The sequence below is a fragment of the Pseudomonas sp. Pseusp3 genome (genome assembly GCF_047304225.1).
GTDB classification, from domain to species: Bacteria; Pseudomonadota; Gammaproteobacteria; order Pseudomonadales; family Pseudomonadaceae; genus Aquipseudomonas; species Aquipseudomonas fluorescens_CD.
This window is the reverse complement of sequence record NZ_JBGLYV010000001.1, coordinates 1-57,089: the sequence shown is the minus strand read 5'-3', so window position 1 is coordinate 57,089 and position 57,089 is coordinate 1. Positions and strand designations below refer to the sequence as shown.

Below are 57,089 nucleotides of genomic sequence, written 5' to 3'. Positions count from 1 at the left end.
CTCCGCCACCTGCGTGATGAACTTCGATGGCGCCACCGGCTGGATCGTCGACGCACCGAACAAAGGCCTGGCGGCGATGTTCACCATGATGAACTACGAGCGACTGGGCGTGGGCATCCAGGGTCTGGCGCAGGGTGAGCGTTCGTACCAGAACGCCGTCGCCTACGCCCGCGACCGTCTGCAAAGCCGTGCGCCGACCGGTGCGCAATTCAAGGACAAGGCCGCCGACCCGATCATCGTGCATCCGGACGTGCGCCGCATGTTGTTGACCATGAAAGCCTTGAACGAAGGTGGCCGTGCGTTCTCCAGCTACGTCGCGTTGCAACTGGACACGGCCAAGTACAGCGAAGACGAAGTCACTCGCAATCGCGCGCAAGAATTGGTGGCACTGCTGACCCCGGTGGCCAAGGCATTCCTTACCGACATGGGTCTGGAAACCACCTTGCACGGTCAGATGATCTTCGGCGGCCACGGCTACATCCGCGAGTGGGGCCAGGAGCAACTGGTGCGCGACGTGCGCATCACCCAGATCTACGAAGGCACCAACGGCATCCAGTCCCTGGACCTGGCCGGGCGCAAGATCGTCGGTAGCGGCGGGGCGCTCTACCGCCTGTTCGCTTCGGAGATCCGCAACTTTACTGCCAATGCCTGCGCTGACCTTGGCGAGTTCACCAAACCATTGAACGCCGCCGTGGACACCCTCGACGAACTCACCGCGTGGCTGCTGGACCGCGCCCAGAACAACCCGAATGAAATCGGCGCGGCCTCGGTCGAGTACCTGCACGTGTTTGGCTACACCGCGTATGCCTACATGTGGGCGCGCATGGCCAAGGCCGTCCTGAGTTCGGACGTCGAGGATGATTTCCATACCAGCAAACTGGCCACCGCGCGTTTCTACTTTGCCCGGTTGCTGCCACGTATCCACTCGTTGAGCGCATCGGCCAAGGCTGGCAGCGAGTGCCTCTATGAGTTGCAGGCTGATCAGTTCTGATCGAAAGGACAAGGAACCTTAATCATGATGGCGACAAAAATAATCCCGCCCGCCGACGGCGCTTATGCCTATCCCTTGCTGATCAAGCAATTGCTGCTGTCCGGCGTGCGCTACCAGCCGGGCCGGGAAATCGTTTACGCCGACAAGCTGCGCTACAGCTACCAGACACTCAACCAGCGCATCCGCCGCCTGGCCAATGCGCTGACCGCAGCCGGGGTCAAGGCCGGTGACACGGTGGCCCTGCTCGACTGGGACAGCCACCGTTACCTGGAATGCTTCTTCGCCGTGCCGATGATCGGCGCGGTGCTGCACACGGTGAACATTCGGCTGTCGCCGGAGCAGGTGCTGTTCACCATGAACCACGCCGAGGATGACCTGGTGCTGGTGCATGATGACTTCCTGCCGCTGGTCGAACAAATCCACGGGCGACTGGAAACCGTTAAAGGCTACCTGCAACTCACCGACGACGAGGCGACCACGACCTCGCTGCCGGTGCTGGGCGAATACGAGCATCTGCTGTCCCTGGCTCCGGACCAGTATGACTTCCCCGACTTCGACGAGAACTCGGTTGCCACGCTGTTCTACACCACCGGCACCACTGGCGATCCGAAAGGCGTGTACTTCAGCCATCGCCAACTGGTCCTGCACACCCTGAACGCCGTCGGCACCTTGGGCGCCTATCAGGGCCAGCCGCTGCTGCGTTCCGATGATGTGTACATGCCCATCACGCCGATGTTCCACGTGCATGCGTGGGGCGTGCCGTATGTCGCGACCCTGATGGGCATCAAGCAGGTGTATCCGGGCCGCTACGAACCGAACAGCCTGGTCCGGCTCTACCGCGAAGAGAAGGTGACCTTCTCCCACTGCGTGCCGACCATCCTGCAGATGATCCTCAACTGCGAGGAAGGCAAGGCGACCCGTTTCGACGGCTGGAAAATGCTCCTCGGCGGCAGCGCGCTGACCCTCGGCATCGCCAGCGAAGCCAGTGGCAAAGGCATGGTGGTGCACGCCGGCTACGGCATGTCCGAAACCTGCCCGTTGCTGTGCCTGACTTACCTGCGCGACGAAGACTTGCAGCTATCCGCCGAAGCCCAACTGCCGATCCGCATCAAGACCGGCACGCCGGTGCCGATGGTCGACCTGAAGATCATCGACGCCGACGGCAATGACGTGGCCCACGACGGCGAGTCCCTGGGGGAGATCGTGGTGCGCGCGCCGTGGCTGACCCAGGGCTACCTGAAAGCCCCGGACAAAGGCGCGGAGCTGTGGCACAACGGCTGGCTGCACACCGGTGACATGGCCTCGATCGACAAGCTCGGCGGCGTGGAAATCAAGGACCGCATCAAGGACGTGATCAAGACCGGTGGCGAGTGGATCAGCTCCCTGGAACTGGAAAGCCTGATCAGCGAACACCCGGGCGTCATGTCCGTCGCCGTGGTGGGTATCGTCGATGAGCAATGGGGCGAACGGCCCATGGCGATGGTCGTCAGCGAGCCGGGGCACTTCCTCGACCGCAAGATTCTGGAGACTCACCTGCAAGCCTTCGTCGACGGCGGCCGCATCAACAAATGGGCGATCCCCAAGCAGTTCAAGTTCGTCGCCGAAATCCCCAAGACCAGCGTCGGCAAGATCAACAAGAAACTGATTCGCGAAAGCGAAGCCAACTGACCACTACATCCGGGGGCGCGGCATCGTCGAGGGATTGAGTTGCTGCGAAGGAATCAGCCTGCTACTGCCCTCGGTGGCAGGCGGACGTTGCGCGGCGTTTGCGCCCTCATCTATTGCATAATCGTGGCAAGACGAACCGCTGATTGCCATGACCACGGCGACCGGATGGGGAGTGCGGCGGTGTGGGTTCACTTTCCTGCTGCCGAAAAAAAGGTCTCGCCAAGCGAGACCTTTCTTGATTCGGGGACAGGAGAAAAACGTTAAATAAATGATGGTCACACAAGGCTAGCCGAACACCACCACTGACTGCCGGCTGAGTGCCAACAGTTTTCCATCGGGTGTATGCAGGGTGGTCGAACAGGCACTGTAACCTTCAAGCGCATAATCGGTTGAGGCGTGCATGACGCACCAGGCATTGGCTGGCAGATTGATCAGCGGTTGTGGGAACTCCACGCTCCAGGTCAGCGAGCTGCCCTGAGCCAAGGCACGGTGCTGGGAGAATACCGCTGGCGGCCAGGCATCAAGCATCGCCAGTAGCTGTGTTTCACTCAACGTTGCGTCGAGGGGGGCGTCCTTCAATCGTATCCACCCTCCCGTCGACCGTGATGACGCGCCGGTAAACGGCATTCCGCCGTAGCCCCAGCGGATGTCGAAATGCTGTAAGTAGCGCGGTGCCACATCAGGCAGCAAGGGCAAGGGCTCGCACGACTCCAGGGCTGGCACCCCTGGCATTGGCTCAGCCGACAACGTCAACGCAGAAGACCTGGCGGAACCAAAGCAAGTCTGCACGGAGGTGACGGTCTGTTCCGACTGCACGACCCGGCAATGCAGTTGAGTCACTGCACTGCCTTCGCGAAGCACTTCGGTTTCGAAGAACAGCGGTTTGTCTACCGCTACGGGGCCGATGAATGTCAACGAAAGTGACCGTAGCGAACGATCCCGAGGAACGAACTGGCGCATTGCTTCGTGCGCAAGCGCCACGACGACACCACCGAAAGCAGCGCGACCTTGGCTCCAACTCGCGGGAATCATCAGAGGACGATGGGGTAGACGACTTGCGTCGATTAGCGCTGAGAAGTTCATGATTCGCTCACTGTCAGTCTTTGGGGATCCAATGGTAAGTTGCCCGGCACTTGTTCGCGACTGACATAATAGATAGTTGTGTATGTAAGACGATCAAGAAAAGTTGTCGGAAGCCTGTGAATTAGCTAGTTGTCGTTGCAGTAGCTATTGGTGATTTAACACAATTGATAGTTATCATTAATGCTAAATGGCCAAATAATATTAGCTCTGAATAGGAGGTAATAATGGCTATCGCAATTGGTTCCCGTATCGAACTTGATAACGAGCGACTTGAACAAATGCACAGGCTGCGTGCCGAAGTTTTCAAGGAGCGTAAACGTTGGGATGTTTCGATCATCGCCGGCATGGAAATCGATGGTTATGATGCGCTGAACCCCTATTATCTGATCCTGGAGGATGAGCCTGGCTCTGAACGTTTGTTCGGATGTTGGCGAATCTTGCCGACCACTGGTCCCTATATGCTCAAGGACACTTTTCCGGCGTTGCTGTACGGTGCCGAAGCCCCTCATTCAGAGCGTATATGGGAATTGAGCCGTTTCGCTATCTTGCCGCGGGAAAAGTCCCCTCAATGTCTGTCGCTTGATTCAATTCTGGCAATCAAGGCCTTGATTCATTTTGCCATTGAACGGGGCGTCGATCAGTTTGTAACTGTGACCACACTTGGTGTGGAAAAACTGCTCAGGCGAAAGGGGCTCGATATCAGCCGTTTTGGCCCGGCCATGCGCATTGGTGTCGAGAATGCTATTGCGCTGCGTATAGAACTTAATGACACCACTCGTGCATCTCTGGCCATGTGAACAAAACAACGGTGGGCACTCGAAAAAGGTTAGCGAATTGATAGTTTTACGGTGAAAGTCCGTGTCTGGACCATGATCGACTATCAGTTCTGATAGTCGATTTGCTCACAGGTTGACCTGCCGCAGGTGCCTCTATCAAATGTTCTATTTGGTTTCAGCCTCCACGACCACCGGTTCAATGGACGGAAGATTCACTGCTTGCCAAATATCGAAACAGAGGAATCAACGCGATGACAAAACGAATTGTAATTACTGGAATGGGGGCGGTGTCCCCGTTGGGTGTTGGCGTTGAACACAGCTGGAAGCGTCTGTTAGAGGGCAAGTCTGGCGTGCGCAAGATCGAGCGAATAGGCGATCTGCCGGTTGAAATTGCGGGCACTGTCCCGGACATCGGTGCCGACCCTGAAGCCGGTTTCGATGCCGGCGTCTTCGTGAATCCCAAAGAAGCCCGACGCATGGATCGTTTCATCATTTTTGCCCTGGCCGCCGCCAGCGAGGCGATCCGGCAATCAGGCTGGGCTCCGTCAACGGATGAAGAAAAGGCACGCACAGCAACCGTCATTGCTTCGGGCATTGGGGGGTTGAACTACATTCGTGATGCAGTGAATTCGATCAACGAAAGTGGCGTGCGCCGTGTTTCGCCTTTTACCGTCCCCGGTTTTCTGGTGAACATGGCATCCGGTCAGGTTTCGATCAAATACGGTTTCAGAGGGCCGCTGGGAGCACCTGCAACGGCCTGCGCCGCCGGCGTGCAAGCAATTGGCGATGCAGTGCGAATGATCCAGAACGATGAAGCTGATATTGCCATTTGTGGTGGCAGCGAGGCGTGCATCAATGAGGTCAGCATTGGTGGGTTCGTCGCGGCCAAGGCAATGGCGACCAGCTTCAACGATCGCCCGGAAGAGGCCTCCCGTCCTTTCGATGCGGATCGTGACGGCTTCATTATTGCGGAGGGCGCCGGGTTGATGGTCATCGAAACCCTGGAACATGCTTTGGCTCGCGGTGCCAAACCTATCGCCGAGATTGTCGGTTATGGCACCAGCGCTGACGCCTATCACGTTACGGCGTCTCCTGAGGACGGCGCGGGCGCTCAGCGATGCATGCGGGCCGCCTTGAAGAAAGCAGGTGTTGAACCGGGCGCAGTGAAGTACATCAACGCGCATTCCACTTCGACGATGGTCGGTGACAAAGGCGAACTGGCGGCAGTCAAGGCAGTGTTTGGCCCGAAGAACGTCGCAGTGTCTTCTACCAAGTCATCTACCGGACATCTACTGGGTGCGGCAGGAGGCCTGGCAAGCATTTTTACGGCCATGTCGCTGGTTAACCAAGTGGTGCCATTCAACCTCAACTGCCACCGACCTGATGAAGACGCGCGGGATGTCGACCTGGTGCTTGGTGAACCGCGCGCCATAGAGATGGATTACGCACTGTGCAACGGCTTCGGCTTTGGTGGGGTCAACGCCAGTTTACTGCTTAAGGCGTGGCGCGACTGACACCTGCCACATCGTTCGTGTTTACCTTCGGTCCTGTCGCTTGAGCGACAGGCAGGGTGGCATCGAACTGTTCTGACTGTCATTGCCGGGTTCGCTCGGCAGTGGCCTGCTGAGACAGCGTAGAACTGCGATCCGTCGCCTGGCTTGTTCAAGCCGCTTTCCGTCATGCCTGCCCGGCCTTCCTCCAGAAAGCAGGGGCTCCCGGCCTCGGCATCCAATGGTTTGCTCCACAGATTCAGCGAACACATTGTTCAGCCTGGATCAGCACCCATCCGCGTTATTACATCCCCGATCAACTCATGCACCTGAACACTCACTGAGCTCATTCGTCGAATCAGGTATGACAACGGCGACCCGCTTGTTATGCGTGGGTGCGACAGTGACTACTGCGGGCCATTTCTATTTGTTGTGCTTGATTAAATAATTCAAGCGATGGTGTGGTGTTGTTGTTCTGCGTTATTGGTGTTTTATCGACTAGTAGTTGTGCTAGTCGGTGCTCGTTGTCAGGTGTTTCTGGGTGTTTTTTGTAAGGGCGAACTTGCCGTGCTGTCATTGTATGTGATTGATTAGTGTGCGTGTTTTTTGTGAGCGCTTCGGTTGTCACTGTTCTTTGAGATAGTCAGTTGTTGATGTGCTTGACCAGAAAAAATTCAACTGTAAACATTAGTTGGATACATGAGGAGTGAAGTAAAAAAATGAAATACGATCCGCAAGAAGATAATTGCCCTCTGCCACACTCGCCGTTCAGAAGTTGTGTCGTGCCCCGTCCAATCGCCTGGATATCCAGTGTCGATGAAAGTGGCAATGAAAACCTGGCTCCTTTCAGCCAGTGCGGCATTCTTACATTTGATCCGCCTATGGTCATGTTTGCGGCTAACCATTATCCGACAGGTCAACGAAAGGATTCGGCCGTTAATGCTGAAAAGACCGGTTGGTTTGTCTGGAATATGGCAACCGAGGCGCTCAAGGAAGCGGTAAATATCTCCGCAATGATTGTTCCTTCCAATCAAAGTGAGTTCGAACTGGCAGGCCTCGAGAAAGTAAAGGCCGATCTTTCCGATGTGCCGATGGTGAAAGACAGTCCGTGCCACCTTGAGTGCCGTTATGTTTCAACAACGGTAGTAAAGGGTAAAAGTGAGCTGGGAACAGTGGACCTGATCATCGGTGAGGTGATTCGTGTACATATTAATGATGACTACATAAAGCCGGATGGCTGTGTCGATATCCAGAAGGTTCGGCCCATTGGTCGAATGGGATATCTCGATTATTCAGTGATCGATAATACTTTTTCCATGGAAGTGCCGATGACTGATGAAATTCGCGCGATCATGAGTGAAATCATGGCCGGCAGTGCCAATAAACCTCAATCAGTAGGAGTGGAATAATGAACATAAGTACCGTGGTTAATAATGTGATTGGCGAACTGACTGATTTTGATGTCGCGACCATCACCGACGAAACCCTGATCAGCGATATCCATTTGGTCAGTCTTGATTACGTAAGTATTCAGGTTGCCCTGAAGAAAGAGCTGGGCATCGCCATCGATGTCAACAAGTTGCCTGAGGCGAAGCTCAGCACGATGGGTGATTTTTACTCCTTCTGCCGAAGCGAGCAGGCCCGGTCCAGTACGCCGGCATAACCATGCAATCACAGCTAAGGAGAGGCGTGCAGTGCAAACCAAGAAACGGGTAGTCGTCACGGGGTTCGGTTCCGTCTGTGCTTTGGGGCGGAACACGGAAGAGATCTGGGGGGCGATAAAAGACTATCAAATGGGTTACGCCCTGCATCCGATGCAAGATCAGTCGGTTACAGCCAGGTTTTTCGGAAAAATCGATTTTCCGATAGAGCTCAAAGCGGTGCCCAAGCGCATAGCCAAGAATCTTCCCCGCTTTGCGCGGATTGGTATGTCCGCATCGGAGCAGGCATTGTGCATGGCCTTTGGCGATGACCCGGTCGCCGAGATGGACAAGCATTATTCACCCTTCGACCGTGGCGTCGTGCTGGGGACAGGGTGGGGGGGCGTCGACTCGACCATTGATAACAACGACATGTATGTCGAGTCGGGTCTCGCTTCACCGCTCAGTACCATTTTTTCCATGCATAGCGTATGGACCGGGTCGGCTTCGATGGCCTGGAACCTCAGGGGTTACCAGAACACGTTGGTCGCGGCCTGCGCCACGGGAAACATTGCCATCGGTGATGCCTGCGAAGTTATCCGCAGTGGTCGGGCCAAATGCATGCTTGCGGGCGGCAGTGAGAGCATCACCGGAGCCTACAACGTATGGTCGGTGGACATCCTCGGTGCCTTGAGCAAGGAGCAGGAGAATCCAGCGAAGGCTTGCTGTCCATTCAGTCAGGACCGTAGCGGCTTTGTGTTGTCGGAAGGCAGCGCCGTACTGGTTCTGGAAGACCTGGATGAGGCGCTCAAGCGAGGCGCTACGATCTATGCCGAGATCAGCGGCTACGCCAACTATTCGGATGCCTACGACATCACTGCCCCGGCCGAGGACTTGTTGGGGCGAGCGATGTCGATGGAAAAGGCTATCGAAGATGCCGGTCTCAATACGTGGGATATCGACTACATCAATGCGCACGGGACCTCGACTCAGCTCAATGATCTGAACGAGACCAATACCATCAAGAAGGTTTTTGGTGAACATGCCCATGCGATGCCGATTTCCAGTACGAAGTCCTATACCGGCCATCTCATCGCCGCGGCGGGCGCCATTGAAACAGTCTTTTGTATCAAGACCATCCAGACCGGTATGGCGCCGGCAACTATCAATCTGGAGCGTTCCGATCCACTTTGCGATCTTGACTACATCCCTAACGAGCATCGGTACCTGGGGGTTGTCGACAACGTACTGAACATCAACTACGGATTCGGCGGGGCAAATAGTTGCCTGGTAATCAGAAGGTATTCGTGAAATGCGTCGAAACTTTAATCATGAAGACCTGGAGAGATGGGCACAGTTTTCCGGTGATCGGAACCCGGTGCATTTTGATGCGGACTTCGCGATAAAAAATGGCCATTCCGGGCGCATTGTCCATGGAATGCTGGCCATGTTGCCGCTAAAAAATCAACTAGCGCTGGAAGCTTCCATTTGTGCCCAGGCCTGCGAGATAAAACTGCATCTCAAACACGCGGTGCCGATTGACCAGTTTGTCGAGTACACACTCAGTCCGGTTCAGAACATTAAAGTGAGTTCTAACGGAAAGTCTCTGTATATGGGCAGTGTGAAGGCGCGGGCTGCACCGCAAGTTGCAGCCCTGGCAGCAGCGGACGAGCGCCGCCCGATACTGGAACGATTCAGCGCCGAAGAGCTGGACGAGAAGTACGAGTTGTTGTCGACGCTTGTTGGTTCACCGGTACATACGAGTGTGTACTGGGACGCGATCCTGTTTTCCATTTACATCGAAGACAACCGAAAGACAGCCTTGGCCAGTGATGTTCAGCGCTTTCTCGCCAGGGAAGGCATTTCCCAGGCGCGGCCTTACGTCGTTTATCAGATATCCCATGCGCTGACACTGATGGGCAGTGATTGGTCCCGGCTTCCGGGCGAGGGCTATGACTCAACTTATTACAGCGTAAAAGGTAAGGATCTGGTCAGGGTCAACGATTCTATTTTTGCCTCTGTCGTCTTTACCTTGTACACCCAGGATCGGCCTGTATTGGCGGTAGAAATGGGGTTGATAGCCAATTTGCTGGAGGAGCCGGCATGAAACGCAAATGGATTTTCGTGACGGGTGGCTCTCGGGGTATTGGCGCGCAAATCGTGCACTCGGCCAGCCGTGAGTTCGATGTCGTGTTCACCTATAAATCCAGCGTGGACGAGGCGCGGTTGCTGGCTGAGCAGTTGAACAGTGAGCCTGGCAGGCAGGTGGAAGCTGTTCACTGCGACGTGTCAGACGTAAGTCAGGTCAATGATGTTGCACAGTCGCTCATTCAGCGTTTTGGCCCACCTTATGCGGTCATCAACAATGCGGGTGTTGCCGAGGATCGACTTTTTTCCAATCTGGATGAACCGGTCCTTAACGCGATCTTCAGTCAAAACGTCTTTTCTGCATTTTCGGTTTCCCGGGCTTTTATTGGGTCGATGATGGGGGAGTCGGATACATGCATTATCAACATCAGTTCGGTATCAGGAGTTAAGGGCAATATCGGCCAGACAGCGTATTCAGCCAGTAAGGCTGCGTTGATTGGAATGACCCGCTCGCTGGCGCTTGAAATGGCTCGATTCAACATGCGCGTCAACAGTATCGCGCCAGGCTATATCGAGACCGACATGACCAGGCACTTGAAAGAGCATGGATCAGGGTTGAAAAAAAGCATCCCGCTACGTCGTCTCGGAAGTACCTCCGAGGTGGCATCACTGGTGGATTACCTGATGAGCGAGGGCGCGGCCTATATAACCGGTCAGACGCTCGTGGTCGACGGCGGCCTGAGTTGCTGAACGTCGTTATCATCATCCAGGCGATAACTGGGTCGCTCTCTGCCGGGTGACTCATTTCAAGGAGAACATTGCATGTCCGGGATCAGTACTATCGTTAACTTTGGCTGCCTGTCCGATGAACAAAGGTGGGATGCACAGCGCTATGACTGGAACTGGCTGACGGAACTGGATGAGCATGATCGGGATATTGTGAACTTGCTCGACTGTTTGTCTGATGGAGAGTTTTCCGGCCAGGCATCAGCGGTGCAGTTTCATGACTTGCTGCTCACTGAAGTCCGTGAAGGCTACCCAAAAGACCTTGCCAATGACTGGGGGCAGATTCTTGCGTATGTCAACATCATTGCCTACGAGGAAATGCGTCATGGCATCGCGCTAGCGACGGCTTATCACTATGTTTCAACAGGTGAGCTGGGGTATGTGGACAAACTGTCAGTCCGCGAATATTCAGAAAAATACATCTGGTGCTACGAAGATAGAAAGTATTGGGATCTTTACAGTTATACCTTCGCCCATTTGTTCGGTGAGGTGGTCAACACTGAGTTGTACCGGGATGTACGCAGTCAAGTGCACCATCCGGCTCTTCAGGCGCTGATAACCAATATCATGAAAGACGAGGCACGGCACACTCAGGCGTGGGCTGCGGTGATCGAGGAAATGGTCAAATCCGACCCCGCTCATCTTGAGCGTTCGCTAGCGGTGATTGATGTCGGTTTGACGTACCACAATGCAATGGTCCATGAAACCTACTTTGAAGGGCAAAACAAACTGATGCAGTTGTTCCTGCCGGCCAAGCGCGGAGAGGGCGCTGTCGATCGTATCGTGCGCAAGAAAACACAGTTGATGGAGCAGATTTTCGGTTCCCGAAACCCTTATACCCAGGAACAGATGCGTGCCCAGCATGTTTCTTTCCTGGTTAAAGGGTTGGGGCAGACCCGAGCGGTTCATTCGCCGGAAAGCGAAGACGGGATTCTGTTTCTTCAGAACTGACAGTGTCAGGGGCGCTCTACCGAAGGCGAGCGCCGTTTTGCGACAGGCAGCCAGGACGCCGCATGAAAATTAGAAGAATTCCGTTTGATATCAAACAGGCGATGAAAATCGGTGCGGATTTCGATTTTCGCTGGGCTTATGACGATCAGACTTCACTAGTGGGACTGGGGTATTCCTTTTACCTGGAATACATTGAATATTTTTGTAACTTCGTCAGCAAACATTCGCGGGGATTGATTGCCGATGAGGGGTTGTTGGACCTTGAACATACGTTTCTGGTCCAGGAGATGCACCATGCCAAGGCGCATAAACACCTGAATTCGTTTCTGTGTCCGGGCAGTGTGTACAAAGATCAATTACACCCCAGGGTGTATCCCTATCTTCATGAATTTCATGTGAAGAACTATGAGCCCATACTGCAAAGCGTTTCCAGGGGCGAGCGGGAAGGTATAAGGGACGCTTTGCTGAAAATTGCCGTGTTTGAAAGCAAGAATTGTATTTCCAGTTTCATTTTTTTTGAGCAACTGTTTTCCGGAAAGAATTTTGCCCGGACTTGCAATATTTCAGCGAATTTGGGTGTGCTCTATTTGTTGGGCTATCATTTCACCGAAGAAATAGAACACTGCGATGTTGCCGTTGATGTTTATCAACATATTTTTCAGGAGTCGGTCTGGAATGCTGAGAGAGTCCAGTCGGAAGTCGTGGACGCCAATCACTCAGAGCACGAAGCCCTCGCCGCAGCACAATACTGTGCAAAGCGTCTTGGCATAGATACGGATGCACGGCGTTTATCCAGTTCTCCGTTCATGTCGTATACCAAGGCGCGGCAGATTGAACTGATTGGCGCTGATTTTGATTTGAATAGCCAGCAGATTCTTGATCAGCGTCATTATTATGTGCGGCAATGGGACGAAGTGTGGGAACCCGCGCTCAGGGAACGACTGCTTGCAGAGATTGAAAACCGGACGTCCCACCTGTGAACAGTGCTGGTGTGTTCCCGGTTTTGATTCCATACACCTGTTCAGTCGTTGCCTGTTGATCGCAGCCTGCGGTTTAAAATTCCAACACGCCGGTTTGCAAGGCTTTGACAATCGCCATTCTCCTGGAGCCGACATTGAATTTCGTTCTGACTTTTGAAAAGTGATAATTGATGTTGGCTTCTGAACAACTGAGAATGCGGGCGATCTCCCAAGTGGTCTTGCCGAAAGCGCTCCATTTGAGTACTTCCAGCTCTCGATTTGTGAGCGCAACGGGCTCTTCGGCTACTTCGTTGCCGATCAGCTTCAGGAGCGTATCAAGAGCGTAATCGCGAATAAGGGTCAGGCTGGGAAGCGTTCGCGCCAAATGGTATTTGAGTTGACGCTCCGGGATCGCTTCGAGTCGGGCGCTCAGTATTCCCACTTGGCCGCCGGCGCCGTGTACCGGCAAGCTCACGCCTTGCATCAGGCCGTGATTTTTTGCTTCTTCCCTGAAATTCAGTTGTTGTGCAGAGGTGTAAATATCGTCGAACCACACGATGGGCACCGTTGAGGTAAGACAGTGGGCAACGACGGGATCTATCCGGGCATAGTCTTCAGTGTCGTATTTCTTGCGCCACGCAGCGGGATAGTCACTGAGAATGATGGCTTGATTATTATCGGTACTGCTGTTCGGTTTGAAAGCAAACAACACACCATCACAACCCAGTGCCGTAGTATTTGACTTGAGGGCTTCGAACCAATCGCTTTTGCGCGACAAACCCGACATGGTGAGAAGTTCATCCAGTGAAATCATGATCCATTCCTTTGCTGATCTAGTCGTTCTGAACAACAGCCGCGGTATTCGAAATCCAGGTAGTCGGGATCCGGTCGCGAGCTATTTAATGTTCAATGACGTGAGTCTGGCAATGTCATCGCCAGCGGGTTTCCTTTCCTCGCATAGTAACCAGGGGGGCGTTGCGCGTTGATCCCGGGATCAGCCGACACCGCGGTGCACCAGGATTCTACAGTGTGGAGCGGACTCGATACGCCAATAAATGAAAATTATTTTATTGGGTCAAGCATCGTGATGTGAAAGCAAAACGCTGATGTCGGTAGTACTGCAAAGTTGAGACGATAGTTCCAGTTTGGTGAGGCGATTCTATAAATAATTAGTGTCGCTACTGCAAACATCTCCTGTGGGCGAATGTTTGCAGGGGCTGTTGGTATTTATAACTGGCATTTTGCATCGGCATGGGCATTTTTAACATTTTCGTTTGTGACGGGTGGATTGATGAAGTTCACGATCCTGGGTAGTCGCTGTCCTTCACGGACAGTGCGTTGTTGGTCACCCCCCGACGTTGGCCAACAGTTTCCATTGTTTGTGCCACACTAACGGGTTGTTGAAACGCCGCGCATGCCAATGCCGGCCACGCAAATCTCCAGGAAGCCCGTGCCATGAGCCTCGCCCGTGCATCAAACGTCCGCCACGAGTTCTACAAAGCCGTCTGGTTCTATTTCAAAGTGGTGTGGCCGATCTTCTCGATACTGCTGTTAGTGATCGTAGCGTTCGGCCTGATCATCGCCCAACTGGAAGGGTGGAGCCCGGATGACGGTATCTACTTCGCCTTCGTCACGGGCCTGACCATCGGCTACGGCGAACTCGTGCCCAAACTCGGCGTCTCGCGAGTGCTGGCTGTGCTGCTGGGTTTCAACGGCGTACTGCTGACCGCGACATTCGCGGCCATCAGTGTCCGGGCAATTGAAGTGACCGTGACGGCGTCACGCAAAGATATGTAGGAGCGAGCTTGCTCGCGATGGTCGTCAACGATAACGCGCGAATCCAGGATAAGCGCGGTGTTCTTGAGTCCATCGCGAGCAGGCTCGCTCCTACAGTTTTTACGGTTCCCCGGTCTATGCCTCCCAACCCGCCCCGATCACCGCCGCCTGCACCAGCGGGTGCAAGTCCGCTCCCTTGTGTTCCGTCTGCCAGGCCAGCAGCTCCTTGCGCATGCCCGGCGTCCAGTACATCTGCAGATGATTACGCACCCCGAGCGCCCCCAGTTGCTGGTCCGGTTCGCTGGTAAAGTACTGGGCGATCTGGTTGGCCATCTTGATCAGGTTGGCAGTACTCATCGGCGCACCTCCGCTTTGGCGCCACGGGCGCGATCCTTGAGCAGGCGGTGTTGTTCGTCGCTGAATTCCTGGAAGCGCTTTTGCCACTCCGAAGGGTGGTAGACGCGGCTGACCTCCACGGCCGTGACCTTGTACTCCGGACAGTTGGTGGCCCAGTCGGAGTTGTCGGTGGTGATCACGTTGGCGCCCGACTCAGGGAAGTGGAAGGTGGTGTACACCACGCCCGGAGCGACCCGTTCGGTGATCCGCGCACGCAGTACGGTCTGCCCGGCGCGGCTGCCGATGCCGACCCAGTCACCTTCGTTGATGCCACGGCTCTCGGCGTCGGTCGGGTGGATTTCCAGCCGGTCCTCATCGTGCCAGGCGACGTTTTCGGTGCGCCGGGTCTGGGCGCCGACGTTGTACTGGCTGAGGATGCGTCCGGTGGTAAGCAGCAGCGGATAGCGGCTGTTGACCTTCTCCTCGGTGGGCACGTAGCCGGTGAGCATGAAGCGCCCCTTGCCGCGCACGAATTCCTCGATGTGCATGGTTGGCGTGCCGTCCGGTGCCTCGGCGTTGCACGGCCATTGCAGGCTGCCGTGGCTATCCAGTGCGGCGTAGCTGACGTTGGTGAAGGTCGGCGTCAGGCTGGCGATTTCATCCATGATTTCCGATGGATGTTTGTAGTTCATCGGGTAACCCAAGGCATTGGCCAGGGCCACCGTGCCTTCCCAGTCGGCCTTGCCGCCCAGCGGCTCCATGACCTTGCGCACCCGCGAGATACGCCGCTCGGCGTTGGTGAAGGTGCCGTCCTTTTCCAGGAACGAAGCGCCCGGCAGGAACACGTGGGCAAACTTCGCCGTTTCGTTGAGGAAAATGTCCTGCACCACCACGCATTCCATGGCCGACAGGGCCGCGGTGACGTGCTGGGTATTCGGATCGCTCTGGGCGATGTCTTCGCCCTGGCAGTACAGGCCCTTGAAGCTGCCGGCCAAGGCAGACTCGAACATGTTGGGGATGCGCAGGCCCGGGTCGGGTTGCAGGGTGACGTTCCACGCCTGTTCGAATTGCGTGCGGATGACATCGTTGGAGATGTGCCGGTAGCCAGGCAACTCGTGGGGGAAGGAGCCCATGTCGCAGGAGCCCTGAACGTTGTTCTGCCCCCGCAGCGGGTTCACGCCCACGCCTTCGCGGCCGATGTTGCCGGTGGCCATGGCCAGGTTGGCGATGCCCATGACCGAAGTGCTGCCCTGGCTGTGTTCGGTGACGCCCAGGCCGTAGTAGATCGCCGCATTGCCACCGGTGGCGTACAGGCGAGCGGCGGCACGGATGTCGGCAGCGGGCACACCGCAGATCGGGCCAATCGCTTCCGGCGAGTTTTCCGCACGGCTGACGAACTCGCTCCAGCGGGCGAAATCGCCGCCCTCGCAACGGGCGTCGATAAAGGCCTGGTTTTGCAGGCCTTCACTGATGATCACATGGGCCAAGGCATTGAGCATGGCGACGTTGGTGCCAGGGCGCAGAGCCAAGTGATATTCGGCACGGGCGTGCACCGTGTCCACCAGATCGATGCGCCGTGGGTCGATGACGATCAGCCGCGCACCTTCACGCAGGCGGCGCTTGAGTTGCGAGGCGAACACCGGGTGGGCGTCGCTGGGGTTGGCGCCCATCACCAGGATCACATCGGCCTGCATCACCGAGTCGAAACTCTGGGTGCCGGCGGACTCGCCCAGGGTTTGTTTCAAGCCATAGCCGGTCGGCGAGTGGCAGACCCGCGCACAGGTGTCGACGTTGTTGTTGCCGAAGGCCGCACGCACCAGTTTCTGCACCAGATAGGTTTCTTCGTTGGTGCAGCGGCTGGAGGTGATGCCACCGATGGAGTCGCGGCCATATTTTTGCTGCAGCCGGCGGAATTCGCTGGCGGCGTAGGTCACCGCTTCATCCCAACTGACTTCCTGCCAAGGGTCGCTGATGTTTTTGCGGATCATCGGCTTGGTGATGCGATCCGGGTGGGTGGCGTAGCCCCAGGCAAAGCGCCCTTTGACGCAGGAGTGGCCGTGGTTAGCCTGGCCGTTCTTGTCCGGAACCATGCGCACCAGCTGGTTGCCTTTCATCTCGGCGCGGAACGAGCAGCCCACGCCGCAATAGGCGCAGGTGGTGATCACACTGCGTTCCGGCTGACCCATTTCGACCACGTTTTTTTCCATCAACGTCGCGGTGGGGCAGGCTTGCACACAGGCGCCGCAGGACACGCATTCCGAGTCGAGGAAGTTCTCGCCACCGGCAGCGGCCACGCGGGATTCAAAACCACGCCCGGTGATGGTCAGGGCAAAGGTGCCCTGGGTTTCTTCGCAGGCGCGCACGCAGCGGTTGCAGACGATGCACTTGCTCGGGTCGTAATCGAAGTAGGGGTTGGAGGTGTCTTTCACGTCCTCCAGATGGTTCTCGCCTTCATAGCCATAACGCACTTCGCGCAGGCCAACCTGGCCGGCGACGGTTTGCAGCTCGCAGTTGCCGTTGGCCGAGCAGGTCAGGCAATCCAGCGGGTGATCGGAGATGTACAGCTCCATGACGTTGCGCCGCAGGGTCGCGAGCTTCGGCGTCTGGGTATGCACGGTCATGCCTTCAGTGACCGGCGTGGTGCAGGACGCGGGGTAGCCGCGCATGCCGTCGATCTCCACCAGGCACATGCGGCAGGAGCCGAAGGCTTCCAGGCTGTCGGTGGCACAGAGTTTCGGAATGGTGGTGCCCAGCAGCGCGGCGGCGCGCATCACCGAGGTGCCTTCGGGCACGCTGATGCTGCGGCCGTCGATGTTCAGGGTGACTTGCACCTGGCTTTCGCGGGCCGGCGTGCCCAGATCCATATCGGTTTTCGGATCGAATACAGTGATCATTGCTCGGCCTCCGAGGCTTGCAGACCGAAGTCAGCGGGGAAGTACTTGAGGGCGCTGGCGACCGGATAGGAGGTCATGCCGCCCAGCGCGCACAGCGAACCGTATTGCAGCGTGTCGCAGAGGTCCTTGAGGATGATCACCTGCTCATCGCGAGCGGCCTGATCTGGCGCGGCCAGCAAGCGGTCGATCACCTCCACGCCCCGGGTCGAGCCGATGCGGCAGGGGGTGCATTTGCCACAGGATTCCTCGGCGCAGAACTGCATGGCGAAGCGTGCCATGTGGGCCATGTCCAGGCTGTCGTCAGCCACCACCACGCCACCGTGACCGAGCATCGCGCCGATGGCAGCGAAGGCCTCGTAATCCAGTGGCGTATCGAATTGCGAAGGTGGCACCCAGGCGCCGAGCGGGCCGCCGACTTGCGCGGCCTTCAGCGGCCGACCACTGGCGGTGCCACCGCCGTAGTCTTCCACCAGCTCCCGCAGAGTCAGACCAAAGGCCCGTTCCACCAGACCGCCGTGACGAATATTGCCCGCCAGCTGGAAGGGCATGGTGCCCAGCGAACGGCCCATGCCGTAATCGCGATAGAACTGCGCACCCTTGGCCAGAATCAGCGGCACCGAGGCCAAAGTCAGCACGTTGTGCACCAGCGTCGGCAGGCCGAACAGGCCTTGTAGAGCAGGGATCGGTGGCTTGGCGCGGACGATCCCGCGCTTGCCTTCCAGAGAGTCCAGCAGCGCGGTTTCTTCACCGCAGATGTACGCGCCGGCACCCACTCGTACTTCCATGTCGAAAGCCTGACCGCTACCACCGACATTGGCGCCGAGGTAACCGGCATCACGGGCAATGTTCAGCGCTTGACGCAGGGTAGCCACGGCATCCGGATACTCCGAGCGCACATAGATGTAGCCGTAGGTGGCTCCGACGGTAATGCCGGCGATGGCCATGCCTTCGATCAGCAGGAAGGGGTCGCCTTCCATCAACATGCGGTCGGCAAAGGTGCCGGAGTCGCCCTCGTCGGCGTTGCACACGATGTACTTCTGCGCAGCTTGAGTGCCGCGCACCGTGCGCCATTTGATCCCGGCCGGGAAGGCCGCGCCGCCACGGCCACGCAGGCCCGAATCGAACACTTCCGTCGCGGTCTGCTCGCCGCCCACCGCGATGGCTCGGGTCAAACCCTCGAAACCGCCATGGGCCCGGTAATCCTCAAGCGACAGCGGCCGGGTAATGCCGGCGCGGGCGAACAGCAGGCGTTGTTGAGACTTGAGATAAGGCAGTTCTTCCACCAGGCCCAAGGCCAGTGGATGGCTGGACGGCTCGTCTTGCAACGCATCGAGCACGGACGGCACATCAGCAGCGGTCAGCGGGCCGAAGCCGATCCGACCTTGCGGGCTGTCCACTTCCAGCAGCGGTTCCAGCCAGTAGAGGCCGCGCGAACTGGTGCGCTGTAGCTCCAGCGGCAGATTAAGTACCTTGGCCTGAGTGATCAGGGCCACGGATACCTCATCGGCACCCACGGCACGGGCAATAGAATCACAGGGCAGATAGAGAGTCGGCATCATGCGTCCTCCCGGCAAGCGTCGAGCAGCGCATCCAGACGTTCAGCGCTCAGCCGCGCATGCACCCGGCCATCCAGCTCCAGGGCAGGCGAACAGGCGCAAGCACCAAGGCAATACACCGGACGCAAACTGATGCTGCCGTCGGCGCTGCTGCCGTGGTCGTCCAGTTGCAGGCGTTCACGCAACTGCGCGGCCAACTGCTCGGCGCCGCGACTCTGACAGGACTCAGCCCGACACAGCCGCAGGATATGCCGGGCCGGTGGCGCGGTACGGAAGTCATGGTAAAAACTGATCACCCCGCGAACCTCCGCCTGACTCAGATTGAGGGCATGAGCGATCTCGGGGACGGCGACATCGGGGATGTAACCGATGCGTTCCTGAATATCATGAAGAATGGGCAACAGCGCACCCGCAGAGCCCTTATGGCGCTCCAGCAGACTGTTGACCACAGGCAGGTGCAACTCAACATCAGGCATACAGCATTCCTCACGGTCACGGACACACCAGAGGGTCGTCGGTTGTCCGAAAGTCTCGGCTGCGGCACTCACACCACGTCACGGAATCGTGGCATTTTCAGGCCGTTGGCCAGGGCACCCTGGGCGGGCATCTTGTTGTGCCCGGCGCGGTCTTCGCCGCACATCGGTAAGGGCATAAAAGCCAGATTGCCACGCCGCCTTTGATTTATCCGCACCAGAGCGACGTGTTTGGTTCTGTCTACGACCTTGTATTGAGTCTAGAAGAATGCGAGGCGAGGTGTAGTTGCTGGAGGCTTGTTACATAATTTCTGCCAGACAACCGAAACCCCTGTAGGAGCGAGCTTGCTCGCGAAAAACGCAAGGCAACCACCGTTCCTGCCGGTGTCGTCGACGTTGACATTGTTACTTGGCTACGGCAGCATTGATCCCAATCGCGCCCGATCCTCTGGTGCTGGCTCAGTCCGGCATTACGTTCGGGCCTTCTTGTTTATGGAACATGGAAGTTGCCTAAACCAGCCCCTCCAAAGCCTTTCCTTACGTACCCTGACATGGTTGCGCTTCTGACAAGCAGGGGTATGCAGATCAATGATCAGCCTCGCGCAGAACGCAAGCTCGCTCAGCTTGGGTATTACCGTCTAAGCGGATTCTGGTACCCGGCGCGGGAATTCAAAATGAATGGCCTTGCGCAAGAAATCTGCCCGGTCGCGGGCAAACCTCTACGTATGGACACTTTCCAGGCGACCACCTCTTTCGATGCGATCGTAGACCTTTACCAGTTCGATAAACGGTTGCGAATGCTCACGCTGGATGCAGTCGAGCGTCTGGAGGTCCACCTCAAGACCATAATGGCTCACGAGGTTGGGTATCACGACCCGATGGCCTACACCAATGTGAAATTTATCCTGCACAAATGGACCCAGCCGTACACGGACAGCCGTGGTAATGCGCGCAACAAGTGGACAGAGTGGAGTCTGAAACAGCAGTCGCATATTGCGCGGAGCAAAGAGGACTGTATTCAGTGGCACCTGCGAGCCGGTAAGTCCATTCCTGTTTGGGTCGCGGTGGAAGCCTGGGATTTCGGGGATCTTTCGGAATTCTTCGAGCTGCTCACCAGTAAGTATCAGAATTTGATACTCGCGCGCTTCGGTTTGAACAACGCCAAGGTGCTCAGCCGGTGGATGCAGCAGACCAGCCATTTGCGCAACCGCTGTGCTCACCATACTCGCATCTGGAATCAGGCTTCGGCTAACCCGTTATCGGTCCCCACGGAACCCTATTTTCAAAGGCTGGGGCTGGATCAACATGCGCTCAAGCGGCTGTACGGGTTAATTGCGGTCATATGGTTTCTGCTACAGAAAATCGCACCGGCTTCGACCTGGATCAACGACATTGCGGATCTGATCGATCGCAAGCCTGCTATGCCCGGCTGCACTTTCAAAGCAATGGGGTTTTCAGATGAAACGGGCTTTCCTCGAAAACTGTTCGGGATCTAGCTGACTTCGACGAAAACCCCGAAAAACTCGGGGCTAATACCCGCCAGATATCCACACCTTTTGTAGGCGCGAGCCCGCTCGCGAAAAACTCAAGGCAACCACCATTCCTGCTGAATGCCCAAGCCCACCGCGACCAAGCCCGTCTCTACAAGCGTCATGCCTGACGTCTAAAACCCAGAAGCTACCCTTCAGATTCCGACGCTCGCTTGGACATCGGCGCAACAGCCCGATCCCGCGTCAGCACCTTCACCGCATCATCCACCAACGCCTTACTCATCGACGTCAAATAATGCGCAGCCAAGGCGTGACGGTCGGTGTCTGTGGCGCAGGCAGCATCTTTGGTGAGCGACTTGGCGAGAAACAGAAAATCAGAAGCCATCGATAGCGCATCACCGAGGGGAACGCCGCGAGTGACGTAGAACAGTGGTTGATCGGAGCAATAGATGGCGGGGGTTAAGCCGATGGTTTTGAGTTCGGGTTGTTCGGTCATTGGCCACCTCCGAGGATGGAGAGGCAATGGGGGAGGGTGTTACGCGATTGGGAATTGCCTAGAGGGAAAAGCCAAATTTCAAACGGATTGATACTGCGCATTATCCAACTCCTTGATACGAGGAGCTGCCACGTTCGTTACCACACGAATGGGTGACAGCTGTGCGCAGGGTGGTAAACCGGGTATCAAGGAAACCGGCACGCCCGAGGGCGTCCCACGCACAGCCGCCATAACTCACGCCGCAGGCATAAAAAAAGCGCCTGATGACGTGATTGGGGCGCTGTTGCGCCTTGAATAACTCGGGTTACCACACCCGGTCGCTGAATTGGCAGCGACGGTGGGAGGTTATCTTGGACACTTCTTTCTTGCAACCTTTGGTGGCTTCGCCCCCTAACCATCTGAAATGAAAAATTTGATCTGTCCCCTTTTCAGATTGTAATGACCGATCACCGCGACGACCTGCCCCTTTAGAGCTAGCATCAACTGAGTTATTTATCATGCCTCAGTAGTGGCCTATGGACATTCCTTGCCGCCCAGCTTAAGTTGAGACAGTGGGGCCCGCTTCAACGCTGGTCAATTTTTGACACATCTAAGGCTGACAAGGAAGGTTTTATGCCACAAAAAATAGCCACAGATAGAAACATACAATATCTTTTTCATTTTACCCGTTCTTCAAACCTCCCTAGTATTTTAACAAGCGGCATCATACCCCGCAAACTCCTCCAGAATAACAACATACCATTTACACTTAATGACGCAGAGCGATTTGATAAGCGAGAAGATAGAACTTGTTTATCAATAAGTTTTCCAAATTGTAAGATGTTATGCCAGATGATGGCTAATTTTCCAAACGATGATTGGGCGGTTATCAGATTAAAACCCGATACGCTTTGGCAAAATGATTGTTTATTTACCGAAACCAACGCAGCGAAGGCTTACATAAGAGATTCTACTGACGCCTCGCTTAGGGGCGGAGTAGCTCTTGAAAAGCTTTTTGCGAACGAGGAGCTGCGCAAACAGAACGGCAGACAAAAACACGAAACAACAGACGTGCAAGCAGAAGTTTTGGTTTCTGGTATAATACCAGTCAGTGAAATAATCGACTTGAATTTTCACTATGAAAAACGATTGATAGACTTCAAAGGTCTAACTGCTTTATCTGAACAGTTTAATACTTTTACATGGCAGTTCAATCCAGATTACTTTTATCAGAGAAAAGATAATGGCTGAAAGACCGGTTTTCATTCCTAGTACTAAGCCAGAATTATTGGTAACAACCAGGTTTGTAAGCTTTAACTGGTTTTCGGGATTTTCGGTTGCTCAAAAGCAGAGAAGCATCGCATCTTTCCACGAAAATATAACTCATGCTATACACAAAGATAAAATTCTTGAAATTTCTTCAAAGTCTTTAACAGAAGAAGGCGTGGAGGCTAGCGCGTTCAATCTGATGATTGAGACAAAAAAATACAATCGGAAGTTCAGTGTTGAGTGTGCATTTCAGGCTAGCAAAGTTTTTACAAGTGGTGGTCCATACGTAGACTTGCTTGAAAGAACATCGAGAGAAGCAAAGAAAGATGAACGCCTAAAAAATAGCGGTAGACTGATTGCATTTCAGTTCTATCAGAACTCATGGCCGCTAGAGCCTAAAACTTTATTTTATGATTGGCTCTATATAAATGCATTGAGCAAAAATCAAAGGCTTGCAGACGCAATACTCAGCTATGAGTGCTTTACCGATATTGAGTTCAATCATGAAAAATCTATTAACTGTCAAGCTTACTCAGCAGCTTTATACGTATCTTTAGTAAAAAGAAACCTATTAAAGGAAGCATTGCTATCGCCGGAAAGTTATAGCGAGATTATTAATCAATACGAGACTGATAGCGCGCATGACAACTTTTCAAATAAGCCTAAGCTTTTATAGCTCAGAGTGAGTTCTGAGTCGCCCCTGAATATATAAATACTGACTTACCGCTTGCTGGCCGACTCCGACCTGTCGCAACCACTAGAGGTCGGTCACGAGGGAGCGCTACCCAAAACGGGGTAGCCCCCCCCAGCCTATATGGATTCGAATATCATCCTTAGGACGGCTCTTTGGCCAAGCGCTGCATGTTCAGGGAGCGGGTACTCAATCCTGCCTTGGTAAAGCGGTATCGCATGTACGCTGAAATGTCTTCCTCGTGCGACGATACGATAAGCTGACGAAGCTTCAGTTCGCAGCGAAGCAGATCGGTGAGAGATGCTACGTTCACTTCGTCTAGAGACTGAGCGGGGTCATCGATGAGGATCAGCGGGACATCTGCGTACACCTTGTTTAGGGAGAGGAAGAACGCCAGACTAAGTGCTGAGACCTGCCCTGAGCTCATGGAGAGTATGGCATCATGATCAGACTTTTCAGCGGTCAGAAACCGCAGTTGCTTACCTTCGCGACTCTCGATGAATAAGCCGAGTCCGCGCTGATAGTTCTGTATGAGTCGCCCGCTGTAGATATGGAAGATCAGCTCAATCTCTGAAATGGTGTGGTCAGAGTACAAACGCTCTACACGCTCCAACGTGTCACGTAGCCTCTTAACCTTGTGGCTTGCACGCGTTGCTGCTTCATTCTCCCGTTGAATTTTCTGCAGAAGTTCAAGGGTTTTTTGCAACTTGGTGCTTCGTGCTTCATTTGCCTTAATAGAGATGTATTGGATCTTGGTGGCTAGGTCTTGCTGCTCGAGAATATAGAAGTCTTCAATAGCCTTGAAAGTCGTATCGATGGTTTGCCGCCAATCCTCGGGTAGTGTCTCAGTCTCAAGACTCTTCTTTGCACGGATCGAAGTAATGAGCTCTAGCAGGCGTTCTTCCACGATCTCTGCATTCACTGAGAACAGGTAATTGATCGGTGTGCCTGTAGTTTTAAGTCGTTCGGCCAGTTGTTGAATGCTTGCCAAGCGAACTCTTGCGCGCTCTAGAGCGGTGTGTAGAGCCTCGTTGTAGTCATTCGACAGTGTTGTTTCCCGAGACTGTATGTATACAGCTATCGGCACCAGTTCCTCGGTCATACGAGTAGTCAGATCGACGAGTGCCTTCCCATCAGCGCCCAGAGTGCTCACGATCTGTTCAGATCTACCCTTGATCGCATCCAGCATGGCCTGGTGCTTTTGCCAGTCGGCACCGCACAATGGGCAGTTCGGGTCATCGGGGTAGATCTTCGCGTGTTCCTCAAGTAACTGGAGCTTCAGGCGAGTCAGTTCAGCCGCGATGGTGGCATTTGATTGATTCTGTTGGGAAAGGCTGTTGCGAGTCGTAATTTGCTCTTCAAACCATTTCAGGCGGTCAGGTTCCCAGCCGGGCAGTGCCTGAGCCTCAGCGAGGGTGATGGCTGTCGTACCGCGCTGGATAGCGGCTTTAGCCTTCGCGAGCAGATCTAGCTCTTTCTTTACGCGGTCTAAAGTGTCCAGGTTGTTGAGGTCATTGCCAAACTGAGCGACGTTGCGTAGAGACTCCATATTTTGCTTAATATAGGCGTCAATGCGGTCATTCTGAAATCTTATTTGCACAGCGCTTTTTAGGAGCAGGAGCTCCTGAAGTCTGCGTGTGGAGTCCAGATATTGATCCAAGATTTCGGATGAATAACTTGGGAATAGATCCTCTTTATCCCAACCGACCTGCTGATCTACGGTTGAAAGTTTTTTGTACTCTACACTGCCAAGATCAGCTTGAACCATAGCTCGAAGCGATTCGCCCTCGGCGATCAATTCATTTTCTTTAGTTTTTCGATCAGTATCGCTGAGATACCTTGTGAGTCGGCGCTGAACAGCCTTGCAGTTTTCAATTTCAGTTAGAATGTCTGTGGTATTAAAAAGATTGCCTAGGGCATCTTTTCTACTCTCTACCTTCGAAAAGAGCAGTGGGTTTTGCCCTTGTTCCAAATAGTTCAAAAACGAAAAATTTTCTCGAAAATTTTCCCCGAAGAGCTCATCAATGTATTCATTATCACGTAAATTATCTAGAGTGTAATCGGTCGACGGAAACTCCGGTAGGTCATAAAGAAGAAACTGCGAAAAACTATCGGCGCGGTTTAACGCTTTCTGCTTCAGGGACTTAGCGGTTGCATGTCTTGCCAGTGTAATTGAGCGTTCTTGGTTAACGAATTCGATCTTGATTGTCAGGTCTTTCTCCCCGGAGCGGATGTTCCAGAACAGGTTGTCATCATAATTTACCTGTTTTTTATTCATCAGCTTGGTGAAAAGATTGTCGATCCTTTTAATCTGTCCCGTGAGTAGCAGTTCGATGGCGTCAAAAATGCTAGTCTTTCCAAATCCATTAGGGCCATCTAAAGTGAGCAATGATGAGTTGTCGAGATCTAGCGAAACGTTCTTGAATGCTTTGAAATTAGAGATTTCAATTCTGGATATTTGCCATTTCATCACTAATCATTTCCTTGATCAAGTCGTCAATGTTAGCACTGGAGAATTTCAGTATGCTCTCATAAGTTTTGGTAAGGCCCTCCTCACTCACTGCTTCTTCTGTTTGCAGTCGCAAGGGGACAAGATCTCTTTTGATAAAGGGTAGTTCAAGGAAAGGTAACTTGATAAATATTTTCGCTGCTGCGCTGTATTGCGTTGCGGCTAGCGGTTGCATTTTGTATTCGTTGAATAACTCTTTGTTTGTGATGGTGGTATGTATTTTTTCATAGGTCTGCCCTTGTAAAACTTTCTCTTCAGCGTCGCTATAGTAGAGAACATATTTCTTGAAGTGATAAGGGTCTTCTTCTATGGCAAATATTTCCTCTTCGTGAGTTTTGAACTCTGAAAGTTGTTTGAGGTGATGAATGCAAATCAGGTCGCAATTTTTTTTGTACGAGGGATCGTTTGTGAAATTTTTTGGAGTCGATTGAATGATGTCTGAGTTTAGTTCTTGCGGCGTAGAAAGCTCGTCCAATCTGTGAAGTATCGCAAACCGGATTGCATCGCCAACCTCTCTCTTATAAAATCGCGTGATATCTGTTTCAAATTCTTTTACAAACTGATGCGCGATTAGGGCCTCATCAATGAGTTCAATGATCATTTAGTCGAGCCTCGGCTTCTTCCTTGGTTAAAATGCTTATGCGTAGTTTTTTTATAATATGGCTGTCGGCTTTTTCGTGCGGATCTTGTCCTAAAAAGTCTGAGCTGACTGTATATTTGGTGTCAATCATGAACGACTCTTTTGCCCTGTAAGCTATGAGATTGTTATACTCGAATAGAAGTTCGAGCAGGTCATCATTGCTGCTCATTTCGTTGCGAATATCTGAAGCGCAATAGATATTTTCCTCGGTTTCTGGGAGGTCGAGAGCTGTAGGGATGTAGAATTTATGTTGTTTGCATAAGTAATGGGGGAGTCTGGCGAGTATCGGATCTATAGTTAATTCCTGGATAAGCCCTGTATATTTTCTGATGTCCGCCTTTTGAATAAGAGTAAAACGCTCTGATGGTTTCATTAGCTGGCACAAACATTTCAGCTCGTGGGCTTGGGTCACTCGAATGTGTTCGTATAGATTCCGAGCTCTCTCATAACTGGCGTCTGTCATACCCGGCAATGATTGTTCTAGCCTATCTTCGAGATGCGCGTGAAGCCTACTCTTCAGGTCTACAGCATAGTAGTCTGCGTCGTTATAAGGGTTGTTATTGATAATGTCGTCTAAAATGTTTTGGCCGAAAATCCTATTTGAGTATGCAGCTCTTCTTTCAGTATCTCCGTCTACCTGGATTTTTTTATGGATTTCGATTGCCTTTGAGCTGATCTTCTCTGATAATAAGCAGTAGTTTAGATTTAAAAGTTTTTCGCTTAAATTAATTGCCTTGGTTTTGCAAATTTTAGTGATAACTGACTTTGTGAGTTCCTCGATACTCCCTAGGCTGCAGTGCTTGTCGTCACCATAAGGGTAAAACTCTACAACTTCACCGCTGTCACCCTTGTAGTCGCTTGTATCTGAAATCGCGATAGATATATGGAAATATCGAGTGGTTCCTTTGACTCTGTCCAGCTCTATTTTTGCCGACTTTGCTAAGGCCTCACTATAATTTGAGCGATATTTTCCTATGTTCGCTTTAACTTGGTGGGCGCTGACTAATGTTCCACTCTTGTATATTGCAAAGTCGTCGGTACTATCCAGCTGTAGTTCAAAGTCAACATCGCCTTCATGTATTAACTTAAGGCAGTGGTATAGGGCTATTTTCCCTTGGTATACAAAGCCGCTCCAGGAGGAGACGGCACTGTGTGGATATTGTTTTTCTTTGCTCACGTTGACTCCATTCACAAGTGATAAATTTTCAGCAGTGGCTCAATGATATCATGGTGAGACCATCTCTTATCCGTGCCTTTAGTCGGACTGGGCGAGACTTGAGAACGTTGAGGGATTTTGTATGGGCTAGCCATCGGCCAAGATTTCGGTAGAGCCAGCACCCGCTCTTATCAGATTCGGACTTCGGGCCCTCGGATTTTCGGTTCCGTGTCCCGTAGTGATGGCTGCGGGCGCCCATACGGAATGCTCATCACTTGGATTGGTCATGTGGCCGGCTGCAAGTATTAGGTGAACTATAGGCCTGTTTTGGCCGAATGTGGCCCGTCGAGAAGGGCCGCGTTGGACCCAAAGCTGGCTGTACACAGGCAAAAACGGCGAGTAACTGACACGCCATAGTTCGTGCTACGACCCTATCAGCGCCAACTCAGTCCATCTCGCCATCAGACAATGCGCTCGAATAGGCAAAGCGTGGGAGACAGCCATTGGTCTTCACTCAACCATGTACGCTACTCACGTGCTACGGAAAACCAAGGCATCGCTAATCTATCGCAGAACGAAGAACCTGAGAGCTGTCCAACTCCTGCTTGGTCATACGAAGCTTGAAAGCACTGCCAGATACCTGAGAATCGAGTTCGATGATGTCTGGGAAGCGGAACAGACGGAATTCTGACCGTCCATGCTACGTTCCATGCCAGACCGTCGCTATCTGTCCAAAAAAGGCCTCCTACTAAGTACTCCCAAGGCTAGAATGAGTTACTAACAACAATTCTTGACCAGGTCAAAGCTGTCATAGATGATTCCTCTTTCTACACCGGACGGAAACATGCTATGGATGGCGGGAAAATGTGATCTTTCACTTTGAGCCAGCACAAAACCCTAAACCTCATTTAAGAATATGGGCGACACAAAGAACTGTTATGTCAATCAAGGAGGATCAGTTTTGGCAATCAACACAATCGATACAAAAATACTGTGGGGACGGGCCGGTGGCCGGTGCTCCAAGCCAAGCTGCGGGGAGGACCTTACAGCACTTGTGGAGACAGGACGTTATATTGTAGGCGAGATGGCTCATGTTATTGGTAGTAAACCCACTGCTGCACGAGGAACGCCAGAAGGCGGGGAAGACACTTACGATAACCTAATACTGCTTTGCCCTACCCATCATACGCATATAGATAAGGCTCCTGACGGAACCTATTCTATTGCATTACTGCATGAGTGGAAGAAGGCGCATGAGGAAACTATTAGCAATGCCGGAAGAACTGCCAAATATGACTGTTATGAAAAGCTTCGCATTGCAGTAGCACGTATTCTCGTTGCAAATAAATCCATTTTTGATTCTTGTGGTCCTCGTAGCGCCACGGCGCAATCTGATCCTACCTCTAACGCCTACTTACTCTGGGAATTGAGGCGCATCGACCGAATCTTACCCAATAATCAGAAAATTTTAAATATTATTGATGCAAACATCGATCTTGTTTCTGATGGGGCAGCAATCCACGCTATAGAAAAATTCCGCATTCACGCAGAGTCCTATGAGAGGCATGTTTACTACCGAATGGATTCGTATGAATTATTCCCAAATGAATTTTCAGAGATATTTTCATTATGACAAATGGTACCAATTCATGGGGTGTTTCCTATAGTCGAATTGCTTGGCTGGAAGATGCTATTAAATCTCACGATAACGTAGCTAGCGTCTCGCGTCACGATGACATAATCATGGAGGTTATTCGAAAAAGTGGTTGCTCTCTTGTGGTAATTTGCCTTGATGAGTACGCGCTTGGAGAATCAGCTGTAAGAAGGGTGATGCAGGAATTCCCATCTGTTAACTTCATTTCAGTTGGTGGCAATTGGAACGGTTACGTCCCTGAAGCAAAAGAGCTATGTGTATCACGCAAAATTGGTCTATTTAATTCTAGCGAGTTATCCGGAGCCCTTTTCAAAGATGAATTCTGGACCTACCATAAAAAAGATAAAGAAGGAGATCCTGTGTATCCATACAAGGAATCCTGATCTATTAGAAGTGTATGGATTTGGCTCTTTTTTTCGAAGTGCAGAAGCTAATGATTGTGATCTTTTGCTCGTTGTAGACAATGATTGTCAAAATTTAGGGCGTCTGCATGCCGAGTTAAGCAAAAGCTTCTTATTGCTGAGTGAGAAGCTTTTGGTGGTATTTGACCTCACCATTCTCACTGAGCGGGAGCACCAAAGAAAACCTCTCAGAGAGCACGATATGTTGATACCTCTGTCAGTAAACTTTCGCAAAAAAAACTAACGAGGCAACTCAAACGAGGATTCGGAGGGGAGGTGCTAGCGCTCCTCCCTGAGTCATTCATTGAATGTCTTTCAGATAATCCTTGAGCGCAACGAGCGGGGCATCAAGCTTCTCCATCGTCTGAATTCCGGCAAATTCACCCGCCAACCTCAGCAACTCCCGCCCCAACGGCTTATCCACACCCCCAATAGCCTCCAGCGCCAACCCCACACACTCATCCACCTTCACCTGAATCCCCTCAACATCCCCCCGCCGCACCAGCAACTCAAACACATCCCGCTGGTAATCGCCCATGACCAGATCGTCACGCAAAATCGGACTTGAATCTTCCGCCTCATAAGCGAGCTTGAGGGAGAAGAGGGCAACGGTTTCCAGGTGCAATTCCATGGGGGGGATCCTTGATGAGTGTCTTACTGACCGAGGGGGTGAGGGTTAAAAAATCGCTGGCAAGCCAGCTCCTACACAGGGCGGTGGGGTGTCAGGTGCTTTTCTGCGGGCGAAAAAAAAGGCCTTGCAAAGCAAGACCTTTCTTAATTTTGGTGCCCCGAGGGAGACTCGAACTCCCACTCCTTTCGAAAACGGATTTTGAATCCGCCGCGTCTACCAATTCCGCCATCAGGGCTCAATGGCGGCGAAGTATAGAGAGGTGAATACCGCTGGTCAATCAGGTACATGGAGAATTTTTGATATTTCCGCTAGACTTCCCGGCCCTGCTAGACGAACCCCATCATGCGCGTTGCTGACTTTACCTTCGAGCTTCCTGATTCGCTGATCGCCCGCCATCCTTTGGCCGAGCGTCGCGGTAGTCGCCTGTTGACCCTGGATGGGGTCAGCGGCGCCCTGGCACACCGTCAATTCACTGATTTGCTTGAGCATTTGCGCCCGGGCGATTTGATGGTGTTCAACAATACCCGGGTGATTCCGGCGCGGCTGTTTGGCCAGAAGGCTTCCGGCGGCAAGCTGGAAATCCTGGTGGAGCGGGTGCTGGACAGTCATCGCGTGCTGGCCCATGTGCGGTCCAGCAAGTCGCCGAAACCGGGGTCGAAGATCCTGATCGACGGCGGTGGCGAGGCCGAGATGCTGGCGCGTCATGATGCGTTGTTCGAGCTTGGGTTTGCCGAAGAGGTGTTGCCGCTGCTCGACCGCGTCGGGCACATGCCGTTGCCTCCTTATATAGACCGCCCGGATGAGGGCGCGGACCGCGAGCGTTACCAGACCGTCTACGCCGAGCGTTTGGGCGCGGTGGCGGCGCCGACGGCGGGGCTGCATTTCGATCAGGTGCTGATGGAGGCGATTGCCGCCAAGGGCGTCGAGACGGCGTTCGTGACCCTGCACGTTGGCGCCGGCACGTTCCAGCCGGTGCGCGTGGAGAAGATCGAAGATCACCACATGCACAGCGAATGGCTGGAAGTCGGCCAGGACGTGGTGGATGCGGTTGCCGCCTGTCGCGCGCGCGGCGGTCGGGTGGTGGCGGTGGGGACCACCAGCGTGCGTTCCCTGGAAAGTGCCGCCCGCGATGGCGTGCTCAAGCCGTTCAGCGGCGATACCGACATATTCATCTACCCGGGCCGGCCGTTTCATGTGGTCGATGCCCTGGTCACCAACTTCCATTTGCCTGAATCCACGTTGTTGATGCTGGTTTCGGCGTTCGCCGGTTATCCCGAGACCATGGCCGCCTATAAAGCCGCCGTCGACAACGAATACCGCTTTTTCAGCTACGGTGATGCGATGTTTATCACCCGTAACCCCGCACCACGTGGCCCTGAGGACAAAGAATGAGTCGCCAATGTCGTATGTCGTTTGAGCTGCTTGCCACCGATGGCAAGGCTCGTCGTGGTCGCCTGACCTTTCCGCGCGGTACCGTCGAGACCCCGGCCTTCATGCCGGTGGGCACCTACGGCACGGTCAAGGGCATGCTGCCGCGGGATATCGAGGCGACTGGCGCTGAAATCATTCTGGGCAACACTTTCCACCTGTGGCTGCGTCCGGGCACGGAAGTGATCAAGAAGCACGGCGACCTGCACGATTTCATGAAGTGGAAAGGCCCGATCCTGACCGACTCCGGTGGTTTCCAGGTGTTCAGCCTGGGCGCGATGCGCAAGATCAAGGAGGAGGGCGTGACCTTCGCTTCGCCGGTCGATGGCGCCAAGGTGTTCATGGGCCCGGAAGAGTCGATGCAGGTCCAGCGTGACCTGGGTTCCGACATCGTGATGATTTTCGACGAATGCACGCCGTACCCGGCCGATGAAGACGTCGCCCGCGTTTCGATGGAGTTGTCGCTGCGTTGGGCCCAGCGCTCGAAAAACGCCCATGCCGACAACACGGCGGCGCTGTTCGGTATCGTTCAGGGCGGCATGCACCAGGACCTGCGCATGCGCTCCCTGGAAGGCCTCGACAAGATCGGTTTTGACGGCCTGGCGATCGGCGGTCTGTCGGTGGGCGAGCCCAAGCATGAAATGATCAAGGTGCTGGATTATCTGCCGGGCCAGATGCCGGCTGACAAACCTCGTTACCTTATGGGCGTTGGCAAACCGGAAGATCTGGTTGAGGGTGTGCGCCGCGGTGTGGACATGTTCGATTGCGTGATGCCAACCCGTAATGCCCGCAACGGGCATCTGTTCATTGACACAGGCGTGATCAAGATCCGTAACGCGTTCCATCGCCATGATGATTCGCCGCTGGATCCGACCTGCGATTGCTATACCTGCCAGAACTTCTCCCGCGCTTACCTGCATCACCTGGACAAGTGCGGCGAAATGCTGGGAAGCATGCTCAATACCATCCATAACTTGCGCCATTATCAAGTGCTTATGGCTGGTTTGCGCGAGGCTATTCAACAGGGTACATTGGCCGCCTTTGTCGATGCCTTCTACGCCAAACGCGGGCTTCCCGTGCCGCCTTTGGACTGAGTTTTCTGACCCCAAGATTCAACATTTGCAACTGGAGTGCTAAATGAGCTTTTTTATCTCTAATGCCATGGCAGACGCTGCAGCACCTGCGGCAGCCCCTATGGGCGGCGGCTTTGAGTGGATTTTCCTGGTTGGCTTCCTGGTCATCTTCTACCTGATGATCTGGCGTCCACAGGCCAAGCGCGCCAAAGAGCAGAAAAACCTGCTGAGCAGCCTGCAGAAAGGCGACGAAGTTGTGACCACCGGCGGCATCGCCGGCAAGATCACTAAAGTGGCCGACGATTTCGTCGTTCTGGAAGTTTCCGACACCGTCGAAATGAAATTCCAGAAAGGCGCCATCGCCGCCACGCTGCCAAAAGGCACGCTGAAAGCGATCTAAGTTTCAACTTCATATTCAATCGACGGGGCGCGCAAGGCGCCCCGCGTCATAAACGGGCGGCGTGATGCTGAACAAATATCCTCTGTGGAAATACATTCTGATCCTGGCGGTGCTGGCGGTCGGTCTGATTTATTCCGCTCCCAATCTTTACCCTGATGACCCGGCCATTCAGGTCAGTGGTGCAAGCACTGCGCTGCTGGTCAATCAGGCTGATCTGGATCGTGTAAGCACTGCGCTCAAGGAATCCGGAATCAACGTCAAGGCTGCCACCCTGGCTGCCAACGGCAAGGGCGGCCTGATTCGCCTGACCAAGGCTGAAGATCAGCTGCCGGCCAAAGACGTTGTGCGCAAGGCGTTGGGTGATGACTACGTCGTCGCACTGAACCTGGCACAAACCACCCCGCAATGGCTGCGCAACCTCGCTGCGCACCCGATGAAGCTGGGTCTGGACTTGTCCGGTGGTGTGCACTTCCTGCTGGAAGTGGACATGGACAAAGCCCTCGATGCACGCCTGAAAGTCTACGAAGGTGACGTCAAGAGCCTGCTGCGTAAAGAGAAACTGCGCTATCGCAGCCTGCCGCAGCTCAACGGTGCCATTCAGCTGGGCTTCTCCGATGAGGCGACCCGCGAACAGGCTCGTAGCATCATCCGCAAGAACTTCAACGATTTCGACATTGTTCCGGCCGACCTGAATGGTCAGGCGGTGCTGCGTCTGGCGATGACCCCGGCCAAGCTGGCGGAAATCCGCGAATACTCCATCAAGCAGAACTTGACCACGGTACGTAACCGCGTCAACGAGCTGGGTGTTGCCGAACCGATCGTTCAGCGTCAGGGCGCCAACCGCATCGTGGTTGAGCTGCCGGGCGTGCAAGACACCGCCGAAGCCAAGCGTATCCTCGGCAAGACGGCCAACCTGGAGTTCCGTCTGGCTGCTGAGCCTGGCGCTTCGAAGGCCACTTCCGAGGAATTCGAGTTCCGTGAAGGCAAGCGTCCTCCTGCGCTGATCGAGCGTGGCCTGATCATCACTGGCGACCAGGTAACTGACGCCAAGGCTGGTTTCGGTGAGCACGGCACGCCGGAAGTGAACATCCGTCTGGACGGTCACGGCGGCGAGCTGATGAGCCGTGCGACCCGTTCGAACGTCGGTCGCAGCATGGCGGTGATCTTCATCGAGCAGCGTCCGGTCACCACTTACACCAAGCAAGTGGTCGATGGCGTCGAGAAAGACGTGGCGGTGCAGTCGTTCAAGGAAGAGAAGAAGATCATCAGCCTGGCGACCATCCAGTCGCCGCTGGGTGCTCAGTTCCGCATCACTGGCCTGAACGGCCAGGGCGAGTCCTCCGAGCTGGCGCTGCTGCTGCGTGCCGGTGGCCTGGCGGCTCCGATGTACTTCGCTGAAGAACGCACCATCGGCCCGAGCCTGGGTGCGGACAACATCACCAAAGGTATCGATGCATCGTTGTGGGGCATGCTGTTCGTCTCGCTGTTCATCATGGCCATCTACCGCTTCTTCGGCCTCATCGCCACCGTCGCGCTGGCGGTGAACATGGTGATGCTGCTGGCCCTGATGTCGCTGCTGGGTGCAACGCTGACCCTGCCGGGTATCGCCGGTATCGTGTTGACCATGGGTATGGCGGTCGACGCCAACGTGCTGATCTTCTCGCGGATCCGTGAAGAGATCGCCGCCGGCATGACCGTGCAGCGTGCAATCAACGAAGGCTTCGGCCGGGCGTTCACTGCGATTCTCGACGCCAACCTGACCACTCTGTTGGTGGGCGGCATCCTGTTTGCCATGGGCACAGGTCCGGTCAAGGGCTTCGCAGTGACCATGTCCCTCGGGATCTTTACCTCGATGTTCACGGCCATCATGGTGACCCGCGCGATGGTCAACCTGATCTTCGGCGGTCGTGACTTCAAGAAGTTGTGGATTTAAGGGGCTGCCATGTTACGTACAATCAACTTCATGGGCGTCCGCAACTTTGCGTTCGGCGTCACATTGTTCCTTACCGCACTGGCAATATTCAGTGTCTTCCACAAGGGCATGAACTGGGGCCTGGACTTCACCGGCGGTACGCTCATCGAGCTGACCTACGAGCGTCCGGCCGATGTCACCAAGGTGCGTGAGCAGCTGGTGACCGCGGGTTATCACGAAGCCATCGTGCAGAACTTCGGTGCGACCACCGATCTGCTGGTGCGCATGCCTGGCGAAGACCCGCAACTGGGTCACCAGGTGGCCGAAGCCCTGCAAAAGGTCGGCGGCGAGAACCCGGCGACGGTCAAGCGTGTCGAGTTCGTCGGCCCGCAGGTGGGTGAAGAACTGCGCGACCAGGGCGGCCTCGGCATGCTGATGGCGCTGGGCGGCATCCTGATCTACCTGGCTTTCCGCTTTCAGTGGAAGTTTGCGGTTGGCGCGATCGTATCCCTGATCCACGACGTGATCGTGACCATCGGTATCCTGTCGTTTTTCCAGATCACCTTCGACCTGACGGTGCTGGCGGCGGTACTGGCGATCATCGGTTACTCGCTCAACGACACCATCGTGGTATTCGACCGGGTTCGCGAGAACTTCCGTGTACTGCGCAAGGCCAGCCTGATCGAGAACATCAACATCTCGACCACGCAAACCCTGCTGCGGACCATGGCGACCTCGATCTCCACCTTGCTGGCGATCGCGGCACTGCTGTTCTTTGGTGGCGACAACCTGTTCGGCTTCTCGATTGCCCTGTTCGTCGGTGTCATGGCGGGTACTTACTCGTCGATCTACATCGCTAACGTGGTGCTGATCTGGCTGAACCTGAGCACCGAGGACCTGATTCCTCCTGCCAATACCGAGAAGGAAGTCGACGACCGTCCTTGAAGGAAGCTTCTTTCAGTGATGTAGTCCGAAAAAGGCGCGAGTTGAACTCGCGCCTTTTTTTATGCTCCAAGGCTGGGAGAAGCGCGGGTTTATCCCGTATGTGATGGTCAGGAGGTTCATGTGAACAAGTCGATGCTGGTTGGTGCTGTACTGGGTGCTGTCGGTGTGACTGCCGGGGGTGCTGTGGCCACCTACAGCCTGGTTAAAAGCGGCCCGGAGTACGCACAAGTACTCGCCGTTGAGCCGGTCAAGACGCAAATCAAGACTCCACGTGAAGTATGCAAGGATGTAACGGTCACCCGGCAGGCGCCGGTGAAAGATCAACATCAGATCGCCGGTACGGTGGTCGGTGCATTGGCGGGTGGATTACTGGGTAACCAGATCGGTGGCGGTACCGGCAAGAAGATCGCCACGGTCGCGGGTGCTGTTGGCGGTGGTTACGCCGGCAACAAGGTGCAGGAAGGCATGCAGGAGCGTGACACCTACACCACGACCCAGACCCGTTGTAATACGGTGAATGACATCAGCGACAAGGTTGTCGGTTACGACGTGCGCTATTCGCTGGACGGCAAGGAAGGCAATGTGCGCATGGATCGTGATCCGGGGAACCAGATCCCTGTGGATAAAGAGGGCAAGTTGATCTTGTCGGAGAATCAGCAGGCTCATTGATCCGCTGAAGTCAGATTCAAAAAGAAGCACCCTGCGGGGTGCTTTTTTTGTGTGCGCGACTTATGAGTTGCTGCAAACCCTCTGTAGGAGCGAGCCTGCTCGCGATGAACCTCAGAGCACCGCGGGGTGCCAGGCTTCCCGCGTTATCGTTGACGACCATCGCGAGCAAGCTCGCTCCTACAGTGGGATTGTGGTGTTTTGGAGGGCAAATTCCAGGCATAAAAAAAGCACCCCGAAGGGTGCTTTTTCTGTCGCTGGGCGCTTAGCGCTTCAGCGAGGCCGGCAGGTGCGGCTGGATCGCCGTCAGGACTGCCTTGAAGCATTTGGTGTTGCCGGCAACGACGTGGCCTTTTTCAAGGAAGTCGTGACCGCCGGTGAAGTCGCTCACCAGGCCGCCTGCTTCCTGGATCAGCAGGGCGCCTGCCGCCATGTCCCACTCGGACAGGCCCGACTCCCAGAAGGCGTCGAAGCGGCCGGCGGCCACGTAGGCCAGGTCCAGGCTCGCGGAGCCTGCGCGGCGGATGCCGGCAGTCTGGCCAACCAGGGCGCGGAACATGCCCAGGTAGTTGTCGAGGTTGTCCATCTGGTCGTCACGGAACGGGAAGCCGGTACCCAGCAGGGCGCCGTCGAGGCTGGTGCGACCGCTGACGCGCAGGCGACGACCGTTCAGTTGAGCGCCGCGACCACGGCTGGCGGTGAATTCTTCCTGGCGAACCGGGTCCAGAACAACGGCGTGTTCCAGGCGGCCACGGTATTTGCAGGCGATGCTGACAGCGAAGTGAGGAATGCCGCGCAGGAAGTTGGTGGTGCCGTCCAGCGGATCGATGATCCACAGGTACTCTTCGCCTTCGATGCCGGTGCCGGCGTGCATACCGGTTTCTTCACCCATGATCGAGTGGTTCGGGTAAGCCTTGCGCAGCGCGTCGATGATTTTCTGTTCAGCGGCGCGATCTACCTCGGATACGTAATCCTTGGCGTCTTTTTCGTCGACCTTGATGGTATCCAGGCGCTCGATGGAGCGGAAGATCAATTCACTGGCGCTGCGGGCGGCGCGCAGCGCGATATTCAGCATGGGCTGCATGGATGTGTCACCTAAGGTTGTTAAAGAAAGCCGGGCATTCTATCAGAAAGTTTCTACAGGAGAAGGACGACGTTCGCTTTCATGGCTTAACGGTAGTTTGAGCTGTAAGATTCTGCTCCCCCTATATATGTTCGAGAGCGCCTCCCTTGCTGCAAAACATTCGTGTCGTCCTGGTCAATACCAGCCATCCGGGCAATATCGGCGGGACTGCGCGCGCCATGAAGAACATGGGCCTGTCGCGGCTGGTGCTGGTCGAGCCTCGTCTGTTCCCGCACCACGAGGCCGATGCCCGAGCTTCCGGTGCCGGTGACATCCTTGAAAAAGCGCAAGTCGTCGCCACCTTGGAAGATGCCCTGGTCGGCTGCAACCTGGTGCTCGGCACCAGCGCCCGCGACCGGCGGATTCCCTGGCCGCTGCTCGATCCCCGCGAATGCGGCGCGAAAGTGGTCGAGGAAGCAGGGCAGGGGGCGGAAATCGCCCTGGTGTTCGGTCGTGAAGATTCCGGCCTGACCAACGAAGAGCTGCAGCGATGTCACTATCACGTGCACATCCCATCCGACCCTGAGTTCAGCTCGCTGAACCTGGGGGCGGCGGTGCAGGTGTTGAGCTATGAAGTGCGCATGTCCTGGCTGGCCGCGCAAGGTCAGCCAAGCAAGGTCGAGAAGGAAGAGGTGGCCTCGGTCAAAAGCGCCGAGCTGGCGACCATGGATGAGCTGGAGCGATTCTATGAACACCTGGAGCAGACCCTGGTGGCCATCGAATTCCTCGATCCGGAAAAGCCACGGCACTTGATGGCGCGCCTGCGCCGGTTGTACGGACGCAGCTCGGTCAGCCGGGCGGAAATGAACATTTTGCGTGGCATCCTCACGGAAACCCAGAAAGCGGCCCGTGGTGAGCTTCTAAAGCGGAAGGATTAATGATGTTTGAGCGTTTGCGTGAAGATATCCAGAGCGTATTCCATCGAGACCCGGCGGCGCGTAACGCTTTTGAAGTCCTGACTTGCTACCCGGGCATGCACGCCATCTGGATTCACCGTTTGTCGGCGGCCCTGTGGCGTGCGGAGCTGAAATGGCTGGCGCGGCTGGTGTCGAACTTCGGTCGCTGGTTGACCGGGATCGAGATTCATCCCGGAGCCAAGGTGGGGCGTCGTTTCTTCATCGACCATGGCATGGGTATCGTCATCGGTGAAACCGCCGAGATTGGCGACGACGTCACTATCTATCAGGGTGTGACCCTGGGCGGCACCAGCTGGAACAAGGGCAAGCGTCACCCGACTCTGGGTGATGGTGTGGTGGTCGGGGCGGGCGCGAAGGTGCTCGGTCCGTTCACTGTTGGAGCCGGCGCCAAGGTGGGTTCCAATGCCGTTGTGACCAAAGAAGTACCGCCGGGTGCCACTGTGGTGGGTATTCCGGGGCGAATCATCGTCAAACCCGACGAAGAGCAGGACGCCAAGCGCAAGGCCATGGCCGAGAAGATCGGCTTCGATGCCTACGGTGTGACTGAAGACATGCCGGATCCGGTGGCTCGTGCCATTAACCAGTTGCTTGATCACCTGCAGGCGGTCGATGGACGCCTGGAAGGGATGTGCGGGGCGTTGAAGGATCTGGGCAGTAATTACTGTGCCAAGGATCTGCCTGAGCTGCGCGAAGAAGACTTTGCCTGTGTGAAGGACAAGGATCAGAGCCAGGCCAGCTAGACGTTTTACCAGCATGCTCCCCACCCTGTAGGAGCGAGCATGCTCGCGATGGACCTGAGAACACCGCGGGGCGTCAGGCGCCCAGCGTTATCGTTGATGACCATCGCGAGCATGCTCGCTCCTACAGTACTGCTGGCTGTAACCGTCCAGCCTTTGTTATGATGCGGCCGCTCTTTTGCGGGTAAACCTGACTAAAGTACTAGGTCTTATAGTTGACTTAAATACTCGGGAATTGCATACTCGCCTCATTCCGAACTCCGTGGTAATTGTCCATGCGACTGACTACAAAAGGCCGATACGCCGTGACCGCCATGCTTGACCTGGCGTTGCACGCGCAGCACGGGCCCGTGTCCCTGGCCGATATCTCCGAGCGCCAAGGCATCTCCCTGTCCTACCTCGAACAGCTTTTCGCCAAGCTGCGCCGCAGCAACCTGGTGTCCAGCGTGCGTGGTCCGGGCGGTGGTTACCAATTGTCCCGCGACATGCAGGGCATCCAGGTCGCCCAGGTGATCGATGCGGTGAACGAATCGGTCGATGCCACCAAATGCCAGGGGCAGGGTGATTGCCATTCCGGCGACACTTGCCTGACTCACCACTTGTGGTGCGATCTGAGCCTGCAGATTCACGAATTTCTGAGCGGTATCAGCTTGGCTGACCTTGTGACTCGCCGTGAGGTGCAAGAAGTAGCCCAGCGTCAGGACCAGCGCCGTTGCAACAGCAAGGTGCCACGCCTGGACAAGATTGAAGCGTCCGCCGTCGAATGACAGCCAAAGAGCTAGCGGCACGCCAGCCAGCCTGATTTAGGAGATAGTCCATGAAATTGCCGATTTACCTTGATTACTCTGCGACCACCCCGGTTGATCCGCGTGTTGCGCAAAAAATGAGTGAATGCCTGCTGGTCGACGGAAACTTCGGTAACCCGGCGTCCCGTTCCCACGTGTTCGGCTGGAAAGCCGAAGAGTCCGTCGAAAACGCCCGTCGTCAGGTCGCCGACCTGGTCAACGCCGACCCGCGCGAAATCGTCTGGACCTCCGGTGCCACCGAATCCGACAACCTGGCAATCAAGGGTGCGGCGCATTTCTATGCCACCAAAGGCAAACACCTGATCACCACCAAGATTGAGCACAAGGCTGTCCTCGACACCATGCGCCAACTGGAGCGTGAAGGTTTCGAAGTGACTTACATCGAGCCTCGCACCGATGGTCTGGTCACTCCGGAGATGGTCGAAGCTGAACTGCGTGACGACACCATCCTGGTTTCGGTCATGCACGTGAACAACGAAATCGGCACCGTCAACGACATCGCGGCCATCGGCGAGCTGACCCGCGCCAGGGGCATCCTGTTCCACGTTGACGCCGCTCAGTCCACCGGCAAGGTCGACATCGACCTTTCGAAGCTGAAAGTCGACCTGATGTCGTTCTCGGCTCACAAGACCTACGGCCCTAAAGGTATCGGCGCACTGTACGTGAGCCGCAAGCCACGTGTTCGCATCGAAGCGACCATGCATGGCGGCGGTCACGAGCGAGGCATGCGTTCCGGCACCCTGGCGACCCACCAGATCGTCGGCATGGGTGAAGCCTTCCGCGTAGCCAAGGAAGACATGGCTGCCGAGAACGCGCGCATCAAGGCCCTGAGCGATCGTTTCTTCAAGCAGGTCGAGCACCTGGAAGAGTTGTACGTCAACGGCAGCCAGACCGCCCGCGTTCCGCACAACCTGAACCTGAGCTTCAACTACGTTGAGGGCGAGTCGCTGATCATGGCGCTCAAGGATCTGGCGGTATCGTCCGGTTCGGCCTGCACCTCGGCATCGCTTGAGCCTTCGTACGTACTGCGCGCCCTGGGCCGCAACGACGAACTGGCACACAGCTCGATCCGCTTCACCTTCGGTCGTTTCACCACCGAAGAAGAAATCGACTACGCCGCGCAGAAAGTCTGCGAGGCCGTAACCAAGCTGCGCGCTCTGTCGCCGCTGTGGGATATGTACAAAGACGGCGTCGATATCTCGAAGATCGAGTGGGCGGCACACTAACTATAGAAGCCGCCGGATACAGCTCCTGTAGCGACGCGGCGACTGACGCAGCGTAACTGCAGGGCCTCAAGAGCGGCCCTGATGAGTGAGGATTGAGAATCATGTCTTACAGCGAAAAGGTCATCGACCACTACGAAAACCCGCGCAACGTCGGCAAGATGGACGCGGAAGATCCTGATGTCGGCACCGGCATGGTCGGCGCTCCGGCGTGCGGCGACGTGATGCGCCTGCAGATCAAGGTCAACGACGCCGGCATCATCGAAGATGCCAAGTTCAAGACCTACGGCTGCGGTTCGGCTATCGCTTCCAGCTCCCTCGCTACCGAGTGGATGAAGGGCAAGACCCTGGACGAAGCAGAAACCATCAAGAACACCCAGCTGGCTGAAGAACTGGCCCTGCCGCCAGTGAAAATCCACTGCTCGGTACTTGCTGAAGACGCCATCAAGGCGGCTGTTCGCGATTACAAGCAGAAGAAAGGCTTGATCTGATTTTCGAGTTTTGGCGACGAGTAAGGAGTCACCGATGGCTATCAGCATGACAGAAGCGGCTGCTCGACACGTGCGGCGCTCCCTCGACGGGCGCGGCAAAGGTGAAGGGATTCGTCTGGGTGTTCGCACCACGGGCTGTTCCGGCCTTGCCTACGTGCTGGAGTTTGTCGACGAGGTGGTTGCAGAGGACCAGGTGTTCGAAAGTCACGGCGAAAAAGTGATCATCGACCCGAAAAGCCTGGCCTACCTGGACGGCACCGAGCTCGATTTCGTCAAGGAAGGGTTGAACGAAGGCTTCAAGTTCAACAACCCCAACGTACGCGGTGAATGTGGCTGCGGCGAAAGCTTCAACATCTGAGGCTTGTCGTGGGTACTCCTTGTCATTTCGCTTTATTCGAGCTGCAACCGGGTTTTAACCTGGACCTTGATCAGCTGGCTACGCGCTATCGCGAGCTGGCGCGCGGCGTTCATCCGGACCGCTTTGCCGACGCTTCCGAACGCGAACAACGGTTGGCCCTGGAGCAATCGGCGAGCCTCAACGAGGCCTACCAGACGCTCAAGAGTCCGCCCAAGCGCGCGCGCTACCTGCTCGCCTTGAATGGTGGCGAGCTGCCGCTGGAAGTCACGGTGCATGATCCGGAGTTCCTGCTGCAACAGATGGAGTTGCGCGAAGAGCTCGAAGACCTGCAAGGCAGTGCCGATCTGGCAGGTGTTGCAGTGTTCAAGCGCCGCCTGAAAGTTGCTCAGGAAAAACTGAACGACAGTTTCGCAGCCTGTTGGAATGATGCAGCGCAACGTGAACAGGCTGAACGCCTGATGCGGCGCATGCAGTTCCTCGACAAGCTCACCTACGAAGTGCGCCAGTTAGAAGAGCGCCTCGACGATTAACCCAGTGCCGCTCCGGTCGCACGCCTGATATACAGATAAGTCCTGATAACGATGGCCCTACTGCAGATCGCCGAACCCGGCCAAAGTCCTCAACCGCACCAGCGTCGTCTGGCTGTGGGGATCGACTTGGGCACTACCAATTCGCTGGTCGCTGCATTGCGCAGTGGTCTTTCCGAGCCTCTTGCCGATGCCGATGGGCGGGTTATCCTGCCGTCCGCTGTGCGCTACCACGCCGATCGCGTCGAGGTGGGCGAGTCCGCCAAGCTGGCTGCCGCCACCGATCCCTTGAACACCGTGCTGTCGGTCAAGCGCTTGATGGGTCGTGGTCTGTCCGATGTCAAGCAATTGGGCGAGCAACTGCCATACCGCTTTGTCGATGGCGAGTCGCACATGCCGTTCATCGACACGATCCAGGGCCCGAAAAGCCCGGTCGAAGTCTCTGCCGATATCCTCAAGGTCCTGCGTCAACGCGCTGAAGCGACCTTGGGTGGTGAGCTGGTAGGCGCGGTCATCACCGTTCCGGCCTATTTCGATGACGCTCAGCGTCAAGCCACCAAGGATGCGGCCAAGCTGGCCGGCCTGAATGTGCTGCGTTTGCTCAACGAGCCGACCGCAGCGGCGGTGGCTTACGGTCTTGATCAACACGCCGAAGGCCTGGTCGCCATTTATGACCTGGGCGGCGGCACCTTCGATATTTCGATTCTGCGCCTGACCGGCGGTGTTTTCGAAGTCCTGGCTACCGGCGGCGACAGCGCCCTGGGCGGCGATGATTTCGACCACGCGATCGCCGGCTGGATTATCGAGAGCGCCGGCCTGTCCGCCGACCTCGATCCAGGTGCGCAACGCAACTTGCTGCAAACCGCCTGTGTCGCCAAGGAAGCCCTGACCAACGCCGCGTCGGTTGAAGTCGCTTATGGTGCCTGGAAAGCCGAGCTGACCCGCGAAGCCTTCAATGCGCTGATCGAGCCGATGGTCGCCCGCAGCCTGAAAGCCTGTCGTCGTGCGGTGCGTGATTCCGCTATCGAACTGGAAGACGTGCACGCCGTGGTCATGGTCGGTGGTTCGACTCGCGTTCCTCGTGTTCGCGAAGCCGTCGCCGAAGCCTTCGGTCGCCAGCCACTGACTGAAATCGACCCGGATCAAGTGGTGGCCATTGGTGCTGCGATCCAGGCCGATACCTTGGCCGGCAACAAGCGTGACGGCAGCGAACTGCTGTTGCTGGACGTGATTCCGTTGTCCCTGGGTCTGGAGACCATGGGCGGCCTGATGGAGAAGGTGATTCCGCGCAACACCACGATCCCCGTCGCCCGCGCCCAGGACTTCACCACTTATAAAGACGGCCAGTCGGCCATGGCCATCCACGTATTGCAGGGCGAGCGCGAGCTGATCAGCGACTGCCGCTCCCTGGCACGCTTCGAATTGCGCGGCATTCCGGCGATGGTGGCCGGCGCGGCGAAGATTCGCGTGACCTTCCAGGTCGATGCCGACGGTCTGCTAAGCGTTTCGGCCCGCGAACTGGGTTCGGGCGTCGAAGCCAGCATTCAGGTCAAGCCATCTTATGGCCTGACCGACGGCGAAATCGCCAAAATGCTCAAGGACTCGTTCCAGCACGCCAATGACGACAAGGTTGCCCGCGTACTGCGCGAGCAGCAGGTCGACGCCCAGCGCCTGATCGAAGCGGTGCAGGCCGCTCTGGAGGCTGATGGCGAGCGTCTGCTCGACGCCGATGAGCGCATGGTCATCGAGCTGCAGGTGCAGGAATTGACCGAACTGATGAAAGGTACCGATGGTTACGCCATCGAGCAGCAGACCAAGCGTCTGTCGCAAGTGACCGACGCCTTTGCTGCCCGCCGCCTGGACTCGACGGTGAAAGCCGCGCTGGCGGGGCGCAACCTGAATGAGATTGAGGAATAACGATGCCGCAGGTCATTTTTCTGCCACACGAGAAGTTCTGCCCCGAAGGCATGGTTGTGGAGGCTGAGACCGGTACGTCCATCCTCGAACTGGCTCATGAGCACCATATCGAGATGGAAAGTGCCTGTGGCGGCGTCTGTGCGTGCACCACTTGTCACTGCATCATCCGCGAGGGTTTCGACTCGCTGGAAGAGGCCGACGAACTGGAAGAAGATTATCTGGACAAGGCCTGGGGGCTGGAAGCTCAGTCGCGCCTGGGCTGTCAGGCCAAGGTCGGGACTGAAGACCTGACCGTCGAAATTCCGAAGTATTCGCTCAACCACGCAGCCGAAGCACCACACTGATTCAAGGAATTGTCATGAAACTCAAGTGGACTGATGTGCTGGAGATCGCGATCCAGCTGGCAGAAAGCAAGCCCGACGTGGACCCTATGTCGGTCAATTTCGTCGATCTGCGTCAATGGGTGATGGAACTGCCCGACTTCGACGATATGCCTGAGCATTGTGGCGAAAAGATCCTGGAGGCCATTCAGGCCCACTGGATCGAAGAACGCGACTGAGCCACGCCGCAGGTTAGGCAATACCCGAGAACCCGCGTATAATTCGCGGGTTTAATTTTTCGTAAATTACCGTTTCTGGAGTTACACCATGGCTGTTCAACGTACTTTCTCCATCATCAAGCCTGACGCCGTTGCTAAAAACGTGATCGGCGAGATCACCACCCGTTTCGAAAAAGCAGGCCTGCGCGTTGTAGCTTCGAAACTGAAGCAACTGTCCAAAGCCGAAGCCGAAGGCTTCTACGCTGAGCACAGCGCTCGTGGTTTCTTCAACGACCTGGTTGCTTTCATGATCTCCGGTCCGGTTGTCGTTCAGGTTCTGGAAGGCGAAAACGCTATCGCTCTGAACCGTGAGCTGATGGGCGCTACCAACCCTAAAGAAGCTGCTGCCGGCACCATCCGCGCTGACTTCGCTGACTCCATCGACGCTAACGCTGTACACGGTTCGGACTCCGAAGCCGCTGCCGCTCGCGAAATCTCGTACTTCTTCGCAGCTACTGAAGTAACCACTCGCTAAGCATTGGCTTAAGAGTGAAGGTGAATCCATGACTACATCGACTGTAAAAACTAACCTGCTGGGTCTGACTCAGCTGGAAATGGAAAAATTCTTCGACTCAATCGGGGAGAAGCGTTTCCGTGCCGGTCAGGTAATGAAATGGATTCACCACTTTGGTGTCGATGATTTCGATGCCATGACGAACGTCAGCAAGGCCTTGCGCGAAAAGCTCAAGGCTGTTGCTGAAGTCCGTGGTCCGGAAGTGGTCAGCGAGGACATCTCCAGCGACGGCACCCGCAAGTGGGTGGTGCGCGTGGCGTCCGGCAGCTGCGTCGAGACCGTGTACATTCCCCAGGGCAAGCGCGGCACCTTGTGCGTTTCGTCCCAGGCAGGCTGTGCCCTGGATTGCAGTTTCTGCTCCACCGGCAAGCAAGGTTTCAATAGCAACCTCACCGCCGCCGAAGTCATTGGCCAGGTGTGGATTGCCAACAAATCCTTTGGCAGCGTCCCGGCAACCGTCGACCGTGCCATCACCAACGTGGTGATGATGGGCATGGGTGAGCCGCTGCTGAACTTCGACAACGTCGTCGCGGCCATGCATCTGATGATGGACGACCTGGGCTACGGCATTTCCAAGCGCCGTGTAACCCTGTCGACCTCCGGCGTGGTGCCGATGATCGATGAGCTCTCCAAGCACATCGACGTCTCCCTGGCGTTGTCCCTGCACGCACCGAATGACGCATTGCGTAACCAATTGGTGCCGATCAACAAGAAGTATCCGCTTAAGATGCTGCTCGAGTCGTGCCAGCGCTACATGTCGTCCCTGGGCGAAAAGCGTGTGCTGACCATCGAGTACACCTTGCTCAAGGACGTCAATGACAAGGTCGAGCACGCCGTGGAAATGATCGAGCTGCTCAAGAACATCCCGTGCAAGATCAACCTGATCCCGTTCAACCCGTTCCCGCATTCCGGGTACGAGCGTCCGAGCAACAACGCCATTCGTCGTTTCCAGGATCAGCTTCATCATGCCGGTTTCAACGTCACCGTCCGCACCACCCGTGGTGAAGACATCGACGCGGCCTGTGGTCAATTGGTAGGGCAGGTGCTGGATCGCACCCGTCGTAGCGAACGTTATATCGCCGTGCGTGAATTGAGCGCCGACAGCGATGTTGCTTCGGGCGCTGCGAACAACAACTGAGAGAGGATCTCTATGTCCCTGCGCTTTGCGCTGCTTTTGCTGTTGGCCAGCCTGTGTGCTGGCTGTGTGCTTTCGGGTGACTACAGCCCGATGAAGACCAGCAAGGGCCGTGATGAAGCGCGTGAGGCATATGTGCAACTCGGTATCGGGTATTTGCAACAGGGCATGACCGAGCGCGCCAAGATCCCGCTGAAAAAGGCCCTGGAACTGGATGGCGCCGACCCTGATGCCAACGCGGCGCTGGGGCTGGTGTTCCAGGCGGAAATGGAGCCGGAACTGGCCGACGAGCATTTTCGCAAGGCGCTGTCTTCCCGTCCCGCCGATGCACGAATCCTCAATAACTACGGCAGTTTTCTGTTCGAGCAGAAGCGTTACAAGGAAGCCTACGTGCGCTTTGAACAAGCGGCCGCCGATACCCTGTATCCTGAACGTTCACGGGTATTCGAAAACCTCGGCATGACCGCTTCAATGCTGGGAGAGCGTGAGCTGGCCCGGCAGCAACTGGAAAAAGCCCTGCGCCTGAACCGCCAACAACCTCGTGCATTGCTGGAAATGGCTGAGTTGTCTTACGAAGACAGGCATTATGTGCCCGCGCGTGACTACTACGATCGTTTTAGCCTGCTTGCCGAGCAAAATGCACGTAGTCTATTGCTCGGCGTTCGGCTGGCAAAAGTGTTTGATGATCGCGACAAGGCCGCCAGTGCAGGCCTGCAACTAAAACGACTCTATCCCGGTACGCCGGAATATCAGCAATACCTGTCGGAGCAATGATGAAAGCGGCGCATCCCGAAGTTGTAGCAGCGAATCGCGTTAACCCCGGTGAGACTTTGCGCCAGGCTCGCGAAAGCAATGGCTGGTCGCTGGCCGAAGTGGCCCTCAAGCTCAACCTCACCACCACTTCCCTGAGCAATCTGGAAGCCGGCGCTTTCGACAAGCTGCCTGGGCATACCTTTGCCCGTGGTTATATTCGCGCCTATGCCAAGTTGCTCGGCATGGACCAGGCGGTTCTGGTCCAGCAGTTCGATCAATCCACCGGTACCGATTCCCAGGGCAGCAGTGTTCATAGCCTGGGTCGTATCGAAGAACCGGTCCGGGTTTCCCACACCATTTTGCGAATTGTCAGCCTGCTGTTGCTGATCGCGGTGATCGGTGGCGGTTTTGTCTGGTGGCAGGACCAGACCTCGATGCGCACCAAGGACCTGATCGGTCTGGCACCGGAACACGTTGAAGTCGAAGGCGCCGACGGTACGACACAGATTCATCCGCTGGACGAGCCGGAAGACCAGGCTGTCGCGGAAGGCCAGACCGAAGGCGGAACCGCCCTCGCGCTGCCACAGGCCGACGCTCCGGCTGAAGCACCAGTGGAGGCCCAGGCGACTGCGCCAGCCACCCCGGCAGCGCCAGCTACGCCAGCCGCACCCGCTCATAATTCAGCGCCAGTCGTCGCAGCGCCTGTGACCCCGGCAACTCCGGCCCCGGCTGCTCCTGCCGCCCCGACCCCGGTGGTGACTGCGCCGGTCGCTCCTGTCGCTCCGGCACCTGCTCCCGCGGTAACCGCACCGGTGGCCGGCCAAGGCCAGGTTCAGGTGCAGTTCACTGCCGATTGCTGGACACAAGTGACCGACGGTAGCGGCAAGGTGCTGTTCAGCGGTCTCAAACGCAAAGGCGACAGCCTGGCAGTCAATGGCAAACCACCGTTTGCCGTGCGTCTGGGCTTTGCCCGTGGCGCTCAGGTCAGCTACAACGGCCAGCCGGTCGATGTCGCTCCGTTCACCAGTGGCGAGACTGCTCGCCTGAAGTTGGGTCAATAAGTCATGCACGGCGAATCTCCAATCAAACGTCGCGAATCTCGCAAGATCTGGGTCGGTAACGTGCCTGTTGGCGGCGATGCGCCTATCGCTGTGCAGAGCATGACCAACAGCGATACCAACGATGTCGCGGCCACTGTCGCGCAAATCAACCGCCTTGAAGCGGCCGGCGTCGATATCGTGCGGGTTTCCGTACCGGACATGGACGCCGCCGAAGCCTTCGGCAAGATCAAGCAGCTGGTCAAGGTGCCCCTGGTTGCCGATATCCACTTCGACTACCGGATCGCGTTGCGCGTAGCCGAACTGGGTGTCGATTGCCTGCGGATCAACCCGGGCAACATCGGCCGCGAAGACCGCGTGCGCGCAGTGGTCGATGCCGCCCGTGACCGCGGGATCCCGATCCGTATCGGCGTGAACGCCGGTTCCCTGGAAAAAGACCTGCAAAAGAAATACGGCGAGCCGACCCCGGCTGCGCTGGTCGAGTCGGCATTGCGTCACGTCGAGCACCTCGAGCGCCTGAACTTCCAGGATTTCAAGGTCAGCGTGAAAGCGTCCGACGTGTTCATGGCCGTCGAAGCGTACCGCCTGCTGGCCAAGGAAATCGTCCAGCCGCTGCACCTGGGCATCACTGAAGCCGGTGGTTTGCGTTCAGGCACGGTGAAATCCGCCGTGGGCCTCGGTATGCTGCTCGCCGAAGGGATTGGCGATACTATCCGCATCTCGTTGGCGGCCGACCCGGTCGAGGAAGTGAAGGTCGGCTACGACATTCTCAAATCCCTGCACCTGCGTTCCCGTGGCATCAACTTCATCGCTTGCCCGAGCTGCTCGCGGCAGAACTTCGATGTGGTCAAGACCATGAACGAGCTGGAAGGGCGCCTCGAAGATTTGCTGGTGCCGCTGGATGTCGCGGTGATCGGTTGCGTGGTCAACGGCCCGGGTGAAGCCAAGGAAGCCCATATCGGCTTGACCGGCGGCACGCCGAACCTGATTTACATCGACGGCAAGCCGTCGCAGAAACTGACGAATGACAATCTGGTGGATGAGCTTGAACGCTTGATCCGCCAGAAAGCGGCCGAAAAGGTCGAAGCCGACGCTGCCGTCATTGCGCGTGGCTGAGCCCGACTGAAGAGCCGAACGAATTTAAGGATTTAATGTGAGCAAGTCTCTGCAAGCCATTCGTGGCATGAACGACATCCTGCCCGAACAGACTCCCCTTTGGCGTCATTTCGAGGGCACCGTTTCGCGCCTGCTGGATAACTACGGTTACAAGCAGATCCGCATGCCGATCGTCGAGTTCACCGAACTGTTCAAGCGTTCCATCGGTGAAGTGACCGACATCGTCGAAAAAGAGATGTACACCTTCGACGACCGTAACGGCGACTCCCTGACCCTGCGCCCCGAAGGCACGGCGGCCTGTGTGCGCGCAGTGCTGGAGCACGGCATCACCGGCGGTGGTCAGGTGCAGAAACTCTGGTACATCGGCCCGATGTTCCGCCACGAGCGTCCGCAGAAAGGCCGCTATCGCCAGTTCCACCAGATCGGTGTCGAGGTGTTCAACCTCGACGGTCCGGACATCGACGCCGAACTGATCGTGCTGACCTGGCGCCTGTGGGGCGAACTGGGCATCCGCGATGCGGTGAAGCTCGAGCTCAACAGCCTGGGTACCAGCGAATCCCGCGGCCGTTATCGTGAAGCGCTGGTCGAGTACCTCTCGGCGCACATGGACAAGCTCGACGAAGACAGCCAGCGTCGCCTGAAAACCAACCCGCTGCGGGTTCTTGATACCAAGAACGCCGATACCCAGGCGGTATTGGTCGATGCGCCGAAAATGGCCGATTACCTCGACGAAGAATCCCGCGTGCATTTCGAGGGCCTCAAGGCTCGCCTGGACGCCGCCGGCATTCCTTACGTGATCAACCCGAAGCTGGTTCGCGGGCTGGATTACTACAGCAAGACCGTTTTCGAATGGGTCACCGACAAACTCGGCGCCCAGGGCACCGTGTGCGCTGGCGGCCGTTATGACGGTCTGGTGGAGCAAATGGGCGGCAAGCCGACCGCCGGCGTTGGTTTTGCCATGGGCATCGAACGCCTGGTGCTGTTGCTGGAAACCCTGGAGCAGATCCCGCAAGAGATCTCCCGTCAGGTCGATGTCTATCTCTGCGCCTTCGGCGAAGCCGCCGAACTCGCCGGCCTGACCCTGGCGGAGCGCGTGCGTGATCAGTTGCCGAACCTGCGCCTGCAAGTGAATGCCGGTGCCGGCAGTTTCAAAAGCCAGTTCAAGAAAGCCGACAAGAGCGGCGCATTGTATGCGCTGATCCTCGGTGACGACGAAATGGCCCAGCAAGTGGTAGGTTTCAAACCCCTGCGTGGCCAGGGCGAACAACAAAGCATTGCCTGGGATGCGCTTGCAGCACACCTGGCCACCTGCGTCGTGCAGGGTTGAAGCTGTCTAAACAGCCGAATTAGCGATTAAGGAGTATTGGGGTGTCGAGTACCGAAGACGAACATGTGGCGGAATTGAAGGAATGGTGGTCTCGCAACGGTAAGCCCCTGGTTACTGGCGGCCTGTTTGCGCTGGTCATCGTGTTCGGCTGGCAGGCGTTCCACAAGTATCAGAGCAATCAGTCGCAAGGCGCCTCGATTCTCTATCAGCAATTGCTCGAAACCACGCTGACGCCTGACGGCAAGCCTGATGCGGCCCGTGTTTCGGACCTGGCCGGCAAGCTCAACAGCGAGTTCGGCGGCAGCGCCTACGCGCAGTACGGCAGCCTGTTCGTCGCCAAAGTGGCGGTCGACAGCGGCAAGCTGGACGACGCGGCCAGCGAGCTCAAAGCCATCGTCGACAAGCCGGCCAACCCGGCGCTGGGCGAAATCGCCCGTCAGCGTCTGGCCCAGGTACTCGGTGCGCAGAACAAGGCCGACGAAGCGCTGAAACTGCTCGAAGGCGATGCCGACAAGGCATTCCTGGCCACTCGTGAAGAGCTCAAGGGCGACCTGCTGGTGCAGTTGGGTCGTACCGATGAGGCGAGCGCGGCGTATCAAAAAGCCAAGGCGGCACTGTCGGATGAAGCGGCGGTCGGTGGCCTGCAAATCAAGCTGGACGACCTGGCCAAAGGGGATGCGTGACGTGATTCGTTGGAAACATGCAGCATTGCTGGCTCTGGCCCTGATGGCCGCGGGTTGCAGCAGCAACAGCAAAAAAGAATTGCCTCCGGCCGAACTGGTCGACTTCAAGGAAGAAGTGGTTCTGCACAAGCAGTGGAGCCGTTCGATCGGTGACGGTCAGGGCGAAACCTACAACATGCTGGTTCCGGCCATCGATGGCGATACCATCTATGCCGCCGACGTCACTGGCGTGTTGATGGCGATGGACCGCAACACGGGCGACGTCAAATGGAAGAAAGATCTTGAGCTGCCTGTCTCTGGCGCCGTTGGCGTAGCTTACGGTCTGGTCACCATCGGTACGCTCAAGGGCGAAATCGTTGCCCTGGACGCCATCAACGGTGAAGAAAAGTGGCGCGCTCGCGTGTCCAGCGAAGTACTGGCACCGCCAGCCAACAACGGTGACGTTGTGGTGGTGCAGACTCAGGACGATCGTCTGATCGGCCTGGATGCTTCCACCGGTAATCGTCGCTGGATCTATGACAGCACCCCTGCGGTACTGACCCTGCGTGGTACCAGTGCGCCGATCGTGACCAACCGCCTCGCGGTGGCTGGCCTGTCGACCGGTAAAGTGGTTGCCGTGGATATCTCCAACGGCGTACCGGTGTGGGAACAGCGCGTAGCGATCCCGCAAGGTCGCTCGGAGCTGGAGCGCGTGGTCGATATCGACGGTGGCTTGTTGCTGTCGGGCGAGACGCTGTATGTCGCCAGCTATCAGGGGCGCGTTGCCGCTCTGGACCTGCAAAGCGGCCGTCAGCTCTGGCAGCGTGATGCTTCCAGCTACGCCGGTGTCGCCCAGGGTTTTGGCACCGTATATGTGAGCCTGTCTTCGGGTACCGTTGAAGGCGTCGACGAGCGTTCCACCACAGCCTTGTGGAGCAACGATTCGCTGGCCCGTCGTCAACTGTCGGCCCCGGAAGTGTTCTCCAGCTACGTTGCAGTCGGTGACCTGGAAGGTTACCTGCACCTGCTGAGTCAGGTGGACGGTCGTTTCGTCGGCCGCGAGCGCATCGACAGCGACGGCCTGCGTGCCCGTCCGCTGGTGATGGGTGACACGATTTATGTGTATGGCAACAGCGGCAAACTGGAAGCCCTGACCATCAAGTAAGAACTATGCTTGGGGTTAACCACCCCCGGCTGCTTCACCGTTTGTAAGAGTGTAGGAGCGAGCTTGCTCGCGATGGACGTCAACGATTACGTTGGCAATCTGGATTAACGCGGTGTCTTTGCGTTTTTCGCGAGCAAGCTCGCTCCTACAAAAAAGCACACGGTGATTGCCCCGAGCACCAGCCGCTGCCTCGCAGCGGCTTTTGTATTTTCTGAAATAACGAAGTGGAGAGCCGCATGGTTCCCGTAATCGCCCTGGTGGGCCGACCCAACGTCGGCAAGTCCACCTTGTTCAACCGCCTGACCAGGACTCGTGACGCCATCGTTGGCGACTTGTCCGGTCTGACCCGTGATCGCCAGTACGGTGAGGCCAAGTGGCAAGGGCGTTCCTACATTCTGATCGACACCGGCGGTATCTCCGGTGACGAGCATGGTATGGACGAAAAGATGGCCGAGCAGTCGCTGCTGGCCATCGAAGAAGCGGATGTCGTTCTGTTCCTGGTAGATGCCAAGGCCGGTTTTACCGCCGCCGACCAGATGATCGCCGAGCATTTGCGCAAACGTAACAAGCGTTCTCACGTGGTGGCCAACAAGGTCGACAACATCGACCCGGAAATGGCCCGCGCAGAATTCGCCCCGTTGGGCATGGGCCATGCGATCCCGATCGCCGGCGCCCACGGCCGTGGTATCACCCAGTTGCTGGAAGCGGCACTGAGTGAATTCCCGCGAGACGATGACGAGCCGCAGGAAGGTGAAGAGGAAGAGATCGTCGCCGAAGGCGAGGAAGCCAAGCGCATCCCTGGCCCAAGCGAAAAAGACGGGATCAAGATCGCGATCATCGGCCGGCCGAACGTCGGCAAGTCGACGCTGGTCAACCGCATGCTCGGCGAAGACCGGGTAATCGTCTATGACCAACCCGGCACCACCCGCGACAGTATCTACATCCCGTTCGAACGTAATGACGAGAAGTACACGCTGATCGATACCGCCGGTGTGCGCAAGCGCGGCAAGATCCACGAAGAAGTCGAAAAGTTCTCCGTGGTCAAAACCCTGCAGGCGATCAAAGACGCCAACGTGGTGATCTTCGTGATGGACGCCCGCGAAGGCGTGGTGGATCACGATCTCAACCTGCTGGGCTTCGCCATTGAGTCGGGTCGTGCGCTGGTGATCGCGATCAACAAGTGGGACGGCATGACGCCGAGCGAGCGCGACTTCGTGAAGGTCGAGCTGCAACGTCGACTGTTCTTCGTTGACTACGCCGATATCCACTTCATCTCGGCCCTGCACGGCACTGGCGTGGGCAACCTCTACGCGTCGGTACAGAACTCGTTCAAGTCTGCGGTTACCCGTTGGCCGACCAGCCGCCTGACCCAGATCCTCGAAGACGCGGTCAGCGAGCACCAGCCGCCGATGGTTAACAGCCGCCGGATCAAACTGCGTTATGCCCACCTCGGTGGCGCGAACCCGCCGATCATCGTGATCCACGGCAACCAGATCGAGAAGGTGCCGAAGTCCTACGTGCGTTACCTGGAAAACACCTATCGCCGTGTCCTGAAGCTGGTCGGTACGCCGATCCGCATCGAGTTCAAGGGCGGCGAGAACCCGTACGAAGGCAACAAGAACACGCTCACGGACCGCCAGGTCAACAAGAAGCGTCGTTTGATGTCGCACCACAAGAAGGCCGACAAGAAGCGTCGCGACAAGCGCTGATTCAGGTTTTTCCCGTGGGAAGAAGAGGGCGCCGATGGCGCCCTTTTTCATGCCTGCGGTTTGGGCTATCCTCGGACTCCCCCGCGCCGCCGTAGAGCCGGGTGTAGAGCAGGGAACCACCGATGATCACCAGCAAGCTGCCGAATGTCGGCATCACTATTTTCACTCAGATGTCTCAGCTCGCGGCACAGACCGGCGCGCTCAATCTGTCCCAGGGCTTTCCCGATTTCGCGGCCCCGCAGGCCCTGTGCGATGCGGTCGGCCGACATATCGCCAGCGGCCATAACCAGTACTCGCCAATGACCGGGCTGCCGGTGTTGCGTCAGCAGATCGCGGCGAAGATCGCCCGCAGTTATGGCGCGCAGGTGGATGTGGATACTGAAGTGACGGTTACCCCCGGCGCGACCGAGGCGATTTTCTGTGCCATTCAGGCGGTTATCCACAGCGGTGATGAAGTCATTGTGTTTGACCCGGCATACGACAGCTACGAGCCCTCGGTAGAGTTGGCCGGTGGTCGTTGCGTGCACGTGCAACTGGGCCTGAACGATTTCAGTATCGACTTCGAGAAGCTTGCCCAGGCACTGAGCCCGCGCACGCGGATGATCATTCTCAACTCCCCGCACAACCCTAGTGGTGCGCTGATCAGTCGTGCCGAACTCGATCAGTTGGCAGCGTTGATCCGTGATCGCGATATCTATGTGATCAGCGACGAAGTCTACGAGCACCTGGTGTATGACGGCGTGCCCCACGTCAGCGTGCTGGCTCATGAAGAGCTGTATCAGCGTGCTTTCGTGGTCAGTTCGTTTGGCAAGACCTACCACGTCACCGGCTGGAAAACCGGCTATGTGGTCGCACCACCGGCCCTGACGGCGGAATTGCGCAAGGTGCACCAGTACGTCAATTTCTGTGGTGTGACGCCGCTGCAATATGCCTTGGCCGATTTTATGGCCGAGCATCCTGAGCACGTCGAAGAGCTGCCGGCTTTCTATCAGGCCAAGCGTGATCTGTTCTGCGATCTGCTGGCACCGTCGCGTTTCAGCTTCACCCGGGTGACCGGCACCTATTTCCAGCTGGTCGATTACTCGCGGATCCGTCCGGACCTCAATGACGTCGAGATGGCCCTGTGGATGACTCGCGAGCATGGCGTGGCCAGTATTCCGATCTCGGTGTTCTACCAGACTCCACCAGAGGGCCAGCGCCTGGTGCGGCTGTGCTTTGCCAAGCGTGAGGAGACCCTGCGTGAAGCGGCGGAAAAACTATGCGTGATCTGAGTGCATTGCCCAATCTGAACGTGGCGCTGATCCAGACGTCCCTGGCCTGGCACGACCGTCAGGCCAACCTGGAGCATTTCGAGCCATTGCTGGAACAGGCTCGCGGCGCTGACCTGATCATTCTGCCGGAGATGTTCACCACCGGTTTTTCCATGGAGTCCGAGACCCTCGCTGAAGCGGAAAACGGCCCGACCAGCAAATGGCTGCGGGCTCAGGCGGCGCAGCTTGATGCGGTGATTACCGGCAGCGTGATCGTCCAGGCAACCGACGGCAGTCATCGCAATCGCTTGCTGTGGGCGCGCCCGGATGGCGAGGTGTTGCATTACGACAAGCGTCACCTGTTCCGCATGGCCGGTGAACATAACCACTACACCCCCGGCGAGCGCCAGGTGCAGTTCGAGCTCAAGGGCTGGCGAGTGCGGCCGCTGATTTGCTACGACTTGCGCTTCCCGGTGTGGAGTCGTGACGCCCAGGATACAGATCTGCTGCTGTACACCGCCAATTGGCCAGGCGCCCGGCGCCAGCACTGGAATCGCTTGCTGCCTGCGCGGGCGATCGAGAACCTGTGCTATGTGGCGGCAGTGAACCGTATCGGGACCGACGGCAAAGGCTTTGCCTACACCGGTGACAGCCAGGTGCTGGATTTCCAGGGCGAGACGTTGCTCAGTGCCGGGGAGGCTGACGGGGTGTTCAAGGTGGTGCTGGATGCTGCGGAACTGGCAGCCTATCGCACGCGGTTTCCGGCGAATCTGGATGCGGATACCTTCGAGTTCACCTGAAATCTTTACTGTCTGACAGGGCCTCTTCGCGGGGCGCCCCCCCCCCCCCAGATGGGGTTTGTTGGCGCGGGGGGGGGGGGGGGGGGGGGGGGGGGG

General features: G+C 56.3%; 56 protein-coding genes, 1 tRNA gene and 1 pseudogene (1 of these 58 running past the window's edge). 45 read left to right on the top strand and 13 right to left on the bottom strand.

Annotated features, from left to right (window positions below):
• Together ACCD00_RS00290 and ACCD00_RS00285 are read left to right on the top strand one after the other, a co-directional pair.
• Positions 1–991, top strand: the 3' portion of a protein-coding gene (locus ACCD00_RS00290; protein ID WP_413420907.1) for an acyl-CoA dehydrogenase C-terminal domain-containing protein. It extends 788 nt beyond the left edge of the window; only the last 991 of its 1,779 coding nucleotides appear in the window; its start codon lies off the left edge, out of view; it ends in the stop codon at positions 989–991.
• 24 nt (positions 992–1,015) lie between these two features.
• Complete coding sequence (locus tag ACCD00_RS00285) at positions 1,016–2,659, top strand: fatty acid--CoA ligase (RefSeq protein ID WP_413420905.1); 1,644 nt, start codon at positions 1,016–1,018, stop codon at positions 2,657–2,659.
• Positions 2,660–2,944: 285 nt separating this feature from the next.
• On the opposite strand, the gene ACCD00_RS00280 is transcribed toward ACCD00_RS00285, so the two are convergent.
• Positions 2,945–3,691 (bottom strand): acyl-CoA thioesterase, encoded by a 747-nt coding sequence (locus ACCD00_RS00280; RefSeq protein WP_413420903.1) that lies wholly within the window; start codon positions 3,689–3,691, stop codon positions 2,945–2,947.
• Between the two features lie 275 nt (positions 3,692–3,966).
• On the opposite strand from ACCD00_RS00280, the gene ACCD00_RS00275 reads away from it, so the two are divergent.
• The 9 genes from ACCD00_RS00275 to ACCD00_RS00235 all read left to right on the top strand — a co-directional run bounded on the left by ACCD00_RS00275 (position 3,967) and on the right by ACCD00_RS00235 (position 12,453).
• Positions 3,967–4,539 carry an acyl-homoserine-lactone synthase gene (locus ACCD00_RS00275; RefSeq protein WP_413420901.1) on the top strand — a complete coding sequence of 191 codons (573 nt, stop codon included), beginning with the start codon at positions 3,967–3,969 and terminating at the stop codon, positions 4,537–4,539.
• Positions 4,540–4,769: 230 nt separating this feature from the next.
• Complete coding sequence (gene fabF / locus ACCD00_RS00270; RefSeq protein ID WP_413420899.1) at positions 4,770–6,032, top strand: beta-ketoacyl-ACP synthase II; 1,263 nt, start codon at positions 4,770–4,772, stop codon at positions 6,030–6,032.
• A gap of 695 nt (positions 6,033–6,727) precedes the next feature.
• Complete coding sequence (locus ACCD00_RS00265; RefSeq protein ID WP_413420897.1) at positions 6,728–7,417, top strand: flavin reductase family protein; 690 nt, start codon at positions 6,728–6,730, stop codon at positions 7,415–7,417.
• Positions 7,417–7,671, top strand: a complete 255-nt coding sequence (locus tag ACCD00_RS00260; RefSeq protein ID WP_413420895.1) for a hypothetical protein — start codon at positions 7,417–7,419, stop codon at positions 7,669–7,671. Before ACCD00_RS00265 ends, ACCD00_RS00260 begins: the two co-directional genes overlap by 1 nt.
• Positions 7,672–7,702: 31 nt before the next feature.
• Entirely contained in the window at positions 7,703–8,959 is a 1,257-nt protein-coding gene (locus ACCD00_RS00255) for a beta-ketoacyl-[acyl-carrier-protein] synthase family protein (protein WP_413420893.1), read from the top strand.
• 1 nt (position 8,960) lies between these two features.
• A complete protein-coding gene (locus ACCD00_RS00250; protein ID WP_413420891.1) occupies positions 8,961–9,755 on the top strand; it encodes a MaoC/PaaZ C-terminal domain-containing protein in 795 nt (264 codons plus the stop codon).
• The gene (locus ACCD00_RS00245; protein ID WP_413420889.1) at positions 9,752–10,486 is read left to right on the top strand and encodes an SDR family NAD(P)-dependent oxidoreductase; all 735 of its coding nucleotides are present in this window, start codon (positions 9,752–9,754) and stop codon (positions 10,484–10,486) included. The genes ACCD00_RS00250 and ACCD00_RS00245 overlap by 4 nt, the downstream gene beginning before the upstream one ends.
• 72 nt (positions 10,487–10,558) lie before the next feature.
• Positions 10,559–11,473: a hypothetical protein gene (locus ACCD00_RS00240; protein ID WP_413420887.1), complete on the top strand. Its 915-nt coding sequence runs from the start codon at positions 10,559–10,561 to the stop codon at positions 11,471–11,473.
• 62 nt (positions 11,474–11,535) lie between these two features.
• A complete protein-coding gene (locus tag ACCD00_RS00235) occupies positions 11,536–12,453 on the top strand; it encodes a metal-dependent hydrolase (RefSeq protein ID WP_413420885.1) in 918 nt (305 codons plus the stop codon).
• A 73-nt stretch (positions 12,454–12,526) separates the two neighbouring features.
• Here ACCD00_RS00235 and ACCD00_RS00230 read toward each other — a convergent pair whose 3' ends face one another.
• Entirely contained in the window at positions 12,527–13,246 is a 720-nt protein-coding gene (locus ACCD00_RS00230) for a helix-turn-helix transcriptional regulator (protein ID WP_413420883.1), read from the bottom strand.
• A gap of 641 nt (positions 13,247–13,887) precedes the next feature.
• Here ACCD00_RS00230 and ACCD00_RS00225 point away from each other — a divergent pair.
• Positions 13,888–14,229 (top strand): potassium channel family protein, encoded by a 342-nt coding sequence (locus ACCD00_RS00225; RefSeq protein WP_413420881.1) that lies wholly within the window; start codon positions 13,888–13,890, stop codon positions 14,227–14,229.
• Positions 14,230–14,343: 114 nt separating this feature from the next.
• On the opposite strand, the gene ACCD00_RS00220 is transcribed toward ACCD00_RS00225, so the two are convergent.
• The 4 genes from ACCD00_RS00220 to ACCD00_RS00205 are packed head-to-tail and all read right to left on the bottom strand — an operon-like array spanning position 14,344 to position 19,470.
• Positions 14,344–14,565 carry a formate dehydrogenase subunit delta gene (locus tag ACCD00_RS00220; RefSeq protein ID WP_413420879.1) on the bottom strand — a complete coding sequence of 74 codons (222 nt, stop codon included), beginning with the start codon at positions 14,563–14,565 and terminating at the stop codon, positions 14,344–14,346.
• The gene (gene fdhF, locus ACCD00_RS00215) at positions 14,562–17,438 is read right to left on the bottom strand and encodes a formate dehydrogenase subunit alpha (protein ID WP_413420877.1); all 2,877 of its coding nucleotides are present in this window, start codon (positions 17,436–17,438) and stop codon (positions 14,562–14,564) included. The genes ACCD00_RS00220 and fdhF overlap by 4 nt, the downstream gene beginning before the upstream one ends.
• A complete protein-coding gene (locus tag ACCD00_RS00210; protein ID WP_413420875.1) occupies positions 17,435–18,997 on the bottom strand; it encodes a formate dehydrogenase beta subunit in 1,563 nt (520 codons plus the stop codon). Before ACCD00_RS00210 ends, fdhF begins: the two co-directional genes overlap by 4 nt.
• Positions 18,994–19,470: a formate dehydrogenase subunit gamma gene (locus tag ACCD00_RS00205; RefSeq protein ID WP_413420873.1), complete on the bottom strand. Its 477-nt coding sequence runs from the start codon at positions 19,468–19,470 to the stop codon at positions 18,994–18,996. The genes ACCD00_RS00210 and ACCD00_RS00205 overlap by 4 nt, the downstream gene beginning before the upstream one ends.
• 575 nt (positions 19,471–20,045) lie before the next feature.
• Here ACCD00_RS00205 and ACCD00_RS00200 point away from each other — a divergent pair.
• Positions 20,046–20,963 (top strand): Abi family protein, encoded by a 918-nt coding sequence (locus ACCD00_RS00200; RefSeq protein ID WP_413420871.1) that lies wholly within the window; start codon positions 20,046–20,048, stop codon positions 20,961–20,963.
• Positions 20,964–21,144: 181 nt separating this feature from the next.
• Here the strand turns inward: ACCD00_RS00200 and ACCD00_RS00195 are convergent, their stop codons facing one another.
• Positions 21,145–21,453 carry a DUF3077 domain-containing protein gene (locus ACCD00_RS00195; protein WP_413420869.1) on the bottom strand — a complete coding sequence of 103 codons (309 nt, stop codon included), beginning with the start codon at positions 21,451–21,453 and terminating at the stop codon, positions 21,145–21,147.
• Positions 21,454–22,065: 612 nt separating this feature from the next.
• On the opposite strand from ACCD00_RS00195, the gene ACCD00_RS00190 reads away from it, so the two are divergent.
• Together ACCD00_RS00190 and ACCD00_RS00185 are read left to right on the top strand one after the other, a co-directional pair.
• Positions 22,066–22,683, top strand: a complete 618-nt coding sequence (locus ACCD00_RS00190; RefSeq protein WP_413420867.1) for a DarT ssDNA thymidine ADP-ribosyltransferase family protein — start codon at positions 22,066–22,068, stop codon at positions 22,681–22,683.
• On the top strand, positions 22,676–23,377 hold the full coding sequence (locus ACCD00_RS00185) for a DUF6977 family protein (protein WP_413420865.1): 702 nt from the start codon (positions 22,676–22,678) through the stop codon (positions 23,375–23,377). The genes ACCD00_RS00190 and ACCD00_RS00185 overlap by 8 nt, the downstream gene beginning before the upstream one ends.
• Positions 23,378–23,534: 157 nt before the next feature.
• Here the strand turns inward: ACCD00_RS00185 and ACCD00_RS00180 are convergent, their stop codons facing one another.
• The 3 genes from ACCD00_RS00180 to ACCD00_RS00170 are packed head-to-tail and all read right to left on the bottom strand — an operon-like array spanning position 23,535 to position 27,718.
• Entirely contained in the window at positions 23,535–25,862 is a 2,328-nt protein-coding gene (locus tag ACCD00_RS00180; RefSeq protein WP_413420863.1) for an AAA family ATPase, read from the bottom strand.
• Positions 25,837–26,502, bottom strand: coding sequence for an ABC-three component system middle component 1 (locus ACCD00_RS00175; RefSeq protein WP_413420861.1), 666 nt, complete (start codon positions 26,500–26,502; stop codon positions 25,837–25,839). The genes ACCD00_RS00180 and ACCD00_RS00175 overlap by 26 nt, the downstream gene beginning before the upstream one ends.
• Positions 26,492–27,718, bottom strand: a complete 1,227-nt coding sequence (locus ACCD00_RS00170) for an ABC-three component system protein (RefSeq protein WP_413420859.1) — start codon at positions 27,716–27,718, stop codon at positions 26,492–26,494. The genes ACCD00_RS00175 and ACCD00_RS00170 overlap by 11 nt, the downstream gene beginning before the upstream one ends.
• Before the next feature lie 421 nt (positions 27,719–28,139).
• On the opposite strand from ACCD00_RS00170, the pseudogene ACCD00_RS00165 reads away from it, so the two are divergent.
• The 3 genes and pseudogenes from ACCD00_RS00165 to ACCD00_RS00155 all read left to right on the top strand — a co-directional run.
• Positions 28,140–28,388 (top strand): annotated as a pseudogene (locus tag ACCD00_RS00165) (tyrosine-type recombinase/integrase); the annotation flags it as partial.
• A gap of 270 nt (positions 28,389–28,658) precedes the next feature.
• Entirely contained in the window at positions 28,659–29,330 is a 672-nt protein-coding gene (locus ACCD00_RS00160) for an HNH endonuclease (RefSeq protein WP_413420857.1), read from the top strand.
• Positions 29,327–29,734, top strand: coding sequence for a hypothetical protein (locus ACCD00_RS00155; protein WP_413420855.1), 408 nt, complete (start codon positions 29,327–29,329; stop codon positions 29,732–29,734). The genes ACCD00_RS00160 and ACCD00_RS00155 overlap by 4 nt, the downstream gene beginning before the upstream one ends.
• A 319-nt stretch (positions 29,735–30,053) precedes the next feature.
• Here ACCD00_RS00155 and ACCD00_RS00150 read toward each other — a convergent pair whose 3' ends face one another.
• A complete protein-coding gene (locus tag ACCD00_RS00150; protein WP_413420853.1) occupies positions 30,054–30,383 on the bottom strand; it encodes a hypothetical protein in 330 nt (109 codons plus the stop codon).
• Between the two features lie 150 nt (positions 30,384–30,533).
• Positions 30,534–30,618: transfer RNA gene (locus ACCD00_RS00145), tRNA-Leu, on the bottom strand.
• 107 nt (positions 30,619–30,725) lie between these two features.
• Between ACCD00_RS00145 and queA the strand changes: the two genes are divergently transcribed.
• The 6 genes from queA to ACCD00_RS00115 all read left to right on the top strand — a co-directional run bounded on the left by queA (position 30,726) and on the right by ACCD00_RS00115 (position 36,810).
• Positions 30,726–31,775: a tRNA preQ1(34) S-adenosylmethionine ribosyltransferase-isomerase QueA gene (gene queA / locus ACCD00_RS00140; protein WP_008020244.1), complete on the top strand. Its 1,050-nt coding sequence runs from the start codon at positions 30,726–30,728 to the stop codon at positions 31,773–31,775.
• 14 nt (positions 31,776–31,789) lie between these two features.
• Positions 31,790–32,905, top strand: coding sequence for a tRNA guanosine(34) transglycosylase Tgt (tgt, locus tag ACCD00_RS00135; RefSeq protein WP_162130437.1), 1,116 nt, complete (start codon positions 31,790–31,792; stop codon positions 32,903–32,905).
• A gap of 43 nt (positions 32,906–32,948) precedes the next feature.
• On the top strand, positions 32,949–33,284 hold the full coding sequence (yajC, locus tag ACCD00_RS00130; protein ID WP_007956696.1) for a preprotein translocase subunit YajC: 336 nt from the start codon (positions 32,949–32,951) through the stop codon (positions 33,282–33,284).
• Positions 33,285–33,348: 64 nt separating this feature from the next.
• Entirely contained in the window at positions 33,349–35,217 is a 1,869-nt protein-coding gene (secD, locus tag ACCD00_RS00125) for a protein translocase subunit SecD (protein ID WP_413420851.1), read from the top strand.
• Between the two features lie 9 nt (positions 35,218–35,226).
• Positions 35,227–36,141, top strand: a complete 915-nt coding sequence (gene secF, locus ACCD00_RS00120) for a protein translocase subunit SecF (protein WP_008020247.1) — start codon at positions 35,227–35,229, stop codon at positions 36,139–36,141.
• A 120-nt stretch (positions 36,142–36,261) separates the two neighbouring features.
• Positions 36,262–36,810: a glycine zipper 2TM domain-containing protein gene (locus tag ACCD00_RS00115; RefSeq protein ID WP_085717085.1), complete on the top strand. Its 549-nt coding sequence runs from the start codon at positions 36,262–36,264 to the stop codon at positions 36,808–36,810.
• Between the two features lie 262 nt (positions 36,811–37,072).
• On the opposite strand, the gene suhB is transcribed toward ACCD00_RS00115, so the two are convergent.
• Positions 37,073–37,891, bottom strand: coding sequence for an inositol-phosphate phosphatase (gene suhB, locus ACCD00_RS00110; RefSeq protein WP_007982736.1), 819 nt, complete (start codon positions 37,889–37,891; stop codon positions 37,073–37,075).
• 146 nt (positions 37,892–38,037) lie between these two features.
• On the opposite strand from suhB, the gene trmJ reads away from it, so the two are divergent.
• The 21 genes from trmJ to ACCD00_RS00005 all read left to right on the top strand — a co-directional run bounded on the left by trmJ (position 38,038) and on the right by ACCD00_RS00005 (position 56,993).
• On the top strand, positions 38,038–38,808 hold the full coding sequence (gene trmJ, locus ACCD00_RS00105) for a tRNA (cytosine(32)/uridine(32)-2'-O)-methyltransferase TrmJ (protein ID WP_085715829.1): 771 nt from the start codon (positions 38,038–38,040) through the stop codon (positions 38,806–38,808).
• Between the two features lie 2 nt (positions 38,809–38,810).
• Positions 38,811–39,587 (top strand): serine O-acetyltransferase, encoded by a 777-nt coding sequence (gene cysE, locus ACCD00_RS00100; RefSeq protein WP_413420847.1) that lies wholly within the window; start codon positions 38,811–38,813, stop codon positions 39,585–39,587.
• Positions 39,588–39,859: 272 nt separating this feature from the next.
• Entirely contained in the window at positions 39,860–40,351 is a 492-nt protein-coding gene (iscR, locus tag ACCD00_RS00095) for a Fe-S cluster assembly transcriptional regulator IscR (RefSeq protein WP_007982741.1), read from the top strand.
• Positions 40,352–40,401: 50 nt separating this feature from the next.
• Positions 40,402–41,616, top strand: a complete 1,215-nt coding sequence (locus ACCD00_RS00090; protein ID WP_413420845.1) for an IscS subfamily cysteine desulfurase — start codon at positions 40,402–40,404, stop codon at positions 41,614–41,616.
• Between the two features lie 101 nt (positions 41,617–41,717).
• Positions 41,718–42,104, top strand: a complete 387-nt coding sequence (gene iscU, locus ACCD00_RS00085; protein ID WP_007982746.1) for a Fe-S cluster assembly scaffold IscU — start codon at positions 41,718–41,720, stop codon at positions 42,102–42,104.
• 34 nt (positions 42,105–42,138) lie between these two features.
• Positions 42,139–42,462: an iron-sulfur cluster assembly protein IscA gene (gene iscA / locus ACCD00_RS00080; protein ID WP_003227904.1), complete on the top strand. Its 324-nt coding sequence runs from the start codon at positions 42,139–42,141 to the stop codon at positions 42,460–42,462.
• 8 nt (positions 42,463–42,470) lie between these two features.
• A complete protein-coding gene (hscB, locus tag ACCD00_RS00075) occupies positions 42,471–42,992 on the top strand; it encodes a co-chaperone HscB (RefSeq protein ID WP_413420843.1) in 522 nt (173 codons plus the stop codon).
• 51 nt (positions 42,993–43,043) lie between these two features.
• A complete protein-coding gene (hscA, locus tag ACCD00_RS00070) occupies positions 43,044–44,906 on the top strand; it encodes a Fe-S protein assembly chaperone HscA (RefSeq protein ID WP_413420841.1) in 1,863 nt (620 codons plus the stop codon).
• A gap of 2 nt (positions 44,907–44,908) precedes the next feature.
• On the top strand, positions 44,909–45,250 hold the full coding sequence (gene fdx / locus ACCD00_RS00065) for an ISC system 2Fe-2S type ferredoxin (RefSeq protein WP_085715824.1): 342 nt from the start codon (positions 44,909–44,911) through the stop codon (positions 45,248–45,250).
• Positions 45,251–45,264: 14 nt separating this feature from the next.
• Positions 45,265–45,465, top strand: coding sequence for a Fe-S cluster assembly protein IscX (gene iscX, locus ACCD00_RS00060; RefSeq protein ID WP_413420839.1), 201 nt, complete (start codon positions 45,265–45,267; stop codon positions 45,463–45,465).
• A gap of 88 nt (positions 45,466–45,553) precedes the next feature.
• Complete coding sequence (gene ndk / locus ACCD00_RS00055; RefSeq protein WP_007903599.1) at positions 45,554–45,979, top strand: nucleoside-diphosphate kinase; 426 nt, start codon at positions 45,554–45,556, stop codon at positions 45,977–45,979.
• A gap of 28 nt (positions 45,980–46,007) precedes the next feature.
• A complete protein-coding gene (gene rlmN / locus ACCD00_RS00050) occupies positions 46,008–47,156 on the top strand; it encodes a 23S rRNA (adenine(2503)-C(2))-methyltransferase RlmN (protein WP_008020261.1) in 1,149 nt (382 codons plus the stop codon).
• Between the two features lie 12 nt (positions 47,157–47,168).
• Positions 47,169–47,927 (top strand): type IV pilus biogenesis/stability protein PilW, encoded by a 759-nt coding sequence (pilW, locus tag ACCD00_RS00045; protein ID WP_413420836.1) that lies wholly within the window; start codon positions 47,169–47,171, stop codon positions 47,925–47,927.
• Positions 47,927–48,967, top strand: coding sequence for a RodZ domain-containing protein (locus ACCD00_RS00040; protein ID WP_413420834.1), 1,041 nt, complete (start codon positions 47,927–47,929; stop codon positions 48,965–48,967). The genes pilW and ACCD00_RS00040 overlap by 1 nt, the downstream gene beginning before the upstream one ends.
• A gap of 3 nt (positions 48,968–48,970) precedes the next feature.
• A complete protein-coding gene (ispG, locus tag ACCD00_RS00035) occupies positions 48,971–50,080 on the top strand; it encodes a flavodoxin-dependent (E)-4-hydroxy-3-methylbut-2-enyl-diphosphate synthase (protein WP_003185136.1) in 1,110 nt (369 codons plus the stop codon).
• 37 nt (positions 50,081–50,117) lie between these two features.
• Positions 50,118–51,407, top strand: coding sequence for a histidine--tRNA ligase (gene hisS, locus ACCD00_RS00030; protein WP_413420832.1), 1,290 nt, complete (start codon positions 50,118–50,120; stop codon positions 51,405–51,407).
• 41 nt (positions 51,408–51,448) lie between these two features.
• Positions 51,449–52,090, top strand: coding sequence for a YfgM family protein (locus tag ACCD00_RS00025; RefSeq protein ID WP_413420830.1), 642 nt, complete (start codon positions 51,449–51,451; stop codon positions 52,088–52,090).
• Positions 52,083–53,234 (top strand): outer membrane protein assembly factor BamB, encoded by a 1,152-nt coding sequence (gene bamB, locus ACCD00_RS00020; protein WP_413420828.1) that lies wholly within the window; start codon positions 52,083–52,085, stop codon positions 53,232–53,234. Before ACCD00_RS00025 ends, bamB begins: the two co-directional genes overlap by 8 nt.
• A gap of 236 nt (positions 53,235–53,470) precedes the next feature.
• Entirely contained in the window at positions 53,471–54,943 is a 1,473-nt protein-coding gene (gene der, locus ACCD00_RS00015; RefSeq protein ID WP_413420826.1) for a ribosome biogenesis GTPase Der, read from the top strand.
• Positions 54,944–55,065: 122 nt separating this feature from the next.
• On the top strand, positions 55,066–56,214 hold the full coding sequence (locus tag ACCD00_RS00010; protein ID WP_413420824.1) for a pyridoxal phosphate-dependent aminotransferase: 1,149 nt from the start codon (positions 55,066–55,068) through the stop codon (positions 56,212–56,214).
• The gene (locus tag ACCD00_RS00005) at positions 56,202–56,993 is read left to right on the top strand and encodes an amidohydrolase (protein WP_413420822.1); all 792 of its coding nucleotides are present in this window, start codon (positions 56,202–56,204) and stop codon (positions 56,991–56,993) included. Before ACCD00_RS00010 ends, ACCD00_RS00005 begins: the two co-directional genes overlap by 13 nt.
• Positions 56,994–57,089: the final 96 nt, after the last annotated feature.

Coding starts and splice junctions, on each gene's coding strand:
- ACCD00_RS00220 (WP_413420879.1), bottom strand. CDS start 14,565: ATGAGTACTGCCAACCTGATCAAGATGGCCAACCAGATCGCCCAGTAC.
- ACCD00_RS00285 (WP_413420905.1), top strand. CDS start 1,016: ATGATGGCGACAAAAATAATCCCGCCCGCCGACGGCGCTTATGCCTAT.
- ACCD00_RS00090 (WP_413420845.1), top strand. CDS start 40,402: ATGAAATTGCCGATTTACCTTGATTACTCTGCGACCACCCCGGTTGAT.
- bamB (WP_413420828.1), top strand. CDS start 52,083: ATGCGTGACGTGATTCGTTGGAAACATGCAGCATTGCTGGCTCTGGCC.
- iscU (WP_007982746.1), top strand. CDS start 41,718: ATGTCTTACAGCGAAAAGGTCATCGACCACTACGAAAACCCGCGCAAC.
- ACCD00_RS00210 (WP_413420875.1), bottom strand. CDS start 18,997: ATGATGCCGACTCTCTATCTGCCCTGTGATTCTATTGCCCGTGCCGTG.
- ACCD00_RS00005 (WP_413420822.1), top strand. CDS start 56,202: ATGCGTGATCTGAGTGCATTGCCCAATCTGAACGTGGCGCTGATCCAG.
- ACCD00_RS00235 (WP_413420885.1), top strand. CDS start 11,536: ATGAAAATTAGAAGAATTCCGTTTGATATCAAACAGGCGATGAAAATC.
- ACCD00_RS00150 (WP_413420853.1), bottom strand. CDS start 30,383: ATGGAATTGCACCTGGAAACCGTTGCCCTCTTCTCCCTCAAGCTCGCT.
- ACCD00_RS00190 (WP_413420867.1), top strand. CDS start 22,066: ATGCCACAAAAAATAGCCACAGATAGAAACATACAATATCTTTTTCAT.
- ACCD00_RS00040 (WP_413420834.1), top strand. CDS start 47,927: ATGAAAGCGGCGCATCCCGAAGTTGTAGCAGCGAATCGCGTTAACCCC.
- iscX (WP_413420839.1), top strand. CDS start 45,265: ATGAAACTCAAGTGGACTGATGTGCTGGAGATCGCGATCCAGCTGGCA.
- ACCD00_RS00010 (WP_413420824.1), top strand. CDS start 55,066: ATGATCACCAGCAAGCTGCCGAATGTCGGCATCACTATTTTCACTCAG.
- hscA (WP_413420841.1), top strand. CDS start 43,044: ATGGCCCTACTGCAGATCGCCGAACCCGGCCAAAGTCCTCAACCGCAC.
- ndk (WP_007903599.1), top strand. CDS start 45,554: ATGGCTGTTCAACGTACTTTCTCCATCATCAAGCCTGACGCCGTTGCT.
- ACCD00_RS00265 (WP_413420897.1), top strand. CDS start 6,728: ATGAAATACGATCCGCAAGAAGATAATTGCCCTCTGCCACACTCGCCG.
- ACCD00_RS00180 (WP_413420863.1), bottom strand. CDS start 25,862: ATGAAATGGCAAATATCCAGAATTGAAATCTCTAATTTCAAAGCATTC.
- ACCD00_RS00205 (WP_413420873.1), bottom strand. CDS start 19,470: ATGCCTGATGTTGAGTTGCACCTGCCTGTGGTCAACAGTCTGCTGGAG.
- ACCD00_RS00275 (WP_413420901.1), top strand. CDS start 3,967: ATGGCTATCGCAATTGGTTCCCGTATCGAACTTGATAACGAGCGACTT.
- iscR (WP_007982741.1), top strand. CDS start 39,860: ATGCGACTGACTACAAAAGGCCGATACGCCGTGACCGCCATGCTTGAC.
- ACCD00_RS00155 (WP_413420855.1), top strand. CDS start 29,327: ATGACAAATGGTACCAATTCATGGGGTGTTTCCTATAGTCGAATTGCT.
- pilW (WP_413420836.1), top strand. CDS start 47,169: ATGTCCCTGCGCTTTGCGCTGCTTTTGCTGTTGGCCAGCCTGTGTGCT.
- ACCD00_RS00185 (WP_413420865.1), top strand. CDS start 22,676: ATGGCTGAAAGACCGGTTTTCATTCCTAGTACTAAGCCAGAATTATTG.
- iscA (WP_003227904.1), top strand. CDS start 42,139: ATGGCTATCAGCATGACAGAAGCGGCTGCTCGACACGTGCGGCGCTCC.
- rlmN (WP_008020261.1), top strand. CDS start 46,008: ATGACTACATCGACTGTAAAAACTAACCTGCTGGGTCTGACTCAGCTG.
- secF (WP_008020247.1), top strand. CDS start 35,227: ATGTTACGTACAATCAACTTCATGGGCGTCCGCAACTTTGCGTTCGGC.
- suhB (WP_007982736.1), bottom strand. CDS start 37,891: ATGCAGCCCATGCTGAATATCGCGCTGCGCGCCGCCCGCAGCGCCAGT.
- der (WP_413420826.1), top strand. CDS start 53,471: ATGGTTCCCGTAATCGCCCTGGTGGGCCGACCCAACGTCGGCAAGTCC.
- fdx (WP_085715824.1), top strand. CDS start 44,909: ATGCCGCAGGTCATTTTTCTGCCACACGAGAAGTTCTGCCCCGAAGGC.
- ACCD00_RS00250 (WP_413420891.1), top strand. CDS start 8,961: ATGCGTCGAAACTTTAATCATGAAGACCTGGAGAGATGGGCACAGTTT.
- yajC (WP_007956696.1), top strand. CDS start 32,949: ATGAGCTTTTTTATCTCTAATGCCATGGCAGACGCTGCAGCACCTGCG.
- ACCD00_RS00175 (WP_413420861.1), bottom strand. CDS start 26,502: ATGATCATTGAACTCATTGATGAGGCCCTAATCGCGCATCAGTTTGTA.
- cysE (WP_413420847.1), top strand. CDS start 38,811: ATGTTTGAGCGTTTGCGTGAAGATATCCAGAGCGTATTCCATCGAGAC.
- ACCD00_RS00230 (WP_413420883.1), bottom strand. CDS start 13,246: ATGATTTCACTGGATGAACTTCTCACCATGTCGGGTTTGTCGCGCAAA.
- ACCD00_RS00245 (WP_413420889.1), top strand. CDS start 9,752: ATGAAACGCAAATGGATTTTCGTGACGGGTGGCTCTCGGGGTATTGGC.
- fdhF (WP_413420877.1), bottom strand. CDS start 17,438: ATGATCACTGTATTCGATCCGAAAACCGATATGGATCTGGGCACGCCG.
- fabF (WP_413420899.1), top strand. CDS start 4,770: ATGACAAAACGAATTGTAATTACTGGAATGGGGGCGGTGTCCCCGTTG.
- tgt (WP_162130437.1), top strand. CDS start 31,790: ATGTCGTTTGAGCTGCTTGCCACCGATGGCAAGGCTCGTCGTGGTCGC.
- secD (WP_413420851.1), top strand. CDS start 33,349: ATGCTGAACAAATATCCTCTGTGGAAATACATTCTGATCCTGGCGGTG.
- ACCD00_RS00240 (WP_413420887.1), top strand. CDS start 10,559: ATGTCCGGGATCAGTACTATCGTTAACTTTGGCTGCCTGTCCGATGAA.
- ACCD00_RS00280 (WP_413420903.1), bottom strand. CDS start 3,691: ATGATTCCCGCGAGTTGGAGCCAAGGTCGCGCTGCTTTCGGTGGTGTC.
- ACCD00_RS00200 (WP_413420871.1), top strand. CDS start 20,046: ATGCAGATCAATGATCAGCCTCGCGCAGAACGCAAGCTCGCTCAGCTT.
- ACCD00_RS00225 (WP_413420881.1), top strand. CDS start 13,888: ATGAGCCTCGCCCGTGCATCAAACGTCCGCCACGAGTTCTACAAAGCC.
- ACCD00_RS00260 (WP_413420895.1), top strand. CDS start 7,417: ATGAACATAAGTACCGTGGTTAATAATGTGATTGGCGAACTGACTGAT.
- queA (WP_008020244.1), top strand. CDS start 30,726: ATGCGCGTTGCTGACTTTACCTTCGAGCTTCCTGATTCGCTGATCGCC.
- ispG (WP_003185136.1), top strand. CDS start 48,971: ATGCACGGCGAATCTCCAATCAAACGTCGCGAATCTCGCAAGATCTGG.
- ACCD00_RS00195 (WP_413420869.1), bottom strand. CDS start 21,453: ATGACCGAACAACCCGAACTCAAAACCATCGGCTTAACCCCCGCCATC.